The sequence below is a fragment of the Pseudomonas sp. FG13 genome, assembly GCF_057809755.1.
In genome coordinates this window covers 1-55727 of record NZ_JBMDKO010000021.1, presented here as the reverse complement: position 1 = coordinate 55727, position 55727 = coordinate 1, and the positions used below count along the sequence as shown (strand labels likewise).

The 55727-nt window shown below is 60.9% G+C and carries 56 protein-coding genes, 1 pseudogene and 1 riboswitch (1 of these 58 running past the window's edge); of the genes and pseudogenes, 36 read left to right on the top strand and 21 right to left on the bottom strand.

All coding sequences use genetic code 11. The features are described 5' to 3' along the window. The 6 genes from hemA to ACODTO_RS17615 form a co-directional block, all read left to right on the top strand. Window positions 1-932 carry the 3' portion of a glutamyl-tRNA reductase gene (gene hemA / locus ACODTO_RS17640; protein WP_175386176.1) on the top strand. Its footprint begins 358 nt before the window's first position, so only the last 932 of its 1290 coding nucleotides appear in the window; its start codon lies off the left edge, out of view; the stop codon is at window positions 930-932. After that, entirely contained in the window at window positions 929-2011 is a 1083-nt protein-coding gene (gene prfA / locus ACODTO_RS17635) for a peptide chain release factor 1 (protein WP_139644818.1), read from the top strand. The genes hemA and prfA overlap by 4 nt, the downstream gene beginning before the upstream one ends. A 14-nt stretch (window positions 2012-2025) precedes the next feature. Then, on the top strand, window positions 2026-2856 hold the full coding sequence (prmC, locus tag ACODTO_RS17630) for a peptide chain release factor N(5)-glutamine methyltransferase (RefSeq protein ID WP_489106806.1): 831 nt from the start codon (window positions 2026-2028) through the stop codon (window positions 2854-2856). Further along, window positions 2850-3605 carry a molybdopterin-synthase adenylyltransferase MoeB gene (locus tag ACODTO_RS17625; RefSeq protein ID WP_489106805.1) on the top strand — a complete coding sequence of 252 codons (756 nt, stop codon included), beginning with the start codon at window positions 2850-2852 and terminating at the stop codon, window positions 3603-3605. The genes prmC and ACODTO_RS17625 overlap by 7 nt, the downstream gene beginning before the upstream one ends. Further along, window positions 3598-4389 (top strand): glutamate racemase, encoded by a 792-nt coding sequence (gene murI / locus ACODTO_RS17620; protein WP_175386179.1) that lies wholly within the window; start codon window positions 3598-3600, stop codon window positions 4387-4389. Before ACODTO_RS17625 ends, murI begins: the two co-directional genes overlap by 8 nt. Before the next feature lie 115 nt (window positions 4390-4504). Continuing rightward, complete coding sequence (locus tag ACODTO_RS17615) at window positions 4505-5023, top strand: acyloxyacyl hydrolase (RefSeq protein ID WP_139644826.1); 519 nt, start codon at window positions 4505-4507, stop codon at window positions 5021-5023. A 182-nt stretch (window positions 5024-5205) separates the two neighbouring features. Here the strand turns inward: ACODTO_RS17615 and ACODTO_RS17610 are convergent, their stop codons facing one another. From ACODTO_RS17610 to ACODTO_RS17585, 6 genes are all read right to left on the bottom strand, one after another. After that, window positions 5206-5511 carry a YkgJ family cysteine cluster protein gene (locus ACODTO_RS17610; protein ID WP_024778144.1) on the bottom strand — a complete coding sequence of 102 codons (306 nt, stop codon included), beginning with the start codon at window positions 5509-5511 and terminating at the stop codon, window positions 5206-5208. 28 nt (window positions 5512-5539) lie between these two features. Continuing rightward, window positions 5540-6298, bottom strand: a complete 759-nt coding sequence (locus tag ACODTO_RS17605) for an SDR family NAD(P)-dependent oxidoreductase (protein ID WP_139644828.1) — start codon at window positions 6296-6298, stop codon at window positions 5540-5542. A gap of 121 nt (window positions 6299-6419) precedes the next feature. Continuing rightward, window positions 6420-7874, bottom strand: a complete 1455-nt coding sequence (gene phrB / locus ACODTO_RS17600; RefSeq protein ID WP_489106804.1) for a deoxyribodipyrimidine photo-lyase — start codon at window positions 7872-7874, stop codon at window positions 6420-6422. Window positions 7875-7887: 13 nt separating this feature from the next. Continuing rightward, the gene (locus tag ACODTO_RS17595; RefSeq protein WP_175386187.1) at window positions 7888-8826 is read right to left on the bottom strand and encodes a MerR family transcriptional regulator; all 939 of its coding nucleotides are present in this window, start codon (window positions 8824-8826) and stop codon (window positions 7888-7890) included. Beyond that, entirely contained in the window at window positions 8826-9785 is a 960-nt protein-coding gene (locus ACODTO_RS17590; protein ID WP_139644834.1) for a YbgA family protein, read from the bottom strand. The genes ACODTO_RS17595 and ACODTO_RS17590 overlap by 1 nt, the downstream gene beginning before the upstream one ends. A 176-nt stretch (window positions 9786-9961) precedes the next feature. Next, window positions 9962-10948, bottom strand: a complete 987-nt coding sequence (locus ACODTO_RS17585) for an NAD(P)/FAD-dependent oxidoreductase (RefSeq protein WP_139644835.1) — start codon at window positions 10946-10948, stop codon at window positions 9962-9964. Window positions 10949-11144: 196 nt separating this feature from the next. Here ACODTO_RS17585 and ACODTO_RS17580 point away from each other — a divergent pair, with 196 nt between their 5' ends. Beyond that, window positions 11145-12044, top strand: a complete 900-nt coding sequence (locus ACODTO_RS17580; protein ID WP_489106803.1) for a TIGR01777 family oxidoreductase — start codon at window positions 11145-11147, stop codon at window positions 12042-12044. Between the two features lie 13 nt (window positions 12045-12057). Beyond that, window positions 12058-13083: a ferrochelatase gene (gene hemH / locus ACODTO_RS17575; protein ID WP_139644839.1), complete on the top strand. Its 1026-nt coding sequence runs from the start codon at window positions 12058-12060 to the stop codon at window positions 13081-13083. Window positions 13084-13211: 128 nt separating this feature from the next. Here hemH and ACODTO_RS17570 read toward each other — a convergent pair whose 3' ends face one another. After that, window positions 13212-14486, bottom strand: a complete 1275-nt coding sequence (locus tag ACODTO_RS17570; protein ID WP_139644841.1) for a uracil-xanthine permease family protein — start codon at window positions 14484-14486, stop codon at window positions 13212-13214. Between the two features lie 2 nt (window positions 14487-14488). Next, complete coding sequence (upp, locus tag ACODTO_RS17565) at window positions 14489-15127, bottom strand: uracil phosphoribosyltransferase (protein WP_024778135.1); 639 nt, start codon at window positions 15125-15127, stop codon at window positions 14489-14491. 162 nt (window positions 15128-15289) lie between these two features. Here upp and ACODTO_RS17560 point away from each other — a divergent pair, with 162 nt between their 5' ends. Both ACODTO_RS17560 and ACODTO_RS17555 read left to right on the top strand, forming a co-directional pair. Then, window positions 15290-15847: a hypoxanthine-guanine phosphoribosyltransferase gene (locus ACODTO_RS17560; RefSeq protein ID WP_041020499.1), complete on the top strand. Its 558-nt coding sequence runs from the start codon at window positions 15290-15292 to the stop codon at window positions 15845-15847. Window positions 15848-15850: 3 nt separating this feature from the next. Further along, on the top strand, window positions 15851-16324 hold the full coding sequence (locus tag ACODTO_RS17555) for a WbuC family cupin fold metalloprotein (protein ID WP_175386191.1): 474 nt from the start codon (window positions 15851-15853) through the stop codon (window positions 16322-16324). Window positions 16325-16438: 114 nt separating this feature from the next. Here the strand turns inward: ACODTO_RS17555 and dauA are convergent, their stop codons facing one another. Then, a complete protein-coding gene (dauA, locus tag ACODTO_RS17550; protein WP_139644846.1) occupies window positions 16439-18178 on the bottom strand; it encodes a C4-dicarboxylic acid transporter DauA in 1740 nt (579 codons plus the stop codon). A 171-nt stretch (window positions 18179-18349) separates the two neighbouring features. Here dauA and ACODTO_RS17545 point away from each other — a divergent pair, with 171 nt between their 5' ends. From ACODTO_RS17545 to ACODTO_RS17535, 3 genes are all read left to right on the top strand, one after another. Next, a complete protein-coding gene (locus ACODTO_RS17545) occupies window positions 18350-18835 on the top strand; it encodes a hypothetical protein (RefSeq protein WP_041022098.1) in 486 nt (161 codons plus the stop codon). 61 nt (window positions 18836-18896) lie between these two features. After that, window positions 18897-19184, top strand: a complete 288-nt coding sequence (locus tag ACODTO_RS17540; protein ID WP_139644848.1) for a PA4642 family protein — start codon at window positions 18897-18899, stop codon at window positions 19182-19184. 190 nt (window positions 19185-19374) lie between these two features. After that, on the top strand, window positions 19375-19836 hold the full coding sequence (locus tag ACODTO_RS17535) for a hypothetical protein (RefSeq protein ID WP_139644850.1): 462 nt from the start codon (window positions 19375-19377) through the stop codon (window positions 19834-19836). 58 nt (window positions 19837-19894) lie between these two features. On the opposite strand, the gene mqo is transcribed toward ACODTO_RS17535, so the two are convergent. Further along, the gene (gene mqo / locus ACODTO_RS17530; protein WP_175386195.1) at window positions 19895-21400 is read right to left on the bottom strand and encodes a malate dehydrogenase (quinone); all 1506 of its coding nucleotides are present in this window, start codon (window positions 21398-21400) and stop codon (window positions 19895-19897) included. A 735-nt stretch (window positions 21401-22135) separates the two neighbouring features. Beyond that, window positions 22136-22369, bottom strand: coding sequence for a hypothetical protein (locus ACODTO_RS17525; protein ID WP_139644854.1), 234 nt, complete (start codon window positions 22367-22369; stop codon window positions 22136-22138). Window positions 22370-22570: 201 nt separating this feature from the next. Here ACODTO_RS17525 and ACODTO_RS17520 point away from each other — a divergent pair, with 201 nt between their 5' ends. Further along, the gene (locus ACODTO_RS17520; protein WP_047701387.1) at window positions 22571-23155 is read left to right on the top strand and encodes a YajG family lipoprotein; all 585 of its coding nucleotides are present in this window, start codon (window positions 22571-22573) and stop codon (window positions 23153-23155) included. Window positions 23156-23287: 132 nt separating this feature from the next. Here the strand turns inward: ACODTO_RS17520 and ACODTO_RS17515 are convergent, their stop codons facing one another. Then, window positions 23288-23494, bottom strand: a complete 207-nt coding sequence (locus ACODTO_RS17515) for a hypothetical protein (protein WP_041020607.1) — start codon at window positions 23492-23494, stop codon at window positions 23288-23290. Window positions 23495-23785: 291 nt separating this feature from the next. On the opposite strand from ACODTO_RS17515, the gene ACODTO_RS17510 reads away from it, so the two are divergent. Further along, the gene (locus ACODTO_RS17510) at window positions 23786-24070 is read left to right on the top strand and encodes a hypothetical protein (RefSeq protein WP_139644856.1); all 285 of its coding nucleotides are present in this window, start codon (window positions 23786-23788) and stop codon (window positions 24068-24070) included. A gap of 148 nt (window positions 24071-24218) precedes the next feature. Here ACODTO_RS17510 and ACODTO_RS17505 read toward each other — a convergent pair whose 3' ends face one another. After that, entirely contained in the window at window positions 24219-25385 is a 1167-nt protein-coding gene (locus ACODTO_RS17505; protein ID WP_139644858.1) for a 1-acyl-sn-glycerol-3-phosphate acyltransferase, read from the bottom strand. Between the two features lie 140 nt (window positions 25386-25525). On the opposite strand from ACODTO_RS17505, the gene ACODTO_RS17500 reads away from it, so the two are divergent. The 3 genes from ACODTO_RS17500 to ACODTO_RS17490 are packed head-to-tail and all read left to right on the top strand — an operon-like array spanning window position 25526 to window position 26639. After that, window positions 25526-25708, top strand: coding sequence for a CPXCG motif-containing cysteine-rich protein (locus ACODTO_RS17500; RefSeq protein ID WP_139645260.1), 183 nt, complete (start codon window positions 25526-25528; stop codon window positions 25706-25708). 11 nt (window positions 25709-25719) lie between these two features. Continuing rightward, window positions 25720-25980: a putative signal transducing protein gene (locus tag ACODTO_RS17495; protein WP_041020608.1), complete on the top strand. Its 261-nt coding sequence runs from the start codon at window positions 25720-25722 to the stop codon at window positions 25978-25980. 35 nt (window positions 25981-26015) lie between these two features. Beyond that, the gene (locus tag ACODTO_RS17490; RefSeq protein WP_139644860.1) at window positions 26016-26639 is read left to right on the top strand and encodes an SOS response-associated peptidase; all 624 of its coding nucleotides are present in this window, start codon (window positions 26016-26018) and stop codon (window positions 26637-26639) included. Between the two features lie 129 nt (window positions 26640-26768). Here the strand turns inward: ACODTO_RS17490 and ACODTO_RS17485 are convergent, their stop codons facing one another. Together ACODTO_RS17485 and ACODTO_RS17480 are read right to left on the bottom strand one after the other, a co-directional pair. Then, complete coding sequence (locus ACODTO_RS17485; RefSeq protein ID WP_370444479.1) at window positions 26769-27512, bottom strand: methyl-accepting chemotaxis protein; 744 nt, start codon at window positions 27510-27512, stop codon at window positions 26769-26771. A 114-nt stretch (window positions 27513-27626) separates the two neighbouring features. Further along, window positions 27627-27821: pseudogene (locus ACODTO_RS17480) on the bottom strand (HAMP domain-containing protein); the annotation flags it as partial. Window positions 27822-29124: 1303 nt separating this feature from the next. On the opposite strand from ACODTO_RS17480, the gene ACODTO_RS17475 reads away from it, so the two are divergent. Continuing rightward, a complete protein-coding gene (locus tag ACODTO_RS17475; protein WP_041020601.1) occupies window positions 29125-29940 on the top strand; it encodes a M48 family metallopeptidase in 816 nt (271 codons plus the stop codon). A 153-nt stretch (window positions 29941-30093) separates the two neighbouring features. On the opposite strand, the gene ACODTO_RS17470 is transcribed toward ACODTO_RS17475, so the two are convergent. The 3 genes from ACODTO_RS17470 to ACODTO_RS17460 all read right to left on the bottom strand — a co-directional run bounded on the left by ACODTO_RS17470 (window position 30094) and on the right by ACODTO_RS17460 (window position 32936). Then, window positions 30094-30678: a TMEM165/GDT1 family protein gene (locus ACODTO_RS17470; RefSeq protein WP_041020600.1), complete on the bottom strand. Its 585-nt coding sequence runs from the start codon at window positions 30676-30678 to the stop codon at window positions 30094-30096. A gap of 89 nt (window positions 30679-30767) precedes the next feature. After that, window positions 30768-30888, bottom strand: a riboswitch (yybP-ykoY riboswitch). A 50-nt stretch (window positions 30889-30938) separates the two neighbouring features. Further along, a complete protein-coding gene (locus ACODTO_RS17465; protein ID WP_489106802.1) occupies window positions 30939-31937 on the bottom strand; it encodes a methyltransferase in 999 nt (332 codons plus the stop codon). A gap of 33 nt (window positions 31938-31970) precedes the next feature. Continuing rightward, a complete protein-coding gene (locus tag ACODTO_RS17460) occupies window positions 31971-32936 on the bottom strand; it encodes a 2-hydroxyacid dehydrogenase (RefSeq protein ID WP_489106801.1) in 966 nt (321 codons plus the stop codon). A 137-nt stretch (window positions 32937-33073) separates the two neighbouring features. Between ACODTO_RS17460 and ACODTO_RS17455 the strand changes: the two genes are divergently transcribed. The 6 genes from ACODTO_RS17455 (at window position 33074) to ACODTO_RS17430 (ending at window position 42807) form a co-directional block, all read left to right on the top strand. Continuing rightward, window positions 33074-33703: a LysE family translocator gene (locus tag ACODTO_RS17455; RefSeq protein ID WP_175386197.1), complete on the top strand. Its 630-nt coding sequence runs from the start codon at window positions 33074-33076 to the stop codon at window positions 33701-33703. A gap of 252 nt (window positions 33704-33955) precedes the next feature. Further along, the gene (locus ACODTO_RS17450) at window positions 33956-35638 is read left to right on the top strand and encodes a fatty acid--CoA ligase (protein WP_175386199.1); all 1683 of its coding nucleotides are present in this window, start codon (window positions 33956-33958) and stop codon (window positions 35636-35638) included. A 333-nt stretch (window positions 35639-35971) separates the two neighbouring features. Then, window positions 35972-37831 (top strand): DUF1302 domain-containing protein, encoded by a 1860-nt coding sequence (locus ACODTO_RS17445; RefSeq protein ID WP_139644875.1) that lies wholly within the window; start codon window positions 35972-35974, stop codon window positions 37829-37831. A 24-nt stretch (window positions 37832-37855) separates the two neighbouring features. Then, on the top strand, window positions 37856-39220 hold the full coding sequence (locus ACODTO_RS17440) for a DUF1329 domain-containing protein (protein WP_139644877.1): 1365 nt from the start codon (window positions 37856-37858) through the stop codon (window positions 39218-39220). A 295-nt stretch (window positions 39221-39515) separates the two neighbouring features. Then, window positions 39516-42251 (top strand): winged helix-turn-helix domain-containing protein, encoded by a 2736-nt coding sequence (locus ACODTO_RS17435; protein WP_489106800.1) that lies wholly within the window; start codon window positions 39516-39518, stop codon window positions 42249-42251. A 55-nt stretch (window positions 42252-42306) separates the two neighbouring features. Continuing rightward, on the top strand, window positions 42307-42807 hold the full coding sequence (locus tag ACODTO_RS17430) for a methylated-DNA--[protein]-cysteine S-methyltransferase (RefSeq protein WP_489106799.1): 501 nt from the start codon (window positions 42307-42309) through the stop codon (window positions 42805-42807). 90 nt (window positions 42808-42897) lie between these two features. Here the strand turns inward: ACODTO_RS17430 and ACODTO_RS17425 are convergent, their stop codons facing one another. Next, window positions 42898-43332: a Z-ring associated ZapG family protein gene (locus ACODTO_RS17425; protein WP_024778106.1), complete on the bottom strand. Its 435-nt coding sequence runs from the start codon at window positions 43330-43332 to the stop codon at window positions 42898-42900. Window positions 43333-43474: 142 nt separating this feature from the next. Here ACODTO_RS17425 and ACODTO_RS17420 point away from each other — a divergent pair, with 142 nt between their 5' ends. The 3 genes from ACODTO_RS17420 (at window position 43475) to zapE (ending at window position 46687) form a co-directional block, all read left to right on the top strand. Beyond that, window positions 43475-44110, top strand: coding sequence for an alpha/beta hydrolase (locus ACODTO_RS17420; RefSeq protein ID WP_489106798.1), 636 nt, complete (start codon window positions 43475-43477; stop codon window positions 44108-44110). 24 nt (window positions 44111-44134) lie between these two features. After that, window positions 44135-45490 carry a tryptophan--tRNA ligase gene (locus ACODTO_RS17415; protein WP_489106797.1) on the top strand — a complete coding sequence of 452 codons (1356 nt, stop codon included), beginning with the start codon at window positions 44135-44137 and terminating at the stop codon, window positions 45488-45490. Window positions 45491-45592: 102 nt separating this feature from the next. Beyond that, a complete protein-coding gene (gene zapE, locus ACODTO_RS17410) occupies window positions 45593-46687 on the top strand; it encodes a cell division protein ZapE (RefSeq protein ID WP_139644885.1) in 1095 nt (364 codons plus the stop codon). A gap of 180 nt (window positions 46688-46867) precedes the next feature. On the opposite strand, the gene ACODTO_RS17405 is transcribed toward zapE, so the two are convergent. Further along, window positions 46868-47764 carry a GlxA family transcriptional regulator gene (locus ACODTO_RS17405; protein ID WP_173668656.1) on the bottom strand — a complete coding sequence of 299 codons (897 nt, stop codon included), beginning with the start codon at window positions 47762-47764 and terminating at the stop codon, window positions 46868-46870. 243 nt (window positions 47765-48007) lie between these two features. On the opposite strand from ACODTO_RS17405, the gene ACODTO_RS17400 reads away from it, so the two are divergent. Next, a complete protein-coding gene (locus tag ACODTO_RS17400) occupies window positions 48008-49144 on the top strand; it encodes an acyl-CoA dehydrogenase family protein (protein ID WP_175363464.1) in 1137 nt (378 codons plus the stop codon). Between the two features lie 177 nt (window positions 49145-49321). Here the strand turns inward: ACODTO_RS17400 and ACODTO_RS17395 are convergent, their stop codons facing one another. Further along, window positions 49322-50362, bottom strand: a complete 1041-nt coding sequence (locus ACODTO_RS17395) for an NADP(H)-dependent aldo-keto reductase (protein WP_175363463.1) — start codon at window positions 50360-50362, stop codon at window positions 49322-49324. Window positions 50363-50608: 246 nt separating this feature from the next. Between ACODTO_RS17395 and rplM the strand changes: the two genes are divergently transcribed. The 7 genes from rplM (at window position 50609) to ACODTO_RS17360 (ending at window position 55484) form a co-directional block, all read left to right on the top strand. Then, the gene (gene rplM / locus ACODTO_RS17390; protein WP_024781110.1) at window positions 50609-51037 is read left to right on the top strand and encodes a 50S ribosomal protein L13; all 429 of its coding nucleotides are present in this window, start codon (window positions 50609-50611) and stop codon (window positions 51035-51037) included. A gap of 14 nt (window positions 51038-51051) precedes the next feature. Beyond that, window positions 51052-51444 (top strand): 30S ribosomal protein S9, encoded by a 393-nt coding sequence (rpsI, locus tag ACODTO_RS17385; RefSeq protein WP_003228056.1) that lies wholly within the window; start codon window positions 51052-51054, stop codon window positions 51442-51444. Between the two features lie 257 nt (window positions 51445-51701). Continuing rightward, window positions 51702-52295, top strand: a complete 594-nt coding sequence (petA, locus tag ACODTO_RS17380; protein WP_175363462.1) for a ubiquinol-cytochrome c reductase iron-sulfur subunit — start codon at window positions 51702-51704, stop codon at window positions 52293-52295. Further along, a complete protein-coding gene (locus ACODTO_RS17375; RefSeq protein WP_139644895.1) occupies window positions 52295-53506 on the top strand; it encodes a cytochrome b in 1212 nt (403 codons plus the stop codon). Before petA ends, ACODTO_RS17375 begins: the two co-directional genes overlap by 1 nt. After that, on the top strand, window positions 53506-54288 hold the full coding sequence (locus ACODTO_RS17370; RefSeq protein ID WP_024781107.1) for a cytochrome c1: 783 nt from the start codon (window positions 53506-53508) through the stop codon (window positions 54286-54288). The genes ACODTO_RS17375 and ACODTO_RS17370 overlap by 1 nt, the downstream gene beginning before the upstream one ends. A 148-nt stretch (window positions 54289-54436) precedes the next feature. Next, window positions 54437-55054 carry a glutathione S-transferase N-terminal domain-containing protein gene (locus tag ACODTO_RS17365; protein ID WP_139644897.1) on the top strand — a complete coding sequence of 206 codons (618 nt, stop codon included), beginning with the start codon at window positions 54437-54439 and terminating at the stop codon, window positions 55052-55054. A 16-nt stretch (window positions 55055-55070) separates the two neighbouring features. Next, window positions 55071-55484 carry a ClpXP protease specificity-enhancing factor gene (locus ACODTO_RS17360; RefSeq protein WP_024781105.1) on the top strand — a complete coding sequence of 138 codons (414 nt, stop codon included), beginning with the start codon at window positions 55071-55073 and terminating at the stop codon, window positions 55482-55484. Window positions 55485-55727 lie beyond the last annotated feature (243 nt).

Below are 55727 nucleotides of genomic sequence, written 5' to 3'. Positions count from 1 at the left end.
AGTCGGCCTATGCCGTGGCTCGCGAGGCCGGTACGGTCGGCCCGCTGCTGGGGCGGTTGTTCCAGGCCACGTTCAACGCCGCCAAGCAGGTACGCACCGACACGGCCATTGGCGAGAACCCGGTGTCCGTGGCGTTTGCCGCCGTCAGCCTGGCAAAACAGATTTTCAGCGATCTGCAACGCAGCCAGGCGCTGCTGATCGGTGCCGGCGAGACCATCACCCTGGTCGCCCGCCATTTGCACGACCTGGGGGTCAAGCGCATTGTCGTCGCCAATCGGACCCTGGAGCGGGCCAGTATCCTGGCCGAACAGTTCGGTGCCCACGCGGTACTGCTGTCGGATATCCCGGCCGAGCTGGTGCACAGCGACATCGTCATCAGTTCCACCGCCAGCCAGTTGCCGATCCTCGGCAAGGGCGCGGTGGAAAGCGCCCTGAAGCTGCGCAAGCACAAGCCGATCTTCATGGTGGACATTGCCGTACCCCGGGACATCGAGCCGGAAGTCGGCGAATTGGACGACGTGTACCTTTATAGCGTCGACGACTTGCACGAAGTGGTCGCCGAAAACCTCAAGAGCCGGCAGGGCGCAGCCCAGGCGGCGGAGGAGATGATCTCCATTGGCGCCGAGGACTTCATGGTGCGCCTGCGCGAGCTGGCCGCGGTGGATGTGCTCAAGGCCTATCGTCAGCAGAGCGAACGCCTGCGCGATGAGGAGCTGCAAAAGGCCCAGCGCCTGCTGGCCAACGGCGGCAGCGCTGAGGAAGTGCTGGTGCAACTGGCCCGTGGCCTGACCAATAAATTGCTCCACGCCCCCAGCGTCCAGCTCAAGAAACTGACCGCAGAGGGCCGCCTCGATGCACTGGCCATGGCCCAGGAACTCTTTGCCCTCGGTGAGGGTTCACCGGATAGCTTTTCGGATAAGAAATCGCAATGAAAGCGTCACTGCTCAATAAACTGGACACCCTCCAGGACCGTTTCGAAGAACTGACCGCCTTGCTGGGCGATGGCGAAGTCATTTCCGACCAGAACAAATTCCGCACCTATTCCAAGGAGTACGCGGAAGTCGAGCCGATTGTCGCGACCTATAAACAGTTGCTCAAAATTCAGGACGACCTCGCCGGTGCCCAGGCACTGCTCAAGGACAGCGACCCGGACCTGCGGGAAATGGCGGCTCTGGAAGTGCGTGAGGCCAAGGAACAATTGGTCGAGCTGGAAAGCAATCTGCAGCGCATGTTGCTGCCCAAGGATCCGAACGACGGGCGTAACGTGTTCCTGGAAATCCGCGCCGGTACTGGCGGCGATGAAGCGGCGATCTTTTCCGGCGACCTGTTTCGCATGTATTCGCGCTACGCCGAGCGGCGTGGCTGGCGCGTGGAGATCCTGTCGGAGAACGAAGGGGAGCATGGCGGCTATAAGGAAGTCATCGCTCGGGTCGAAGGCGACAACGTCTATGGCAAGCTGAAGTTCGAGTCCGGGGCCCACCGTGTACAGCGTGTGCCGGCCACCGAATCCCAGGGGCGTATTCATACCTCGGCCTGCACGGTGGCGGTATTGCCCGAACCGGACGAACAGGAAGCCATCGAAATCAATCCGGCGGACCTGCGGATCGACACCTACCGTTCCTCCGGCGCGGGCGGCCAGCACGTCAACAAGACTGACTCGGCGATCCGCATCACCCACTTGCCTTCGGGTATCGTGGTCGAATGCCAGGAAGAGCGTTCCCAGCACAAGAACCGCGCCCGGGCCATGGCCTGGCTGTCGGCCAAGCTCAACGACCAGCAGACCAGTGCCGCCGCCAATGCCATCGCCAGCGAGCGCAAGTTGCTGGTGGGTTCGGGGGATCGTTCCGAGCGCATCCGCACCTACAACTTTGCCCAGGGCCGGGTCACCGATCACCGGGTCAACCTGACCTTGTATTCCCTGGATGAAATTCTGGCCGGTGGTGTCGATGCCGTGATCGAACCGCTGCTGGCCGAATACCAGGCCGACCAATTGGCCGCGATTGGCGAGTAAACAAAGGTGAACACATGACCATCATCGCCAGTCTGCTACGCGCCGCCGAGCTGCCGGATTCACCCACGCCAAAACTGGATACCGAGTTACTGCTGGCGGCTGCGCTGGGCAAGTCCCGCAGCTTCCTGCACACCTGGCCCGAGCGGATCGTGCCAAGCGAGGCCGCCCTGCTGTTTTCCGAATACCTGCGTCGTCGTCGTTCCGGCGAGCCGGTGGCCTATATCCTGGGGCAGCAGGGCTTCTGGAAGCTCGACCTGGAAGTCGCGCCCCATACCCTGATCCCGCGTCCCGACACCGAGTTGCTGGTGGAAACCGCGCTGGCTTTGTTGCCGCCCACTGCGGCCAGGGTCCTGGACTTGGGCACCGGCAGCGGCGCGATTGCCCTGGCGCTGGCCAGCGAGCGCCAGGCCTGGAAGGTCACGGCGGTCGATAGGGTGCTGGAGGCCGTGGCCCTCGCTGAACGCAATCGTCAGCGCCTTGGTCTGGTCAACGTCACGGTGTTGAGCAGTCACTGGTTCAGCGCCTTGGAGGGGGAGCGTTTCGAGTTGATCATCAGCAACCCGCCTTATATTGCCGCCGCCGATCCGCACCTGGCCGAAGGCGACGTGCGTTTCGAACCTGCCAGTGCATTGGTCGCGGGCCAGGATGGGCTCGATGACCTGCGCGAGATCATTGCCCAGGCGCCGGATCACCTGACACCGGGCGGCTGGCTGATGCTCGAGCACGGTTACGATCAGGCCGAGGCGGTGCGGGATCTGTTGCAGGCTCAGGGTTTCGCCGAGGTCCACAGTCGCAAGGACCTGGGCGGCCATGAACGCATCAGCCTGGGGTGCCTGCCGTGCTGAACGATCAGGAGCTGTTGCGCTACAGCCGGCAGATTTTGTTGCAACATGTCGACATCGACGGCCAACTGCGCCTCAAGCAAAGTCGTGCATTGATCGTCGGTCTCGGCGGCCTTGGTGCGCCGGTGGCGTTGTATCTGGCCGCCGCCGGCGTTGGCGAACTGCACCTGGCGGACTTCGATACGGTCGACCTGACCAACCTGCAACGCCAGATCATCCATGACACCGACAGCATCGGCCTGAGCAAGGTCGATTCGGCCCAGCGTCGTCTCACGGCGATCAATCCCGAGGTGCGACTGGTGCCTCATCCGACGGCCATGGACGAGGACAGCCTGGCCGCGGCTGTCGCGGGGGTGGATCTGGTGCTGGACTGTTCCGATAATTTCTCGACGCGTACCGCGGTCAACGCGGCATGTGTTGCGGCGCGCAAGCCGCTGGTCAGCGGGGCGGCGATCCGTCTCGAGGGCCAGCTGTCGGTGTTCGACCCACGCCGTCCCGAAAGCCCTTGCTACCACTGTCTCTATGGCCATGGCAGCGAGGCCGAGTTGACCTGCAGCGAAGCAGGGGTGCTTGGGCCGCTGGTGGGCCTGGTGGGCAGTTTGCAAGCCCTCGAAGCCTTGAAGTTGCTGGCCGGTTTTGGTGAGCCGTTGGTAGGGCGCCTGCTGTTGATCGATGCCCTGGGTACGCGGTTCCGTGAGTTGCGGGTCAAGCGTGACCCGGCCTGCAGTATCTGTGGTGACCCACATGAGTGAAGCGCCGGTCGGTGTCCTCGACTCGGGCGTCGGCGGGTTGTCGGTGCTGGGTGAAATCCGTCGGCTGCTGCCGAACGAGTCGCTGTTGTACGTGGCTGACTGCGGGCATATCCCCTACGGCGAAAAAACGCCGGAATACATCCGACAGCGCTGCGCGATTATTGCCGATTTTCTCCTCGGCCAGGGCGCCAAGGCGCTGGTGGTGGCATGCAACACCGCAACGGTCGCAGCGGTGGCTGATTTGCGTCGCGATTTCCCCCACTGGCCCATCGTTGGCATGGAGCCGGCAGTCAAGCCGGCCGCCGCCGCCACCCGCAGCGGTATTGTCGGCGTACTGGCCACCACCGGTACCTTGCAGAGCGCCAAATTCGCCGCCTTGCTCGACCGTTTCGCCACCGATGTGCAGGTCATCACTCAACCGTGCCCGGGACTGGTGGAACTGATCGAGGCAGGTGACTTACGCAGTCCGGCGTTGTATCAGTTGTTGCAACATTACGTTGACCCGTTGCTTGCAGCGGGCTGCGATACGCTGATCCTGGGCTGCACGCACTATCCGTTCCTCAGGCCATTGCTCAAGCAAATGATCCCGGACCACATCAGCCTGATCGACACCGGTGCAGCCGTGGCCCGGCAACTTCAGCGCCTGTTGGCCGAGCGTGGGTTGTTGGCGAAGGGACCGGCCAGCGAAACGCAGTTTTGGACGAGCGCTGATCCGACACATTTAAGAAATATCCTACCGACGCTATGGCATTCGTCTGGCCTTGTGCGAAGCTTCTCTCTGTAAGCAAAATGTGAAAATTCCGTAAATGCTGCTGAACTTCTGTTCCGGCGCGGATTTCTATACTTTTGTCTGTTTGTAACAAAAAACTAACTATGTCGTTCGGAAAAGGATGTTTCTAATGAAGCGCTTATTCTGCTTTGCCGCATTTGCGGCTGCATTGCTGGGGCACACCTATACCGCACAGGCAGCAGGTGTGGAGTTCGGGGTCGGCCAGACCAGCGACTCGACCATGACTTATCGTCTGGGGATGCAATTCGATTGGGACAAGAGTTGGTGGCAAAGCGACGTAGGCCGTCTGACCGGCTACTGGAGCGGTGCCTACACTTACTGGGAAGGGGATAAGACGTCCAGTAACCACAGCCTGTCGTTTTCGCCGGTCTTCGTGTATGAATTTTCCGGTGAAAGCGTGAAGCCTTACGTCGAGGCCGGCATAGGCGTTGCGCTGTTCGACAAGACCGAGCTGGAAGATAACAAGCTCGGTAGCTCGTTCCAGTTCGAAGACCGCATCGGCTTTGGCCTGCGCTTCACTGGCGGACATGAAGTGGGCATTCGCGCCACTCACTATTCCAACGCGGGCATCAAGTCGGATAACGATGGCGTGGAAAGCTACGCCCTGCACTACACGATGCCGTTGTAATACCTGAACCTGTGGGGAGCAGTTGCTTGCAACGGCGCTGGTGCAGTTGGCTTTGATGTCGACTGCGCTACCGCTATCGCGAGCAGGCTCGCTCCCACACTGTTTCGCGGGTAGCCGCGAGTCTGATATCCCCCGCTGATCCCTGTGGGAGCGAGCCTGCTCGCGATAGTGGCGGTGATGTTCTACCGATACGCCGTCGTAATCCCGCGGCGTTCTTCAATGCATTCCGGTGCCCCCATTTCGAACTCCCGACAGATCAGCGGGCGCTTTTCGTAGATGGTGCACTTCATGCTGTCGCGATCCAGCGCCGCGCACCAGCCGTCATCGAGGCGCAACATCACTTCCCCACCCCAATCGTCCGTGGCGATGAAGCGTTGCGGGACGCCGGTGTCGGTGATCAGCAGTACTTCCAATTGGCAGCAGCACGCCGCGCACGTTGAACACGTAACGGTCGGTGCGGTGAGGTCAGCAAGAGGGATGGTTTCCATGGCGCGCAGTGTAAGGCAAGCGGGCCGCTCAGGGTCGACCCTTGATCGGTGAGGTGGCGCTTATCTGACGAGGATCGATGTCCGCCTGTGCCGTCTGGCCCGATGGCGGTAACGGCCACAGCGCGGCCAGGGCCGTGATCGGGAGCAGCACTTCCTGAGGCCGTTCGACCAACTGGCTCAGGATGTAAGCGGCCGATTCGTCCGCCGCCCCTGGTGTGGCCGGAAAATTCGCCAGGCTCCCAAGCGCGCTATCGAAGTCCGGGCGAACGAGCGTTACGTCGATGTGTTCGGAGGCGCGAGCCGATTCGAATAGATAACGCATTGCTCCACTGCTGCCCTCGGTATGGGACGGTGGCAGGTAAGTTGCCGGGCTGATGATTCCCACCAGCAGGGGCGCGGTGCCGGCACGCAGCAATGGCGAGGCTGTTTCGATGCAAAGGCTGGCGACCAACAGGTTGCTGCGCACAATATGTTCGATGAGAGAAGCGTCGGGGAGCTGACCGTTGACGTACTCGGTGGTGCCGGCGTTCAGGATCAGCGTGTCCAGCGCCCCCCACTGCTGAGCGATCTGATCAGTGATGTCACGTACCGTCTGGCCGTCGGTCAAGTCGCCGTGCATCCTCAATACCTGGCCTGGATAACGTGTCGAGAGGGCTTCGCAGGATTGAGCAGAGCGTGAACTGATGGCCAGGTTCGCCCCGGTTTCGAGTATTGCCTGGGCCAACGAAGCGCCGACTCCGTTACCAGCGCCCGTCAGCCAATATCGCCGTGGTGGTCTCTGACCCATTCCATACTCCTTCTGATCGGGGCGGCACGCCGCGACGGGTAGCGGCCATTCACAGCAAAGTCCTTGCGTTTAGTCTGACTATATCTCGCATAGTTGGACGCGACCCTGGATTTCGCTAATTTCATGTTCGCTGATCGCCCGGCTTTTCGGACATGGCCTGTTGTCGCGCCGGCAGATTCCTGAAAGCCGCCAGCGCACGCTCCCGGGATTGTTTGAGATTGACGATCGGCGCCGGGTAGTTCGCGCGACCAAACAATCCGCCCAAAGGATTATGGACCTCTTGCGTATCCAGATCGTTCAGCTCAGGCAACCAGCGTTTGATAAACCGGCCCTCACGGTCGAATTTCTCCGATTGGCTCAAGGGGTTGAAGATGCGGAACCAGGGCGCCGAATCCGTGCCGGTGGAAGCGCTCCATTGCCAGCCGCCGTTGTTGGCGGCCAGGTCACCGTCGATCAAGTGCTGCATGAAAAAGCGCTCGCCTTCGCGCCAGTCGATCAGCAGGTTCTTGGTGAGGAACATCGCGACGACCATTCGTAAACGGTTATGCATCCATCCTGTTTCCAATAATTGGCGCATGGCTGCATCGATGATTGGCAAACCGGTGCGAGCCTGCTTCCAAGCTGTCAGTTCTTCAGGCGCATTGCGCCAGGCCAGGGCTTTGGTTTCCGGGCGGAACGCGCGATGACGGGACACACGAGGAAAGCCCACTAGAATGTGTTTATAAAACTCACGCCACAGTAATTCATTGATCCAGGTCACGGTTCCGACACTTCCGCTATCGAATTCGCCCTGGTTGGCTTGTAATGCGGCGTGCAGGCACTGGCGCGGCGAGACCACACCCGCCACCAGATAAGCCGAAAGCTGGCTGGTACCGGGCCTGGCCGGGAAGTCTCGTTCGCTTTGGTAGAAGTCCAGGTGTTGATCGACAAAGGTGTCGAGGCGTCGCCGGGCTTCGTTTTCACCGGCGGGCCAGAGGGTGCGCAGGGAGTCGCTGGGAAGGGCAAACCCTTCTACCTGCGTTGGCACCGGATCGCTGTGGATACCGGTCGGTGCCTGCCGGGACGGTGCGCGGATCAGCTTCGGCAGCGAAAGGTGCAAGCGGCTGTAGCAGACTTTGCGAAATTGGCTGAACACCTGGAAATAACTGCCGGTCCGGGTCAGTACGCTGCCGGGCTTGAACAGCAACTGGTCGAGGTAGCTGTGAAAAGCGATGCCCTGGGCTTTCAGGCTTCGGGCTGCTTCGGCATCGCGCCGGGCTTCATTCACTCCGTATTCTTCGTTGACATGCACCGCGTCGATGTTCAGTTCACGGCACAGCGTGAGCAGTACCGACGGAGCCTGATCCCAGTGCGGCGCATGGCGGATCAGCAAGGGGATGTTCAGTTCGCTCAAGGCTGCGCTCAACGAAGCCAGGTTACGCAGCCAGAAATCGATCTTGCATGGTGCATCATCATGGGCGCGCCATTGCCCGGGACTCGTCAGGTACACCGCCACGCAAGGCCCCTGGGACGCGGCTGCCGCCAACGCGGTATTGTCGTTCAGGCGCAGGTCGCTGCGCAGCCAGATCAGTTGCATGGGGTTTTCCATTTCAAAGAAGTGCTTTGCGACTCAGCTCGCGGTAGGCCGATAAAGGGTCTTCGGCCCAGGTGATGTCCTTCATCGAGCCGCTGGCGGAGAGTCTGGCGTGATGGATCGAGGCGGCGGTGCCGGCAATGAAGATCGGGCAGTCGATTCCGTTCAGCAGTCTGGGCAGTTGCGACAGGTTCAGGGCGTGACTGGAATACAGCAGTACGCCGCGGGCCTTGAGGCGCTCGACCGCCAAGGCCAGTTCGCCCGCCGGTATCGGCCCGTCGAAGACTTCCACTGGGCAATCGGCGCTGCTCGCCAGCCAGGCGGTGAGCCACAGGCCGGGTTCCAGGGGAACGTCCGAGTGATTGACCAGCAGCAGCGGCGCGCCGCGTAGCTGACGGTTGTTGTGGTAGATCCGACTGCCGAATTTGCTGCGCAGCCAGGAGTACAGGAACACCCTTTCCAATTGCGCGCCGAACAGGCCCTGCCAGCGCAACTGCATCTCCTCCAGCAACGGCAGCAGCAGCTGTTCACACACCGTCCAGGGCGGGTACAACCCCATTGCCTGGTTGACCAGGTCATCGACCTGGCGCTCGGCCAGTTGTGTCACTGCCAGCACGAGGGCGCGACGCTGTTGCTGCCAATCGCTGTCCAGCGGCTCGCTGGGCGGCTGCGGTGTGTCGAGCAAGGGCTTGATCTTGCTGACCGTCACGCCTCGGTCGATCCAGGCGAGAATACTCAGGATTCGCTGCACATGTTCGGCGTTGAACAACCGATGGCCCTTGGGGGTCCGCAACGGCACGATCAGGCCATAACGGCGTTCCCAGGCTCGCAACGTCACGGCGTTGACACCGGTTCGCCGCGCCACCTCGCGTATGGGAAGCCAGCCTTCCGCCAGGGCTTGGGCGAAATCGGCGCCAAGGTCTTCACCTGCGCTGGAGTCGGTATCGCCTTTCATCAGATGGCGTTCCGCAAACTGAGATTTTCCGGGTGCGGTTGCAGGTAGACCTGCTGCGCCAGGTAGGGATCGGGATGTTGGCGAAGGTGATGTTTGAGCAGGGTCAGTGGCACGACCAGCGGTACGATGCCGAGGCGGTACTGGGCGATGAGATGCTGAACTTCCTGTTTGTCCTCGGCGTCGATGGCGCGTTTGAGATAACCGCTCAGGTGCTGCAATACATTGGTATGGGTGCGGCGGGTGGCGCATTTTTTCAGGGCGGCCATCAGGGCGCTGAAGTATTGCGGGCCCAACTCGTTGGGGTCGGTCTTGCCCATGTTGCCCAACAGGTTGCCCAGGACTTTGTACTGCACGGGATTGTGAGCCATCAGCAGGTATTTGTAGCGCGAGTGGAACGCGATCAGGTCCCGCCGGGTCAGGCCCTTGCGGCGCAGCGGTTGCCAGGCGGCGTAGGCGAACACCCGGGTCAGGAAGTTCTCCCGCAGCACCGGATCGTTGAGGCGGCCGTCTTCTTCCACCGGCAAGTCCGGGTGGAGGTCGCAGAATGCCTGGGCGTAGACGCCTCGTCCGCCACCTGGCTGCGACGCGCCGTTATGGTCGTAGACCTTGACCCGCTCCAGTCCGCATGACGGCGATTTCTGCATGAAGATGTAGCCGCAGATGTCATCCAGTTCCGCAGCCATTTGCCGAGCGTAATTGACCAAGGGACGGGTCACGTTGAGGTCCTGTGTCACCGTGCCGACCACTTCGGGGTGTTCGGGATCGCCCACCAAGCGGATCGGCTCTCTCGGAATGCCCAGGCCGATGGCGACTTCCGGGCAGACCGGCACGAAATCAAAGTGTTCCGCGAGACGGCTGCACAGCTGTGACTGCTTATGCCCGCCGTTGAAGCGAACTTCGGCTCCCATCAGGCAAGCGCTGATGGCTATTTTCGGGCGGATCATGGCTGAGTCGGGCATGGGCACCTCTGGTGTATAAACTTGTACAATTTATGTTTGTTTGTACAATTTTATTCATCATAGATCCATGGCTGTACAAGTCAACCCGGTTCGCATGAGGGGAGAGGCCGCTGGCGTTATTCGCGGGCAGGCTGCCGTCTCGTTCGACAGCAGCGGAGGGTGCAGGATGACGCGATCTACTGGAGGCTGGCGTGCAAGCGCCGCGCGGCTTCCTGGCCGCTGAGCCAGGCACCTTCGACCCGGCCGGACAAGCACCAGTCGCCACACACGTACAAGCCCAGGTCGGCATCGGCCAGGGCGCCCCACTCATGGTTGCCGGCAGGGCGGGCGTAGAGCCAGCGATGGGCCACGCTGAAGCTCGGGGCGGGCATGGCGCTGTGCAGCAGTTCGGCGAAGGCACCGTGCAGGTGTTCGATCACCGCTTCCTTGGGCAGGTCGATGTGTTGCCGGCTCCAGTCGCTGGTGGCGTGCAATACCCAGGTGTCGAGCTTGCTGTCGCGTCCCGGTTTGCTGCGGTTACGGGCCAGCCAGTCGAGGGGGCTGTCCTGCACGAAGCAACCTTCCATGGGCGTATCCAACGCCTGTTCGAAGGCCAGGGCAACGGCCCAGGTCGGGTCCATCTTCACGCCGGCCGCCACCCCGGCCAGTTTCGGCACGGCCGCCAGCAACGCGGTGGCCTGGGGCGCGGGAGTGGCGATGACGACCTGGCCGAAGGGGCCATGGGTGAAGCCTTCCGCGTCCTGCAAGTGCCAGTGTTCCTGGCCGCGGTATACCTCGGTGATCCGGCAGGAGAACTGCACTTGCAACTTGCCGAGCAGGGCGCGGGTGATGGCGCTCATGCGCGGGGTGCCGACCCAGCGGGTCTGTTCGTCCGGGGAAGGGGTCAGTTGTCCGTCCTGGAAGTTGTAGAGTTGCGGGTTCCACTCCGCCGCCCAGCCGTTGGCCTGCCAACGCTGGACTTCGGTGACGAAGCGGCGATCACGGGCGGTGAAATATTGCGCGCCCATGTCCAGGGTGCCAGCGTCGCTGCGTTTGCTGGACATGCGCCCGCCGCTGCCGTGGCTTTTATCGAAGAGTTGAACGACATGCCCGGCCTCCGTCAGGGCCTGGGCGGCTGAGAGTCCGGCGATGCCGGTACCGATGATTGCGATGGGTACAGTCATGGGGGCCTCGTTTACCTTTCTGTACAGACTACGCCGTCGCGTAAATCTGTACAATTTGGGTTTTTGGTATAAGTTTTACCGTTCGCATTTGAACAGGTTGACCTATTGTTAAACACAGACCCTGTCCGATACGAAAAATCCCTGCTTATAAAAATAGACTAATGGGCCAGGTAAAACGCGCTGCGAGGATCATCTCATGCACATATTGCTGACCGGCGGTACTGGTTTGATCGGACGTCAGCTCTGCCGCCTCTGGTCGGAGCAGGGACATCGCTTGACGGTATGGAGCCGCCGAGCCGAAGAGGTGGCCAAAATCTGCGGTGCGCAAGTGCGGGGAATCGCCAAGCTCGATGAGATCGACGAACCGGTGGACGCGGTGGTCAATCTCGCGGGCGCGCCGATTGCCGATCGACCCTGGACCCACAAGCGCAAGATGTTGTTGTGGAGCAGCCGCATCACCCTGACCGAGGTCTTGCTGGCGTGGCTGGAGCGCTGCGAGCGCAAACCCGCCGTGTTGATTTCAGGTTCTGCGGTGGGTTGGTACGGCGACGGCGGCGAACGGGAATTGACCGAGGAGTCGGGGCCGGTCAGCGAGGATTTCGCCAGCCAACTGTGTATCGCCTGGGAAGAAACCGCGCAACGGGCCGAGGCCATGGGCATACGTGTGGTACTGGTTCGCACCGGCCTGGTCCTGTCCGCCGAGGGCGGCTTTTTGTCGCGGCTGCTATTGCCCTTCAAACTGGCGCTGGGTGGGCGTATCGGCAATGGGCGGCAATGGATGCCATGGGTCCACATCGATGATCAAATCGCCCTGATTGATTTTCTTCTGCACCGCGGTGACGCCAGCGGTCCTTATAATGCCTGCGCGCCGAACCCGGTGCGTAATCGCGATTTCGCCAAGGCCCTGGGGCACGTGTTGAATCGGCCCGCCGTGATGCCGATGCCGGAGCTGGTACTGAAAATCGCACTGGGGGAGTTGTCACTGCTGTTGCTGGGCGGCCAGCGCGCCACGCCGGCCCGGTTGCAGGCGGCGGGCTTCACTTTCCGGTTCACGGATTTGCCTGCGGCACTGGACGACTTGTCCAGCCGCCTTTGAAATAGGACGTTGCATGACCGATCACGCGTTGCTTCTGGTGAATCTGGGTTCGCCTGCCTCCACTTCGGTGGCCGATGTACGCCGCTACCTCAATCAATTCCTGATGGACCCTTACGTCATCGACTTGCCATGGGCGGTGCGACGTTTGCTGGTGTCGCTGATCCTGATCAAGCGCCCTGAGCAATCGGCCCACGCCTATGCCTCGATCTGGTGGGAGGAAGGATCGCCACTGGTGGTGCTCAGCCGCCGGCTGCAACAGGCTATGGTCACCCAGTGGACCCAGGGGCCGGTGGAACTGGCGATGCGTTACGGCGAGCCGTCCATCGAGTCGGCGCTGGTGCGCCTGGCGAGCCAGGGGCACAAGAAGGTCACTCTGGCGCCGTTGTATCCGCAGTTCGCTGATAGCACCGTCACCACTGTGATCGAAGAGGCCAAGCGGGTCGTGCGGGAAAAGAAGCTCGACGTGCAGTTCTCGATTCTTCAGCCGTTCTACGATCAGCCGGAATACCTCGACGCGCTGGTTGCCAGCGCCAAGCCCTATCTGATGCAGGATTACGATCACCTGCTGTTGAGTTTCCATGGCTTGCCGGAGCGGCACCTGACCAAGCTCGACCCGACCGGGTTTCATTGCTTCAAGGATGCCGACTGCTGCAAGAACGCGCCGCCGGAGGTCATTGCGACGTGCTACCGCGCCCAGTGCATTCGCACGGCCGAACTGTTCGCTCGGCAGATGGGGCTCAAGGACGGCCAATGGTCGGTGTCGTTCCAGTCCCGGCTCGGCCGCGCCAAGTGGATCGAGCCCTACACCGAAGCGCGCCTGGAAGAATTGGCCAAAAGCGGGGTCAAGAAGGTGTTGGTGATGTGTCCGGCGTTCGTGGCCGACTGCATCGAGACCCTGGAAGAAATCGGTGACCGCGGGCGCGAGCAGTTCCGCGAGGCCGGGGGAGAGGAGTTGGTGTTAGTGCCGTGTCTCAATGATCAGCCGCAGTGGGCCAAGGCGTTGAGCAGGTTGTGCGAACGGGCGCCGATCGCGTTGTAACATTCACGGGCCCTATCGCGAGCAGGCTCGCTCCCACATGGGGTGGGTTGTGTACACAGATTTTGTGACCAACCGAGATCCAGTGTGGGAGCGAGCCTGCTCGCGATGGGGCTATGTCAGGCAACATCTCAGAGCAGCGGCTCATCCGCCTTCTTCTGCTTCCAACCATCGTTACCTGGCAGCAGCAGGTTCAGCCCGATCGCCACCACCGCGCACAGCGCGATGCCTTTGAGGCCGAAGTCATCCGGGCCGGTGCCGGTTCCCACCAGCACGCCGCCGATGCCGAACACCAGTGTCACCGAAACGATCACCAGGTTGCGCGCTTCGCCCAGGTCGATCTTGTGACGGATCAGGGTGTTCATGCCCACCGCTGCAATCGAACCGAACAACAGGCACAGGATCCCGCCCATGACCGGTACCGGGATGCTTTGCAGCAATGCGCCGAACTTGCCGATGAAGGCCAGGGCGATGGCAAAGATCGCCGCCCAGGTCATGATTTTCGGGTTGTAGTTTTTGGTCAGCATCACCGCGCCGGTGACTTCGGCATAGGTGGTGTTGGGCGGGCCGCCAAACAGACCGGCTGCGGTGGTGGCGATGCCGTCACCGAGCAGGGTCCGATGCAGGCCCGGCTTTTTCAGGTAGTCGCGACCGGTCACGCTGCCCACGGCAATCACCCCGCCAATGTGCTCGATGGCCGGCGCCAGGGCCACCGGCACGATGAACAGGATCGCCTGCCAGTTGAACACGGGAGCGGTGAAGGCCGGCAGCGCGAACCATGGCGCGGCGGCGATTTTGCCGGTATCCACCACGCCGAAGAAAAACGCCATGGCGAAGCCTACCAGCACGCCGGAGATGATCGGCACCAGACGGAAGATACCTTTGCCGAACACCGCGACAATCAGCGTGGTGAGCAGGGCCGGCATCGAGATCATCATCGCGGTCTGGTAGTGGATCAGCTCAGTGCCGTCGCCGGCCTTGCCCATCGCCATGTTCGCGGCAATCGGCGCCATTGCCAGGCCGATGGAAATGATCACCGGGCCGATGACCACTGGCGGCAGCAGCCGGTCGATGAAACCGGTGCCCTTGATCTTCACGGCCAGGCCCAGGAAGGTATAGACGAAACCGGCCGCCATCACGCCGCCCATGGTCGCCGCGAGGCCGAACTGGCCCTTGGCGAGAATGATCGGGGTGATGAAGGCAAAGCTCGACGCCAGGAACACCGGCACCTGCCGTCCGGTGACGATCTGGAACAGAATCGTTCCCAGACCTGCGGTAAACAGCGCGACGTTCGGGTCCAGCCCGGTGATCAGCGGCATCAACACCAGAGCGCCGAAGGCGACGAACAGCATCTGTGCGCCGGACAGTACCTGGCGCCAGAGCGGATCGTTGAACTCGTCCTGCATGCTCAGGCGTCCTTCTGCTTGGTGCCGAAGATCTTGTCGCCGGCATCGCCCAGGCCCGGGATGATGTAGCCATGCTCGTTGAGTTTCTGGTCGATGGAGGCGGTATAGATGGTGACGTCCGGGTGAGCATCCTGGACCACCTTGATGCCTTCGGGGGCGGCAACCAGGACCATGGCGCGGATGTCGCGGCAACCGGCCTTTTTCAGCAGGTCGATGGTGGCGACCATGGAACCGCCGGTGGCGAGCATCGGGTCGATGATCATGGCCAGGCGCTCGTCGATTTCCGGTACCAGCTTTTCCAGGTAGGTGTGGGCCTGCAGCGTTTCTTCGTTGCGAGCCACGCCCACGGCGCTGACCTTGGCACCCGGGATCAGGCTCAGCACGCCCTCGAGCATACCGATGCCGGCGCGCAGGATCGGCACCACGGTGATCTTCTTGCCGGCGATTTTCTCCACCTGGACCGCACCGGCCCAGCCATCGATCTCGTAGGATTCCAGTGGCAGGTCCTTGGTGGCTTCGTAGGTGAGCAGCGCACCGACTTCCTGGGCGAGCTCGCGAAAATTCTTCGTGCTGATATCGGCGCGGCGCATCAGGCCGAGTTTGTGTCTGATCAGCGGATGGCGGATCTCGAGGATAGGCATGGGGAGGGCTCCGGCGGCGGGCAAAAAAACCGGGCTAGATTAATCTATCCCGATGGCTTGTCCTATAGACAATACAGAACGTTAGTCCACAAACCCTTGATCTGGCCGGGCGGGATGCGTACCTTTGCCCGCTTTTCCGAACCTGCACCCCTGGAGAGCAACATGTCCGCTGATCTCGAGCATATCCGTCAAATCATGGCGGAGGCTGATTGCCTGTATACCGAAGCCGAAGTCGAAGCAGCCATTGCCCGGGTCGGTGCGCAGATCAACGACCAACTGGCCGATTCCAATCCGGTGGTGTTCTGTGTCATGAACGGCGGGCTGATCTTCTCCGGCAAGCTGCTGACCTACCTGAACTTCCCGTTGGAGGCGTCGTACCTGCATGCCACCCGTTATCGCAACGAAACCAGCGGCGGCGACCTGTTCTGGAAAGCCAAGCCGGAAGTCTCGTTCATCGACCGTGACGTGCTGATCATCGACGACATCCTCGACGAAGGGCACACCCTGGGCGCGATCATCGACTTCTGCCGGCATGCCGGCGCCCGCGCCGTGCACACCGCTGTGTTGATCGACAAGGACCACGACCGCAAGGCTCGTCCCGACCTGAAGGCCGATTTTGTCGGCTTGCCATGCATCGACCGCTACATCTTCGGTTATGGCATGGATTACAAGGGTTACTGGCGCAACGCCAACGGTATTTTCGCCGTCAAGGGCATGTGATCGATGACTCGCCCGGGTTTCCTGGACCAAACGCTGTTCGATGAGCTGGCCGAGAAAGCCGCGGCCAGCCCTCGCGGCCGGCAGCACCATAACTTCCATCAGATGGACGAGCCCTGTCATCGGATGGCGGTGGGTTTGCAACCTTCCACCTACATCCCGCCCCATCGCCACCTCGGTGCCGACAAGGCAGAAACCCTGCTGGTGCTCAAGGGCCGCCTGGGTGTGTTGATCTTTGACGAAGCCGGTGCGGTGACGGATAAGCGCATCCTCCAGGCCGGAGGCGATTGCCTCGGCGTCGACCTGCCGGCCGGCGTGTATCACGGCCTGGTGGTGCTGGAAGCCGACAGCTTGATGTTCGAGTGCAAGGCCGGCCCTTACCGGCCAGTGGGTGAGGGCGAGATGGCCCACTGGGCGCCCCGGGAAGGCGAGTCGGGTGTGGCTGAGTACCACACCTGGATGCGCGCGCAGTTCGACTGACGCACCGCCCCCCTGTGGCAAGGGGGTTTATCCCCGCGGGAGCGCAGGGCTTTTGTGGGAGCAAAGCTTGCTCGCGAACAGGCGCCTCGGTTTCGAAGGCAGACCGCGTCAGCTTCATCGCGGGCAAGCCTTGCTCCCACAAGCCGCCAGCCAATGCTCACTCTTGATCCGTGCCTGCTCCAGAGTCTGCACATACGCCAGTTGGCGCTGTTCGCGATGGATGCCGGCTCGGCGCAGCTTCAGGCGCACTCTCGGGGTGGTCGCTACCAGGATCAGGCCGATATCGTGCTTGCGGTAGTCCTTCAGGATGTTTTCAAACGCAGCCAGTGCCGTCATGTCCAGCATCGGCACGGCGCTCATCTCCACCACCACGACGCGGACTCCCGGATCGAACCGACGCAGCACATCCAGGGCTTTTTCTGCCGCACCGAAGAACAACGGGCCGCGAATCCCGTAGCAACGCACGTGCTCAGGCATATCCAGTAACGCCTGGTGAAAGTGCCGTGGCAGTTCGGCGCTGTCGGTCAGCTCGCTCATGCGCTTGATGAACAGCCCGGCCGCCAGCAGCAGGCCGACGGAGACCGCCAGGACCATGTCGAACAGCACCGTCAGGCCCAGGCAGGTCAGCAGCACCAGCACATCGCTGCGCGGGGCGATACGCAAGGTGTGCAGCACGTGCCCGGCTTCGCTCATGTTCCAGGCGACCATCACCAGCAGCGCCGCCAGCGCGGCCATGGGCAGGTAGCTGAACAGCGGCGCCAACAGCATGATCGCCGCCAGTACCACGAGGCTGTGGATGATCGATGCCAAGGGCGAAGATGCGCCGCTGCGCACGTTGGTGGCGCTGCGGGCAATCGCGGCGGTGGCGGTGATGCCGCCGAACAGCGGCGCCACCAGGTTGCCCAGGCCCTGGCCCATCAGCTCTGCGTTGGGATCGTGCTTGCTGCCGGTCATGCCGTCCGCCACCACGGCGCATAACAGCGACTCGATGGCACCGAGCATGGCGATGGCGAAGGCGGGTGACAGCAACTGTCGGATCAGGTCGTAGGACAGCACCAACGGCCGCCCCTGGCCGTCAGGAAGATTCCAGGGCCAGTCGAAGCTTGGCAGGAACGGTGGAATTCCCGGATGGCTGATGCCATCGACCACGTAACTGAAGCGTTCCCCCAACGTCGCCACTGGCCACCCGCCGCGTTCCAGTGCCCAGCCCAGCAATGCCCCGACCAGCAGGGCGACCAAGTGGCCTGGCACCCGCGGAACCCAGCGCGGCCAGATGACCAGAACCGCCAGGCACACGACGCCGATGAGGCTGTCACCGAGGTGGGCGCCCGGCAGTGCCACGATCAGCTCGCCCAGTTGTTCGACGTAATGTCGGGCCTGGCCGACAGTCGTCAGGCCCAATAGATCTTTCAGTTGCAGGGTGGCGATGACCACGCCGATGCCAGCGGTGAAACCGAGGATGACGGGATAAGGGATGTACTGGATCAGACGCCCGGCGCGCATCAGTCCCAGGGCAATCAGAATCAACCCGGCCAGCATCGTGCACAACAGCAGGCCGCCTGGCCCGTATTGCTGGGTGATAGGCAGCAGGATCACCACGAATGCCGCTGTCGGCCCGCTCACGTTGAAACGCGAGCCGCCGGTCAGGGCGATCAGCGGTGCGGCCACCAGCACCGTGTACAAGCCGTGTTGCGGCGGCACGCCCACTGCGATTGCCAAGGCCATCGCCAGGGGGATGGCGATGATCCCGACCGTCAGCCCGGCCACCAGGTCGCCCCGCAGGCGTTCAAGGGTATAACCGGCCCGCCAGCTTTGGCGCCAGGCGGCGAATAGAGGTGGCGCGGAGAAGGACATGGGTACTCCTCAAAAGGAATGGGCAAACAATACCGAGTTCCCTGTGGTGAGGGACAGAATGATGGCCCTTTGAGTATGCCTCCTACGGCGTCCCCCGGTATTGACCTGGATCGTTTATTTTTACTGGTCATGCTCATGCTAGAGTGCGGGGCCAAGATCCCGGAGCCTGTCATGATTGTATCGATCCGCCGCCGTGCCGCCTTGCTTCTGATTTCCAGCCTGCCGCTGGTGGCCGTTGCCGCGCCGATGCACAGCCAGTTCCTGCCGCCCGACGACCTGACCGTGCGCCAGGAGCAGCCCGAACAGCAGCAACTGCTGCAAGTCACCGAGTACTCGGTGGTACTGGGCAATCAGCGTCAGTCCAACCAGCAACCGATACCGGTGACTTCGCCGTTGCTGGTGCGCCTCAAGGGCAAGCCCCTGAACAAAGGCGCCACCATCAATCAGGTGATCCTCAACTTCGATGGCGAAAGCAAGAGCCTGAAGAAACCGGTCTTTGACGAGGCGAGCAAGACCCTGACCCTGTCTTATCCACAGGCGCATTATCGGGCGGTCATCGATCTGCTGCGCAATGACACGGTGTATGTGCAGTTCCTCAGCTATGCCAACGGCCACGTCTGGGCCGATCTGCACACCGGAGCGGTACACCCGCGTTGAGCGCCGGGGCCTGCCGGGGGTAAACTGCCTGCCCCGTGAACTGTGCGAGTTGGAGCCGGCAATGCGTAAAGACAAGAAACAAGTGATTGGTGACGAGATTGGCGATGAACAGATCAAGCTGTTCCTCAATTTCGAACCGGCCGATGCCACCTCGCCGTCGTTGCACAAACTGATCAAGGGTTACCGTGGCCTGCGGGTCGATGATTTCGAGCGTTTCCTGACCTTCTTCGTCGAAGCCGGCTATGACCTCAATGGCAAGGATGAGCACGGTAACGACTTCATTGCGTTGATCCAGGATCAGCGCAATTCCGAGGAATACATCGAGTTGTTCAACAAGGCGCGCGGCTGAGCGTGTCAGGGCGGATTTAACGCCTTTCGGGGCGTTTGATCGTCTTCTTTTAGTTTCTCAATACTCTTTTAAGAGATGTCCGAAAGGTTATGTCACCATTCGGACTGTTCTGTTTCAGTTTGATTTCCATTACTTTTGCGTTGGGACCGGATGGTTTCAATTCAATCGTTTTAATGGAGCTGTATTCATCATGGAAGATAAAAGCAAATGTATCGCTGGGGCGTTGTTGGCCTTGCTCGGTTGCCTGGCAAGTTCGGTTTCCAATGCGTTCGATGAGATCGTCAATGTGGAGATTTTCAACGCTACATCGGCAATGATTGTTCCCGGCAGCGACTTCACCTGGACCCAGGACCCGGCCAATGCAGGCCATGGCTTTTCGGTAAGTCCCGGCGCGAGTCAGGAACTGACCTATTACCTGCCACAGTCGCGCGCCGAGCGGGAGTCTTTTACCTACACCCAAGGCAGTCGCAAGTGCCATTTCAGTTTCGGGCATATAGCCAAAGCTCCGGTGAGTGATGAGCAAACAATGCCTTATCGCCGTTGGGTTGATGCACAACCCCAAGATTCCTGTGTCGCAGAGTTGTTTGAGATTGAGGATGACGACGATTACGTTCGTCATGGCGGAACACGCATCAAGTTCAGTATGAAATAAACGCGGAAAATAAAAAGCCTCCATCAGTTGGAGGCTTTTTATTTATAACGACAGAGGGTCAGGCGTAACTTTGAGCCTTGCTGTCTTCAACCAGTTCCAGCGCGATGTTGTTCTGCGCATTGATCTTGCGATACAGCGCCGCGTCGGTTTCCAGCACTTTTTCCCGGGCCGGGAAGATTTCCGCGAGCTTGGTCGCCCACTCTCCCTTGGCCTTGTCCGGGAAGCAGCGCTCGATCAGGTCCAGCATGATCGACACGGTCACCGAAGCGCCTGGCGATGCGCCGAGCAGGGCGGCGAGGGTACCGTCCTTGGCTGCCACCAGCTCGGTACCGAACTGCAGGACGCCACCTTTCTTCGGATCTTTCTTGATGATCTGCACCCGTTGGCCGGCCACTTCCAGGCGCCAGTCCTCGGCTTTCGCCTCGGGGTAGAAGCGGCGCAGGGATTCCAGGCGCTGCTCCATGGACTGCATCACTTCGCTGATCAGGTACTTGGTCAGGTCCATGTTGTCCCGGGCTACCGCCAGCATCGGGCCGATGTTGCCGGCGCGTACCGACAGTGGCAGGTCCATGATGGAGCCGTGCTTGAGAAACTTGGTGGTGAAACCGGCGTAAGGTCCGAACAGCAGGGATTTCTTGCCATCGACCACGCGGGTATCCAGGTGCGGCACCGACATCGGCGGCGAGCCCACCGCGGCCTGGCTGTAGACCTTGGCCTGGTGGTGCTTGACCACTTCCGGGTTGTCGCAACGCAGCCACTGGCCACTGACCGGGAAGCCGCCGAAGCCCTTGCTTTCCTCGATGCCCGAGGCTTGCAGCAGTGGCAACGCCGCGCCGCCGGCACCCAGGAAGACGAACTTGGCATCGACGTCGCGGCTGGCACCGGAGTTGACGTCCTTGATGCTTACTGTCCAGCCGCTGCCGTTGCGCTTGAGGCCGGTGACGCGCTTGCAGTACTTGACCTGGGTGTCGGGCGCGCTGGTCAAGTGTTTGAGCAGTTGGTTGGTCAGGGCGCCGAAGTTGACGTCGGTGCCGTTCATGACCCGGGTGGCGGCGATGACTTCATCGGCCGGACGCCCCGGCATCATCAGCGGCATCCACTCGGCCATCTTGCCTTTGTCTTCGGTGTATTCCATGTCGGCGAAGGCGTGATGCTGGCTCAGCAGCTCGAAGCGCTTCTTCAGGAACTCCACGCCTTTCTCGCCCTGCACGAAGCTCAGGTGCGGCACCGGGGCGATAAAGGACTTGGAGGAGCCGAACGTGCCTTTCTTGGTCAGGTACGTCCAGAACTGCTTCGACACCTCGAACTGGGTGTTGATGTGCACGGCTTTCTTGATGTCGACACTGCCATCGGCCGCCTGCGGCGTGTAGTTCAGCTCACACAGCCCGGCGTGGCCGGTCCCAGCGTTGTTCCAGGGGTTGGAACTCTCCGCGGCACCGGAATCCATCAGCTCGACGACTTCCAGCGAAATCGCGGGGTCGAGCTCCTTGAGCAGCACGGCCAGGGTGGCACTCATGATGCCGGCCCCTACCAGAACTACATCGACTGCTTCGTTATGCGCCATTTAACGCGTCTCCAAAATCTGCAGCACCAAATTGTCGGCATAGCGGCCAGGAGTGGCGGGGCAGGTCGGTTGCGCCCCAGGTACCCATGGCCAGGATCGCCATGTCCGAATCTTCGCAATTTTTTGCAACTGCTACGGATGCATGCAGCCTGGCCTCAAGAGTCACATGAACTCATTTCAGCGCCGGGCAGGCAATTCGACTTATGGCCGAGACATCCGTTCGTGCAACCAAATCCGTAGCGGACAGGCTTCAGGCGCCGGTTCTTGAGCGATATCCGGTCCTGTGTCGTTGGGCTGTTTCAGACGCCAATGGTGCTTGTTCAGACGCAAAACTCTTCATTTGCTCGCCACACTCTTGTGAAGTTGTGAAAACCCGTTTTTTCACGCTCTTTTGAAGACGTGAACCTCAAAAAAGGGCTGTCCCAGCCAGGCACCGTGTCCGGATTGTTTGCCCCATGCAGTACATGACAGGCAAAACGGGCAGACAGCTCAGTGACCGAGCGTAATGACAGCTCTGCAGATTCGCGAAAAGTGGTGATTGGCCCGGAAACAGCAGGCGCGCCAGCTTCACTCGATCTGTGTGGGCGGCTCTCTGTGGGCGATGCGGGGTGCCAATGCAAGCGCATCAGCGGTGTTGCGAGGCCCGATCAGGAGACGTCCTTATAATCGGGGGGAGATTGTAACGAAGAAACGCAGGAAAATGGTCGTGTTTAATGACTTTTATTAGCCATTCGGTCAGATGGCCAACAACTGGCGGCCGCGCGCGCGACTACGAAGCGGCTGTACGCGGGCGCTGGCGGGTAAAGGCTGATTCAGCCAGTTGAGACGGATTTCTTCGATTTCCACCCAGCCTTCGCCCATGGGTTGCAGGCTGCATTGCTTGAACGCCTGGCAGCGGCCGTTGCGATCCAGCAGGGCGAAGCTGCGATGCTGTGGGCGCGGAGTGAACAAGGAGACGAGAAGGCGCATGGTCGGATTTCCGTGTCGGGGGACTTGTGAGCAGCCTGACAGCGAGCCATGACACGCCGGTGTAAGGACCGTGACAATGGAGTGACAGGAACCGGCATTGGCGGTAAATGTCAGAAATTTCAGTATTCATTCGGCTGGTTCGCCGCGATGGCGCACCGCTATACTGCGGGTCTGTCAGTGCCCGATTCTGGAGATAAGAGCATGTTGCAACGCCTGTTGTTCGGTTTGATCGCTGTGACCAGTCTGACCCTTGTCGGCTGCGCCCACAGCCCGCAACAACTTAACCCGGAACCCAAGCTCAACGCCCAGCTGGCGCCTGTGGGTCATGGCCAGCCGGTGGTGGTACGGGTGGTGGACGGCCGTCCATCGCCGACGCTCGGCACCCGCGGCGGGCTGTACCCGGAAACCAGCGTCATCACGGTTCAGGGCGCACAGATCCTGCCCAAGCTGCAGGCCCAGGCTGAAGCCGCCGTACGTTTGCTGGGCTTCACCCCTACCGCGAACGCGATGAATGCTCCACAGCTGACCGTTACCCTGGCCGAACTCAAGTATCAATCGCCCAAGGAAGGCATGTACGTGACCGAAGCCACCATCGGCGCGACCTTCCGTTCCGACGTGCAGAACGCCAACCGCCGTTACAGCGGTCGTTATGGGGCTTCGTTGGACCAGCGTTTCGGCATGGCGCCCAATCAGGACACCAATACCAAGCTGGTCAGCGATGTGTTGAGCGACGCCCTGACCCGGCTGTTCAAAGACCCGACCATTGGCCAGGTGCTGGCTGAGTAAGATCCGGGCCTGACCCCCGCCTGTGGGAGCGAGCCTGCTCGCGATAGCGGCGTCACATTTGAAATCACTGTGACTGATAAACCGCTATCGCGAGCAGGGCTCGCTCCCACAGGTTTTTTTTGCGCGATTTTTCTAGGCGGCCTGTGAATACAGTTCCAGCACACTGATGCCCGTCAGCAGATCGGTCTCCGGCAGGTCGGCATGTTGATGACCACCGAGGGCGCAATACACCAGCCAATGTGGGTCCTGTACGTTGAAGGACAGGCTGCCGACGAGGTTTTGCTGTTCGTCGCTTGGGGTGATGAGGTAGAGGCGATCCTGGTTTTCGGCGTGGAGCATGACGGGGTCCGGGCAGGTTTGGAGGGCGACAGGGTGGCTTATCCAGATGACGAAACCGTGACGGTGAACATAAGTCCGTAGCTCAGCCTCGCAGCAACGAAGCTCTGTGGGAGCAAGGCTTGGACGCGATGAAGCTGACGCGGTTACCGAGGATCGAAGCGCCTTCATCGCGGGCAAGCCTTGCTCCCACAGGTCGGAAAAAACAGGGCAGGGCAGTGGGCTTTCGGTAGAATCCGCGCCCTGCTCGCAAGTCCCGGGCGTGTTCCGTTCCGTTTTCCCTTGAGGTTTGTGATGTCGCTGCATCTGCTTTCGTTGTTCGCCGCCCACCCGGCCAAACTGATCAACTTGTTCGCCTTGCTGTTTGCCTGCCCGGGCGGCTGGGTGCTGCACGCAACGCGCCGCCGTGAGCAACGGGCGCGAGCGAGCCTGCAAGCAGGCAATCGCAATGGTGAAGAACGGTTCGAAGCGTTGCTGGACCTGGCGACGCAGCGCATGAACCGGTTTTTCTACCGATTCGGCTTTGGCTGCCTGGCGTTGGCGTTGCTGGTGTCGTGGATCAGCACGCAGATCAGCTGAGATTTACCGGAAGCAAGGATGCTTTTGTGGCGGGTGCCTGTGGGAGCAAAGCTTGCTCGCGAAACAGGCACCTCGATTTCCGAAAGTATCGTGTCGTTTTCATCGCGGGCAAGCCTTGCTCCCACAGGTCTCCCTCAGGTATGCCGCGTTACAACGCCAACCCCGCCTTCACCCGATACTGATTACGCACCGGCGTTGCATATTGCAGGATCAGGAACGGTCGGTGTTCCGCCGGGCACGCATCCAGCCGGCGTTGCCATTCTTCCTGCGCCTTGGCCAGTTCATCGGCGCCGAATACCTCGGCCGCCTGCGGAACCTGCAATTGCGGATCGGCGTCGGCCCACTGGGCGTAAGCCAGGTAATGCACCGGGAACAGGCGGTAGCCGCCGAGAATCTGCCGATCCATCTCCTGGGCCAATTGCTTGGTGTCTTCGAACAGTTCGGTGATCGGTGCGGCAAAGTTCACGTGCACCCGGCCCTTGTATCCAGTGATGCCTTTGGCGATGCTCACATCATCTTCGCCCGGTGCCTTGGTGTAGGTGCCGGTGGTGGCTCGGATGTACAGCTCGCGGGCCTTGGCCTGGTCGCACGGGTCGTATTCGTAACTGATCGACACGGGAGTGAGGTTCAGCGACTGGATGACCTCGCCAAATGGCTCGTCCTTGCGGCTCATATGGAACATCTTGAGGATGGCCGATTCGGTACGGTCGTCGCCGTCCTTGGCCCGCCCTTCGGCCTGGGCGATCCAGATCGAGGCGCAGTCGTTGCGGATCGAGTGGTTGATATACGCTGACAGCAACTGGTAGGCCGCCATCTTCTCTCGCCGTCCGGTGATGGAGCGGTGCACGATGAAACTCTTGTTCAGGCGCATCAGGTCACTGACAAAAGGTTTTTGCAGCAGGTTGTCGCCAATGGCGATGCGCGGGGTCGGCAGGCCGGCGTGGTACACCGCATAGTTGACGAAGGCCGGGTCCATCACGATGTCGCGATGGTTGGCAATGAACAGGTACGCGCTGCCGGACTTGAATTGCTCCACCCCTGTATAGGTCACGCCGTCGGTGGCACGCTCGATGGTGTGGTCGACGTAGAACTCGACTTTATCCTGCAAAGTGGCGACCGATGTCACGCTGGCGAACTCACGGCGCAATCTTTGCGCTATAAGAGGTTTGAGCATCCAGCCGAATGCGCCGGCCAGGCGCGGGAAGCGGAAGTGGGTGAGGATATCTAGAAACGCCTTGTCGCCGAGCAGCCGGGCCAGCACCGCTGGGACTTCGCTGTCGTCGTAAGGTCGGATGGCATCGAATTCGCCCATCATGCTCTCTTGTTGGAAACGGCTAGGGTAAGTTAAAGGTTCGATCGAAAAAACGACGGGGCATGGCCTGGAAGATAAGCCAGACGAAAATAGCCCTGCAAATAGACCGGCGATTATACGCACAAGTCACCTGGGAGACCGCGATGCTGGAAACCGCTCTTTATGATTGTCCGTATTGTGGTGAAGAGGTTGAGACGACCGTGGATCTGTCGGGTGGCGACCAGGAGTATGTTGAGGACTGTCAGGTGTGTTGCCGACCGATCAAATTCAGGTTGCAAGTGCATGACGAACACTGGTTTCTCGAGGCCTTCACTGAAAACGATTGATGGGGGCGCCCATGCAACGAATCTACGAGCTGGAAAGCCTGATGGAGGGCGAACTGCTGCAAGGCATGCTCGCCAGCGAAGGCATCACGGCGCATCTGGTGGGGCGCGACCTGGTGGGCGGCGCTGGCGAGTTGCCGATGCAAGGCCTCCTGGGCCTGGCGGTAGAAGACGACCAGGCGCAGTACGCCCGGGAGCTCATCGTTGCGTACAATGCCGCGATGCCAGTGCCCGGTGATGAGCCGGAGAGTTATCCCGGCACGCTGGTCTGTTAGGCTGGCGGCCGTTCGATCAAGAGTCGTGTTGCCCCATGTGTGGACGTTATGCCCTGTTTCGCTGGAACCCCGCTTTCGCGGCCTTGCCCGGCTTTCCTGCCGACCAGAAGGCTCAATGGAATATTTCGCCCAACGATTCGGTGCTGATGCTGCGGGCCGGTGCCGAGGGGCAGCGCGAGTTGGCCCGTGCGCGCTGGGGCCTGACGCCCGCGTGGCTGACCGATCTGTCCCGTACTCCGGCCCACGCCCGCGCCGAAACCGTGGCCGAGCAGCCGATGTTCCGTGAAGCCCTGCGCCTGCGTCGCTGCCTGCTGCCGGCCAACGGCTTCTACGAATGGCGCGGTGGCACACGCAAGCGGCCCTACTGGCTGACGCCGGGAGAGGGGTCGTCGTTGTTTTTTGCCGCGATATGGGAAGCGTATCCCGTGCAGGAACAGGTGTGGCTGAGCACGGCGGTCATCACCCAGCCGGCGGCGGGGCAACGCAGGCCGTTGATCCTGGACGAAGAGGGCCAGCGCCTGTGGCTCGATCCCGAAACGCCGCTGCATGCCTTGCAAGGGCTGCTGGCAAGCGAACCGGCACAATTGCGTGAGCGGGTGTTGGCCAACATGGTCAACGACCCGAAGCTCAACGGACCGGAATGCCTGACCCCGGCTTGAGGCCTGTGGTGCCTTTACTGCCGCTATCGCGAGCAGGCTCGCTCCCACAGGGTCATTGCGGTGGACACATCTTTGTGAACATCCGCAACCTCCTGTGGGAGCGAGCCTGCTCGCGATAGCGGTTCTGGATCAGACCCTGAACTGATTGATCAATCGCCGCTGCTGCTCCGCCAGTTTGGTCAAGCCGGCACTGGCGGCGCTGGATTCATCCGCCCCGCCCGCCACTTCATTCGCCACTTGCCCGATGTTGATGACGTTGCGGTTGATGTCATCGGCCACGGCGCTTTGCTCCTCGGCGGCGCTGGCGATCTGGGTGTTCATGTCGTTGATCACCGACACTGCCTGGGTGATGGTTTCCAGGGCCTGGGCCGCTTTTGCCGCATGCTGCACGCTTTGATCGGTGCGGTGCTGGCTGTCTTCCATCACCCGTACCACGTCCCGGGTACCCTGCTGCAATTGCTGGATCATCGACTGGATTTCTTCCGTGGCCTGCTGCGTTTTCTGCGCCAGGTTGCGCACTTCATCAGCCACCACAGCGAATCCGCGACCCTGCTCACCGGCCCGGGCGGCTTCGATGGCGGCGTTCAGCGCCAGCAGGTTGGTCTGTTCGGCAATACCACGGATGGCGGTGAGAATCGCGTTGATGTTCTCGCTGTCCTTGGCCAGGGTCTGCACCACGCCCACCGCCTTGCCGATTTCCACGGCCAGGGCGCCGATGGACGTGGACGTATCCCGTACGATCTGCATGCCCTGGCTGGCGGCCTGGTCGGCGTGACTGGCGGCCTGGGCGGCCTGGGTCGCGTTGCGGGCGACGTCCTGGGCCGTAGCGGTCATCTCGTGCACGGCGGTGGCGACCTGGTCGATCTCCGACATTTGCTTGTGCACGCCCTGGTTGGTGCGGATTGCGATGTCGGCGGTGTGCTCCGATGAATCGCTGACGCTCTGCACCGAGGTCACCACTTGGGTGATCATCCCCTGCAGCTTGCTCAGGAACGTGTTGAAGCCCCTGGCAATCGCGCCCAATTCGTCGGCGCGGTCACTCACCAGGCGCCGGGTCAGGTCGCCTTCACCCTGGGCAATGTCATCGAGCATTGCCACCATTTGCTTGAGTGGCCGGGCAATGCCATGGCCCACCAGCCAGATCACCAGCAGACCGATGCCGGCAATTACCAGACCCACCATCGCCATGCCGAAAATGTCAGACTGGCGCCGATCGTTCAGGTCTTTCTGCAACGCTTGCAGATCGGCCATCACCGCGTTCAGCGGCAATTGCAGCATCAGCGTCCAGCGGGCATTGGTCTCGCCAATGCCGAATGGCATATACACTTCGATGTGCCCGTGTTCCTCGTCGATGTCGTAACGCACTTCGCCGATACTGAGCTTGCCCAGGTTGTCCAGTTCACTGGCGTTGAGCAGGTCGCTGGCCTTTTCCCCGAGTTTGCTCGGGTCCTTCGTGAATGCCACGAGGCGGTTATTGCTGGAGAGCAGCGCCAACTCCCCGGCGCCGTTGTACAGCTTGGCATCGGCGGCCACGAGCATGTCCTGGATGAAGTTCACCGACAGATCTGCCCCGACGATGCCCTGGAACTTGCCGTCGATGAGGATCGGCTCGATGAACGAGGCGAGCATGGTCATGGTGTCGCCGACGCGGTAGGGCGCCGGGTCGATCACGCAGGCCTTCCTGCTGTCCTGGGAGCACAGGTAGTACTCACTGGCGCGGATACCGGTGGACAGGAGTTTCTGATCGGCCACATCGGCCAGTTTTTCCAGGCCCAGGGTGCCGTCCTGGTTACGGAACCACCACGGCAGGAAACGCCCGTTGGTTTCCATGCCCACCACGGGGCTGTTCACGTAGTTGGCATCATCGTGGTCGATGGCGTTCGGCTCCCAGGCGATGTAGGCGCCAAGGACTTTTGGATTGCGCACCACGGTTTCGCGCAGCAGGCTGATCATCTGCTCGCGCGCAATCTTCAACTGTGGGTTGCCGTCCGTGCCCTTCATGCCCATCAGCGCGTTCGTGGTGGCAAGTCCCTTGGCGAGCTGCAGTGGGGCTTCCAGTTCCCGTTGGATCAGGCTGGCCTGGGTACGGGCCAGGGCGCTGAGGCGTTGTTCGATGAGTTGTTCGAACTGCGCCTTGGTCCGTTGTTGCACCATGTCTTGGGTGCGGGCCCCGGCGAACAACGCGTACAGGACCAGGGCCCCGACCACGCTGAGCACGATGGCACCGGCCAGGGCGGCCACGGAAAACTGGATCGACTTGAATTTCATAAAGGCTCCGGACGCGAGGATGACGTCTGAAGCTTGTATCGGCGTCCATAGGGGCCGGCATGAGGCGTTGTTCGTCGGGTGACTGTTTTTGAATCGTGAGTGTCGCTAATGGAGCGGGGGTGGGATCTGTGCGAAATAGCGGTAATCCGTCGTTGTGTATCTGGCGCCGATACAAATCACCGCATAGGATACGCCCACGTTTCCAGGGAGCTTTAATATGCACAAGACGTTGATGGTGAGTGTCCTCGGCACGAGCCTGTTGCTTGCCGGTTGCCAATCGGTGAATACCACCAGCGGCGGCGCCGTGGGTGTGGAGCGCAAGCAGTACATGTTCAGCATGCTGTCGACCGATGAGGTCAACCAGATGTACGCCCAGTCCTATCAGAAGACCGTCGGCGAGGCGAGCACCCAGGGTGCGCTCGACAAGACCAGCAGCGAAGCCAGGCGCGTCCAGGCCATTGCCGACCGACTGATCGCCCAGGCCCCGGTTTTCCGTCCGGACTCGGCGCAGTGGAAGTGGGAAGTGAACCTGATCAAGAGCGATGAGCTCAACGCCAACTGCGGCCCAGGCGGCAAGATCATTTTCTACACCGGGTTGATCGACTCGCTGAAGCTGACCGACGATGAAATCGCCGCGGTCATGGGCCATGAAATCGCCCACGCCCTGCGTGAGCACGGGCGTGAAGCAATGTCCAAGGCCTACGGCATCGAGATGGCCAAGCAGGGCGCCGGTGCCTTGTTCGGCCTGGGCCAGGACAGCCTGGCGCTGGCCGACACCGTGGCCAACTACGGCATGACCTTGCCCAACAGCCGTGCCAACGAAAACGAAGCCGACCTGATCGGCCTCGAACTGGCCGCTCGCGCCGGCTACAACCCGAACGCCGCCATCACCTTGTGGAACAAGATGAGCAAGGCCTCGGAAGGCGCACCACCGGAGTTCATGAGCACTCACCCTGCGTCCAGCAGCCGGATCGCTTCGTTGCAGGCGGCGATTCCAAAGGTGATGCCGCTTTACCAGCAGGCCAAGAAGTAACCTTTCTTATGCGGTGAGGCCACTGGCCTCATCGCGAGCAGGCTCGCTCCCACATTGGGCGCGGTGCTCACAAAAAATGTGGGCACTGCAAATCCCCTGTGGGAGCGAGCCTGCTCGCGATGAACGATGGCACGGTATTACTTGCCTACCTGATCAAACCCATCCACTGCTCTGCATTGCCTTGTACACCGCCACAATCGCCAGGATGAAGAATGCCGAGGCGGCCAGGCGGCGGATCAGGGTGAGCGGCAGCTTATCGGCGGCGAAATTGCCGGCCAGTACCACCGGCACGTTGGCAATCAGCATGCCCACAGTGGTACCGATGATCACCAGCCACAATTCCGGGTATTGCGCGGCGAGCATCACGGTGGCTATCTGGGTCTTGTCGCCGATTTCCGCCAGGAAGAACGCGATCAGCGTGGTCAGGAAGGGGCCGAACTTGCGCGCGGTGCTCGCTTCTTCGTCGTCCAGTTTGTCGGGAACCAGCGTCCATAGCGCGGTGGCGGCGAAGCTCGCTGCCAGGATCCAGTGCAACACCGCATTCGAGAAAATACTGCCCACCCAGGCCCCCACGGCTCCGGCTGCTGCATGGTTGGCCAGGGTCGCGGCGACAATTCCGGCGATGATCGGCCAGGGTTTGCGAAAACGAGCCGCCAGGACGAGCGCAAGCAATTGGGTCTTGTCGCCGATTTCGGCCAGCGCAACGATGGTGGTGGGTACGAGGAAAGAGTCCAGCATCAGGTGATTCCTAGAGGGGCGGGTCGACACGGCTATGACACGTACAGCCTCCCCGCCCCGGGTAAGGTGTGCGTGTCATAGGTCTTGTCAAACCCTGCGACCGGTTCCGGACGCTTGGGCCGCATACGCCATGGTCTGCTGACCAAGTATGTTGACGTATGCCGGGCGAGCAGGGTGCTCGCGGGAGACTACTCCCCTAGGACGCTGCGGATTCTGCCTAGGCAAATCCGATTGGGCAAGTGCTGTGTCTTAAAAAGCTTTCAACCGCGCTTGGCCCGGTAGATGCGAAAGCCCTGGCCCTCGGCCTTGATGGTGCACACGCCCAGATGTTCTTCGATCAGCGGCTGGTATTTGAGGAAACTGTTCGCAACCAGACGCAATTCCCCACCGTTTTTCAGATGTTTGGCCGCTTTTCGCAGCAGGTTTTCCGTCGCGTAGTAATCGGTGTGGACGCCGACATGGAACGGCGGATTGCTCAGAATCGCGTTCAGGCCCATCGGCGCGGCATCGATACCGTCACCGGTCAGCACCTCGGCTTCCAGGCCGTTGGCAGCCAAGGTCAGGCGACTGCTGGCGGCGGCGAAAGCGTCCACATCCAGCAAGGTGACGGTGTTGTGCGGATAGCGACGCTTGACGGCCGCCCCGAGCACACCGGCACCGCATCCGAAGTCCAGCAGGTGGCCGCTGGGCAATTTATCCAGGTGTTCGAGCAGCAGAGCACTGCCGCGATCCAGGCGACCGTGGCTGAACACCCCCGGCAGGCTGATGACCTTCAGCGGACCTTCCTCCAGGGGCAACTCGTAGGTCTGGGCCAGGCTTTCCAGGGGCTTGGCCTCTGGAACGTTGGCGACGGTGACCTGCCACAGTTGGCAATGCCGCGCGCTGTCGAGCTTGCGCGGTTTGCCGAACGGGTTGAGCTGCTTGGAAGCACCTTCGATGCCGCTGCGCTTTTCCCCCACCAGAAACACTTCGCGGCCGCCCAGGCGCGAGGCCACGGCATTGAGGATGTAGTCCGTCAGGTCCTTGGCCTTGGGCAGGAATACCACCGCACTGTCGAACTCACGGGAAGGGGCGTCTACGCCAAAGTGGCTACGCTCGGGGAAGCGGGCGTCCAGTGCGGCCTGATCGCCCGCGTGCCAGCACCAGCCATGGGCGTCGGGCAAGCGGCCGAGCAGGTCGTCGGCGGGCAGGCCGGCCAGCAGGACCGACCCCTGGAATAGTTCGGGCTGACGAAGCAGTACTTCACTGCGCGGATCCATGGTCTGCTCCTTGAAAAAAAGTGCGGCAGTTTATCAACTGACGACCCGTCGCGCTGTACCCCTGAAAAAGCCTTGGGCGTTTTCCGTCAGTTGGCCAACGATCCGTTGCCGCGCCTCGCGAGTGCCCCAGGCGTTGTGAGGCGTGATGATCAGGCGGGGAATGTCGCTGGCCAGCAGCGGATTGCCCTGGGTTGGCGGCTCCACGCTCAGCACATCGGTGGCCGCGCCGCCCAGGTGACCGTTGCGCAGGGCGTCAGCCAGGGCCTGTTCATCGATCAGGCCGCCACGGGCGGTGTTGATCACGAAAGCGCCGGGCTTGAGCGTCGCCAGTTCCCGCGCGCCGATGAAGTGGCGGGTATGTTCATTGAGTGGGCAGTGCAGGGTCAGGGCATCGACTTGCGACAACAGCTGATCCAGCGGCAAGCGGTCAGGACGGGCAGGACGTCCGGGGATCTGGCCCAACAGCACGCGCATGCCGAAGGCTTCCGCCAGCCGCCCGACGGCACTGCCCAGTTCGCCGTGGCCGAGCAGGCCCAGGGTCTTGCCTTGCAGTTCGACGATGGGATAGTCCAGCAGGCAGAATTGTGAGGCCTGTTGCCAGCGCCCGTCGCCCACCGCCTTCTGATAATCGGCCAGTCGCGTCGCCAGGTTCAGCAACAGCATGATCGTGTGCTGGGCGACCGATGGCGTACCGTAGCCCTGGCAGTTACACACTGTAATGCCGTGATGGCGAGCTGCCGTGAGGTCGACATTGTTGGTACCGGTGGCGCTGATCAGGATCAGCTTCAATTCGGGGCTGGCGGCCATGGCGGCGGCATCGATCACGACCTTGTTGGTGATCGCCACGGTGGCGCCCTTGAGTCGTTCGATCACCAGGTTCGGCGTGGTGCGGGCAAACAGTTGCAGTTCGTCGAAGCAATTGCGCAACGGGGCCAGATCCAGGTCGCCGAGATCAAGGGAAGGGTGGTCGAGGAAAACCGCGCGGCCGGTATTTGTCATCAGCTGTACCTTTTTAGTCTGGAACCGAAGGCGTAAGGTGACGAGCCTATCAGATGAATTGCGGCCCTGTGGCGAGGGGATAAATCCCTCGCCACAGAAGTCGATGTCCGTTTCGAAATTGAGTCAAGGAGCCCGCCATGTATCTCACCGAATTCCTCACCGTCGCGCTGATCCACCTGCTGGCGGTTGCCAGTCCCGGGCCGGATTTTGCCGTGGTGGTGCGCGAAAGCGTGACCCATGGCCGCCGGGCCGGGACCTGGACGGCGCTGGGCGTCGGCACGGCGATTTTCCTGCACGTAGGCTATTCGCTGTTGGGCATCGGCCTGATCGTGTCGCAGTCCATTGTGCTGTTCAACGCGCTGAAATGGGCCGCCGCCGCGTACCTGCTGTACATCGGCTTCAAGGCGCTGCGGGCACAACCGGCCAAGCCGAGCGAGGAAAATCTGCGCAAGGAAGTTGGCGAACGGACCGCCCGCGGCGCATTCACCTCGGGCTTCGTCACCAATGGCCTGAACCCCAAGGCGACGCTGTTCTTCCTGTCGCTGTTCACCGTCGTGATCAACCCTCATACACCACTGGCGATCCAGGCCGGTTACGGTGTGTACCTGGCGGTCGCAACGGCCGCCTGGTTCTGCCTGGTGGCCATGCTGTTCAGCCAGCAGCGGGTGCGCGCCGGATTCGCCCGCATGGGCCACTGGTTCGATCGGACCATGGGTGCGGTACTGGTTGCCATCGGTGTGAAGCTGGCGTTTACCGAAGCGCATTGACGGGTTCGCCCGCTCTTTTTTTTTGCCGCCATTGCAGGAGGTTGCGATCTTCTTGGCCTTCTGCCGCCTAGACACTGGCGGTGACAGTCCCGGTGGGATTGCAGATTCAAAGTATCCGGAATGGGTGGGTGGATGGCTCTGGGCCAGTATTTGCCGGGCGATCAAATCATTCCTTTGGCTGATTTGAACGGTGTATAAGCCCTCTAGAGTGCTTACCTCCAGTCACGACCATGCAGTCAGAAAAGGATTCTTATGTTGCAGACTCGCGTTATTCCTCCCGCCGAAGGCGCTTATCAATATCCACTGCTGATCAAGCGGCTGCTGATGTCCGGTGTGCGTTACGAGAAAACCCGCGAGATCGTCTACCGTGACCAGTTGCGCTACAGCTATCCGACGCTGATCGAACGGGTGGCACGGTTGGCCAACGTGCTGACCGAGGCCGGGGTCAAGGCGGGCGATACCGTGGCGGTGATGGACTGGGACAGCCATCGCTATCTGGAATGCATGTTCGCGATCCCGATGATCGGCGCCGTGATCCACACCATCAACGTGCGGCTGTCACCGGAGCAGATTGTCTACACCATGAATCACGCCGAGGACCGCTTCGTGCTGGTCAACAGCGAGTTCGTCGGGTTGTACCAGGCCATTGCCGGGCACCTGACCACGGTGGAGAAGACCCTGCTGCTGACCGACCTGCCGGAGAAAACCGTCGACCTGCCCAACCTGGTGGGCGAATACGAGCAGTTGCTGGCGGCTGCCAGCCCGGTCTACGACTTCCAGGACTTCGACGAAAACTCCGTCGCCACGACCTTCTACACCACCGGTACCACGGGCAATCCCAAGGGCGTCTACTTCACCCACCGGCAATTGGTGCTGCATTCCCTGGGCGAGGCGACCATCATGGGCGCCATCGACAGCGTGCGGTTGCTGGGCACCAACGATGTGTACATGCCGATTACGCCAATGTTCCACGTTCATGCCTGGGGCCTACCGTACGTGGCGACTATGCTCGGCCTCAAGCAGGTCTATCCCGGCCGCTACGACCCCGAGCTCCTGGTTCAGTTGTGGCGCAAGGAGAAGGTCAGCTTTTCCCATTGCGTGCCGACCATCCTGCAGATGGTGCTCAACGCCAAGAGTGCTCAGGGCACCGATTTCGGCGGTTGGAAAATCGTCATCGGCGGAAGTGCCCTGAATCGCAGCCTGTACGAAGCCGCCAAGGCCAGGGGGATCCAGCTCACCGCCGCCTATGGCATGTCGGAAACCGGCCCGCTGGTGTCCTGCGCCCACCTCAACGACGAGTTGATGGCCGGCAGCGAAGACGAACGCATCAGCTACCGGATCAAGGCTGGCGTGCCGGGCCCCTTGGTGGAGGCGGCGATCGTCGATGCCGAAGGCCGGTTCCTGCCGGCCGATGGCGAGACCCAGGGCGAGCTGGTGCTGCGTGCACCCTGGCTTACCGAAGGCTACTTCAACGAACCGCAGAAGGGCGCCGAGCTCTGGGCCGGCGGCTGGCTGCACACCGGTGACGTGGCTACGCTGGACAGCATGGGCTTCATCGACATCCGCGACCGTATCAAGGACGTGATCAAGACGGGGGGCGAATGGATCTCGTCCCTGGACCTGGAAGACCTCATCAGCCGTCACGCGGGGGTACGCGAAGTGGCAGTGGTGGGTATTCCCGATCCACAGTGGGGGGAGCGCCCGTTTGCCTTGCTGGTGATTCACGATGGGCATCAGATCGGGGCTCGCGAGCTCAAGGAACACCTCAAGCCATTTGTCGAACAGGGACACCTGAGCAAGTGGGCGATCCCGAGCCAGATCGCCCTTGTTACGGAAATTCCCAAGACCAGCGTTGGCAAGCTCGACAAGAAACGCATCCGCGTCGACATCGCCGAATGGCAGAGCAACAACAGCGCCTTCCTGTCCACGCTTTGAGGTCTCCTTGCCGTGTCCGAAAGGGCACGGCAGCCCCACCGAGCAAGCGCTTGCCTTGTCAAACCGCCAATTTCAGCCATCCTTGCCGTGCCGACAGGTGTCGGCCTGGCAAAGGACTGTTCCAGAGTGGTCGGGGGCTGCAAATCACACTTTAGAGGGATCAAGCCGTACTACCTGCTGGCTATAGTCCGCTCAAGGATTTTCAAGAATGGGCCTCCTGCACGAACGGGCGATGCGACTTTGAATGAGTGCCGCAACCCTGTCGCTGGTCGTCGAAGACGTTCCTTGAAAATACCCCCTGCCATAACAATAAAGAACATGGAGTAGTGTCGAATGACCTCTGCAAACACGTTCTGGCGCCGGGCAAAATTGCCTCTGGCGGTCAGTCTCGCCTCTTCGCTCGCCGGGCCTGCATTCGGCGTCAGTTTCAACATCGGTGAAATCGAGGGCCAGTTCGATTCTTCCCTGTCGGTGGGGGCGAGCTGGTCCACGGCCCATGCCAACAAGGACCTGATCGGCGTCAACAACGGTGGCAGGGGGTTGTCCCAGACCTCTGATGACGGTCACTTGAACTTCAAGCGCGGGGAAACCTTCTCGAAGATCTTCAAGGGTATTCATGACCTGGAGCTGAAGTACGGCGATACCGGTGTGTTTGTGCGAGGCAAGTACTGGTACGACTTCGAACTCAAGGACGAGAATCGTCTGTACAAGGACATCAGCGACAACAATCGCAAGGAAGGCGCCAAGTCCTCCGGCGGGCAGATTCTCGATGCCTTCGTCTACCACAACTACGCCATTGCCGATCAGCCAGGCTCCGTTCGCTTGGGCAAGCAGGTCGTCAGTTGGGGTGAAAGTACCTTCATCCAGGGCGGCATCAACTCCATCAACCCGGTCGACGTGTCCGCGTTCCGTCGTCCCGGTGCCGAGATCAAGGAAGGCCTGATTCCGGTCAACATGTTCTATGTGTCCCAGAGCCTGACCGACAACCTGTCGGCTGAGGCGTTCTATCAACTGGAGTGGGACCAGACGGTTGTCGATAACTGCGGGACATTCTTCTCCCAGCCGGATGTGATTGCCGATGGTTGTACGGATAACCTCCGGGTGCTGAACAAGCGTTCCACGATTCCTGGTGCTGCCTTGCCCGCCCTGGCCGCGCGAGGGGTCGACGTCAACGAGGAAGGCGTGCTGGTGCGTCGTGGCCCGGATCGCGATGCCCGTGACAGCGGCCAGTGGGGGGCGTCCATGAAGTACATGTTCGAGCCTCTGGACACCGAATTCGGTGCCTACTTCATGAACTACCACAGCCGGGCGCCGATTTTCAGCGCCACGGGCGCGCCGGCACAGTTCTACACGGCTCCGTTGGGTCCGTTGGCGGCACTGCGTCCCCTGATTGTGGCCGGCAACTCCAACTACTTCGTTGAGTACCCGGAAGACATCCGTCTCTATGGCCTGAGTTTCTCCACCACCCTGCCTACCGGCACGGCGTGGAGCGGTGAGTTGAGTTATCGCCCGAACGCACCGGTACAGCTGAGTACTACCGACATTCTTTTTGCTGGCGTCCGTCCGATCGGTGGGCCCTTGGCCAACGCGTCGGTACTTACGGGCGTTCCGGGCCAGGATCTGCATGGCTATAGCCGCAAGGAAATCACCCAGTTTCAAACGACCTTCACCCACTTCCTCGACCAGGTTATGGGGGCCAGTCGCCTGACCTTGGTGGGTGAAGTAGGCGTAACGCATGTGGGAGGCCTGGAAAGCAGGTCCGAGGCCCGCTACGGTCGCGACCCGGTGTTTGGTCCGGGTGAACTGCCCAACGGATCCTGCCAAGCGCTCAATGCCTCCACTGCAGCAGGCGGCGGACAGACTCTTGGCGGTGTGAACAGCAACTGCAACAACGACGGCTTCACCACCGCCACTTCCTGGGGCTACCGCGCCCGCGCCATCTGGGAATACCCGGACGTCTTCGCCGGCGTGAACCTCAAGCCCAACGTGGCCTGGTCCCATGACGTCAAAGGCTACTCGCCAGGCCCTGGCGGCAACTTCGAGGAAGGCCGCAAGGCCGTCAGCCTCGGGCTGGATGCCGAGTACCAGAACACCTACAACGCGAGCCTGGCCTACACCAACTTCTTTGGTGGCGACTTCAGCACCGTGGACGATCGCGACTTCCTGGCGCTCAGCGTCGGCGTGACCTTCTAAGCACCGTATTCAGGACGACACACGATGAAAATAACAAAGAGTCTGTTGCAGGTCGGCGCACTGGGATTGTCCCTGCTGGCGGCCAGCGTCATGGCCGCGGTGCCTGCGGGCGAGGCCGACAAACTGGGCAAGAGCCTGACGCCGATGGGCGCCGAGATGGCCGGTAATGCCGACGGTTCGATTTCCGCCTGGAAGCCCATGGCCAAGAATGCCGGTAGCGTGGACAGCAAAGGGTTCCTCGCCGACCCGTATGCCAGCGAGAAACCGCTGTTCACCATCACCGCGCAGAACGTCGAGCAGTACAAGGACAAGCTCGCGCCGGGCCAGTACGCGATGTTCAAGCGCTACCCGGAAACCTTCAAGATGCCGGTCTATCCGACCCATCGTGGCGCCACCGTGCCGGATGAAGTGTTCGCGTCCATCAAGAAGAACGCGGTCAACACCAAGCTGGTATCCGGCGGCAACGGCCTGGAAAACTTCGAGACCGCCATACCGTTCCCGATTCCCCAGAGCGGCGTCGAAGTGATCTGGAACCACATCACCCGCTACCGTGGCGGCAGCGTGACGCGCCTGGTGACCCAGGCCACGCCGCAAGCCAACGGCTCCTATAGCCTGGTGTATTTCCGTGATCAGTTCGTGTTCCGCGACAAGATGAAGGATTTCGATCCGGCCAACCCTGGCAACATCCTGTTCTACTTCAAACAGCAAGTGACCGCGCCGGCACGCCTGGCCGGTGGCGTGTTGCTGGTGCACGAAACCCTCGACCAGGTGAAGGAACCGCGCTCGGCCTGGGTCTACAACGCCGGCCAGCGTCGGGTACGTCGTGCGCCACAGGTCTCCTATGATGGTCCGGGTACCGCCGCCGATGGCCTGCGTACCTCCGACAACCTGGACATGTACAACGGTGCGCCGGATCGCTACGACTGGAAGTTGGAAGGCAAGAAAGAGCTGTATATCGCCGCCAACAGCTACAAGATCGACTCGCCACAACTCAAGTACGCCGACATCCTCAAGGCCGGCCACATCAACCAGGACCTGGCGCGTTACGAGCTGCGTCGTGTCTGGCATGTCACCGCGACCCTGAAGGAAGGCCAGCGCCACATCTACGCCAAGCGCGATTTCTTCATCGACGAAGATACCTGGCAGGCGGCGGTGATCGATCACTACGACGGTCGTGGCCAACTGTGGCGAGTTGCCGAGGCCCATGCCGAGAACTACTACGACAAGCAAGTGCCGTGGTACGCCCTGGAAACCCTCTACGACCTGCAGTCCGGCCGCTACCTGGCTCTGGGCATGAAGAACGAAGAGAAATCGGCCTACGATTTCGGCTTCACCGCCACCACCGCAGACTTCACACCGAACGCGCTGCGCCAGGACGGTATCCGCTAAACCGCTTTACCCCGAGGCCGCATCCTCGGATAAACGCCCCGACTGGTTCGGGGCGTTTGTTTTTTGGCCTGAATGTGGGAGCAAGGCTTGCCCGCGATGGAGTTAACGCGGTTTGCCCTGGAACCGAGGCGCCTTCATCGCGGGCAAGCCTTGCTCCCATGGGATGTGTCGTCAGGAGATGTCGATTTGTAGTCTTTTTGTAGCCATTTGTAGCACTCCCTTCAATACCTCTTCGTTTACGGCTAGTCTGCGGACATCTGCAACGCCGCCACCTGCATCTAAACAAGAGCCGGCCATGACTGATCTGTCTTCACTTCCGGATTCTGCCCGCGCAGCCTTTGCGGTACAGGACGGGCGCTTCTATCGACCGCCTCTGCCCGACGGGCACGTCGTGCGGCCGCGGTTGTGCGAGCGTTTAAGTGCGGGGCTCGGCGGCCGATTGCTGTTGGTCAGTGCGCCGGCGGGGTTCGGCAAAAGCTCCCTCGCGGTGGAGTTCTGCCAGAGCCTGCCGGTCCATTGGCAAAGCCTCTGGTTGGGGCTCAACACCAGGGACAATGATCCGGGACGTTTTCTGGAGCGGCTGCTCGAAGGGCTCCAGGCACTCTTTCCACAGCTGGGCGGCCGCGCAGCGGGGCTACTGAAGATGCGCCAGCGCCACCAGCCCTTCGCGTTCGAAGAATGGCTCGATGGCCTGCTGGATGAACTGACCAGTCACTTGACGCTTCGCAACCCCTTGCTGTTGGTGCTCGACGATTATCACCTGGCCCAGGGCCCCGTACTGGATCGTTGCCTGCAGTTTTTCCTCAATCACTTGCCTGATGGTTTGCTGGTACTGGTCACCAGCCGCCAGCGACCGAACTGGCATCTGGCGCGCCTGCGCCTGTCGCGGCAATTGCTCGAACTGAACGAGCAGGACCTGCGCCTGACCCATGGCGAAGCCCTGACACTGCTCGAGCATCACAGCATCTCGTTGCGCGGTGAAGCGTTGGAAAACCTTATCCAGCGCAGCGAAGGCTGGGTGGCCGGGCTGCGTTTCTGGTTGCTGGCCGCCTCCGAAGCCGGTTCCGAGGGCGGGCTGCCACAGACGCTGCACGGTGGGGAAGGGCTGATCCGCGATTATCTGCTCGAAGAAGTCATCGACTGCCTGCCCGCCGAGGTGCAGGCGTTTCTCTACGACACCGCGCCACAGGATCGCTTTTGCAGCGAACTGTGCGATGCCGTGCGCGAAGCCCATGACAGCGCCGAGATCCTGCAATATCTGGCGGCCCATCAGGTGTTCCTGGTGCCCCTGGACGAACACGGTCATTGGTATCGCTACCACCATCTGTTTTCCGATCTGTTGCGCAGCCGCCCCAGCGCACCCGCCATGGTGCCGGCCGCGACCCTGCATTTGCGCGCCTGTCGCTGGTTCAACGCCCAGGGGCTGATCGACGAAGCCGTGGAGCAGGCGCTGCGGGCCGGGCACCTGGATGTGGCGGCGAACCTGGTGCAGACCCTCTCGGAGGAACAACTGCTGGCCGAGCAGAACGTCGGCATGTTGCTGCGCTGGAAGATGGACCTGCCCGACAGCCTGCTCATCAGTACCCCGAGGCTGATTGTGCTCTACAGCTGGGCGCTGGGGCTGGCCTGTCAACTGGACGCCGCCGAAGAACTGGCCGCCCACCTGAGCCGCTTCCTGCCGGCACCGTCGGCCACCGCGCAAAAATCCATGCTTGCCCAATGGTTGGCCCTGAGCGGGATCGTCGCTCGTGGCCGTGGGGACCGTGAAGCCACGGTGCGTTATTGCACCGAAGCCCTGGAAAGCCTGCCGCAAAAACGCTACGGCCAACGCCTGATGTGCCTGTCCACGTTGTCGAACCTGGCGATTGCCGACGGTGACCTGTGGCGCGCGCGTGGTTTGAACCGCGACTCCCTGGAACTGGCACAGCGGGTCGGCAACCCCTTGTTCGAAGCCTTGGCTCATTACGATCGCGCCCGGGTCCTGCAGGCGCGGGGAGAGATCCTGCGGGCGCTGGATGAAGTGCGCCAGGGCCTGCAACGCTTGCACAAACTTTCGCCCCAACGGCTTTATGCGGTACGGGCGCGGTTGATCCTGTACGAGGGTTTCCTGCTGACCTTGCGCATGCAGCCCCAGGCCGGACTGGCGCGGTTGCAGGCCGGTCTTACCGAAGCACGGGCCTGCCGCGACATCAGCGTGCTGCTCGGGCATTGCGTGATCGCCCGTATCGAAGGCAACAGTGGCGAGTTCGCCAGGGCCTTTGCCGAACTGGCTGAAGCCGAGCGCCTGATGCATATCTGGGATGTTCCGCCGATCTACTACCTGGCGATGATCACACTGGTCAAATGCGAGCTCTGGCTGGCCCAGGGCCGCACCGAGCTGGCCGAAGCCTGGCTGGCGCGGCTGGGGCGGACCTATACCGGGGAGCAGGCCGCGGCGCCGCCAGAGTTCCACCCGCAATTGCCGCTGCATATCGAGCTGCAACAGGCACTGCTGGAGTCCGTTCGCGGTCAACCGATGCTGGCTGAAGGGCGGCTCAACGCCTTGCTTGAACACGGCCAGCAAACCGGCCGGCAGATGCTCAGCGTGATGGCCCTCAACCAGAAAGTCGCCTTGTTGCTGAGTGTCGGCCGCGAACCGGCGGCCCGCAATGCCCTGGCTCAGGCTTTTGAAGCCGCCGGTGGCGGAGTGCTGCAACCGTTCGAATGGCTGCTGGGCGACGAACATCGAGAATGGCTGCGCGAGCAGCTGCTGCACGCACCCCCCAGTCCCTTGTGCCAGAGTCTGCTCGAACGCCTGCCGACGTCGACGCAACCGGCCGACTCCCCGGCACCTGTCGAAAGCCTCAGCAGCCGCGAACGGGCGGTGCTGCAACTGATTGCCCAGGGCTGTTCCAACCAGGAAATCAGCGAGCAGCTGTTCATTTCGTTGCATACGGTCAAGACCCATGCCAGTCATATCAACAGCAAGCTTGGCGTGGAACGTCGCACCCAGGCTGTGGCGAGGGCCAAGGAGCTGGGGTTGTTGGGCTGAGTCCAGCTGCGCAAAGCAACCTGCCACAGAAGCCAGCCAGTAAAGGAATGACTCGATGTTACCCCGGTACAAAACCATCCCATCCCCGGTCGGCCAATTGATCCTCGTCGCCCGAGGCGCAAGACTGGCCGCGATCCTGTGGGAAAACGAGCGACTCAACCGTGTGCGCCTGGGCCCCTTGGAAGAAGACATTCATCACCCGATGCTCGAGGAAACCGAGCGTCAACTGATGGAATACTTCGCCGGGCAACGGCGCCGTTTCGAGCTGGAGCTGGACTTTGTCGGCACGGACTTCCAGAAACGGGTCTGGCAGGCACTGCTGACCATTCCCTTCGGTGAGACCCGCAGTTACCGCGATATCGCCATCCAGATCGGTCAGCCGACTGCTGTTCGGGCGGTGGGCGCAGCCAACGGTCGTAACCCCATCTCGATCATCGCTCCCTGCCATCGAGTCATCGGCACCTCTGGCAGCCTCACCGGTTTCGCCGGTGGGCTGGCTGCCAAGCAATGGCTGCTCAGCCTCGAAGGTCAGCAGAGCCTTCAATTGGCGTTCTGACCTCAACGGACAGCCCCACCGGAAAACCTGCGCCCATGAAAAAAAACGCCCGATCACAGGATCGGGCGGGCTTCTGGTGTGGCTTGCAGCTTACTTCTTCAAACCGTAATGCTCATCGAGCATGCCGGGCGAATTCGGTGCCTTGGGGGCGTAGTCCCTAGGTGGTTCCTGATCCCTTGGCGGAGTCAGGCGTTCCCGTGGTGCCTGCGCCGAGTCGGCGTGCAGGGCGGCCAGCAGGCGCTGGCGAGTCTGTTCGTCCAGGGCCAGGCGGTTGGCACCCTCGGACAAATGATCCTGAACATCCTGATAGCTCTGGGTGAGTTTCTTCACCAGAGAAGCGGTGGCGTTGAAGTGGGTCACCACCTCATTCTGATAACTGTCGAAACGTTCCTGAATGTCGTCCAGCTGACGTTGCGTGCTGTTGGGCACTGCGTTGGGCAGCAGTCGGGCAAGCAGGAATCCAATGGCGACACCGGCAACCAGGGCAAGAGTCGGCAACAACCAAACTAAGAGCGAGTGTTCCACGAGTCCTTCCTCTATAAACGGCTTTGCTTTACGTTAACGGCTCGGACCTGCGCTGTATACCGCGAAGAACATCGCAATCATGCCAGGCACAGACTTTTAGCTAGACGAGTCGACCCTATCCGGGGTCACGGAGTTCTTTCCCTTGCTTATACGCGAAACCCCTGTAGTCATCGACGGCCCGGTGGGCCAACTGGAAGCGTTGTACCTGGACAGCGAGGCGCCCCGTGGCCTGGCGTTGATCTGCCACCCGAACCCGGTGCAGGGCGGGACCATGCTCAATAAAGTGGTTTCGACCCTGCAGCGCACTGCCCGGGATGCCGGCCTGGTCACATTGCGTTTCAATTATCGCGGTGTCGGCGCCAGTGCCGGTAGCCATGATATGGGGACCGGTGAAGTGGACGACGCCCAGGCCGCCGCCGCATGGCTGCGGGAAAAACACTCGCAACTGCCCTTGAGCCTCTTCGGTTTTTCCTTCGGCGGCTTCGTCGCTGCCAGCCTGGGTGGACGGCTCGAAGCCCAGGGGCAATCGCTCAAGCACCTGTTCATGGTGGCTCCGGCGGTGATGCGCCTGGACGAGCAGTCGCCTTTGGCGAAGAGCGGCGCGTTGACGGTGATCCAGCCAGAAAATGATGAAGTCGTCGATCCCCAACTGGTCTACGATTGGTCCGACGCGCTCCAACGCCCCCATGAGCTACTGAAAGTGGCAGAATGCGGGCACTTTTTTCATGGCAAGCTGACCGATCTCAAGGATCTGCTCCTGCCGCGCCTTTCGAATTGACAGCAGTCTGACAAGCGATAATTCATGACGACTCGTACCCGTATCCTGACCGGCATCACCACCACCGGCACCCCGCACCTGGGCAACTATGCTGGCGCCATCCGCCCGGCGATTCTCGCCAGCCGCGACAGCAATGCCGATTCGTTCTACTTCCTGGCCGACTACCACGCCCTGATCAAATGCGATGACCCGCTGCGCATTCAGCGCTCGCGCCTGGAAATCGCTGCGACCTGGCTGGCCGGCGGCCTGGATGTGGATCGCGTGACCTTTTATCGCCAGTCCGATATCCCCGAGATCCCGGAACTGACCTGGCTGCTGACCTGTGTCGCCGCCAAGGGCCTGCTCAATCGCGCCCATGCCTATAAGGCCTCGGTGGACAAGAATGTCGAGACCGGCGAAGACCCGGACGCCGGCATCACCATGGGTCTGTACAGCTACCCGGTGCTGATGGCCGCTGACATCCTGATGTTCAACGCCCACAAGGTGCCGGTCGGTCGCGATCAGATCCAGCACGTGGAGATGGCTCGGGACATTGGCCAGCGCTTCAACCACCTGTTTGGCCAGGGCAAGGAGTTTTTCACCATGCCCGAGGCGCTGATCGAAGAAAGCGTCGCCACGCTGCCAGGGCTCGATGGTCGCAAGATGTCCAAGAGCTACGACAACACCATCCCGCTGTTCAGCAGCGCCAAGGAGATGAAGGACGCGATCTCGCGAATCGTCACCGACTCCCGCGCCCCGGGTGAAGCGAAGGATCCGGACAACTCGCACCTGTTCACGCTGTTCCAGGCCTTTGCCACCCCGGCCCAGTCAACCGAGTTCCGCAACGAGCTGTTGCAGGGCCTGGGTTGGGGCGAAGCGAAGAATCGTCTGTTCCAATTGCTCGACAGCGAACTGGGTGAGTCCCGCGAGCGTTATCACCAGTTGATCGAACGTCCGGCGGACCTTGAAGACATCCTGCAACTGGGCGCGAAAAAAGCCCGGGCCGTGGCGACGCCGTTCCTTAACGAACTGCGTGAAGCCGTTGGCCTGCGTTCGTTCGTCAGCCAGGTCCAAGTGGCGGCCAACACGAAGAAAAAAGCCACCAAGGCGGCGCGTTTCGTCAGCTTTCGCGAAGACGACGGCAGTTTCCGCTTCCGCCTGCTGGCTGCCGACGGCGAACAACTGTTGCTGTCTCGCCATTTTGCCGATGGCAAGACCGCGGGCCAGGTGACCAAGCAACTGCAAGCCGGCCAGCCACTGGACGTACGCAGCGAGGCGGCGGGCTTCAGCGTCTGGCTCGAAGGCGAATGCGTGGCGGACAGCCCGGCTTTTGCCGACGAAGCTGCGCGGGATGCGGCCATCGATGCGCTGCGCGTCGCGCTGACCCCCGCGCAGGATTGATCCAAAGCATCATCCGACCATCGGTCCTGAATAAGGGCCGATTGCCATTCTTACGGGCCGTCGCTACAGTGACGGCCCGTTTTTGTTGCCTTGCTAACGAATATGACGCCCCTAGAACGATATCAAGCTGATCTGAAACGCCCGGAGTTCTTCCACGACGCAGCCCAGGAAACGGCGGTGCGGCATTTGCAGCGCCTGTACGACGATCTGATCGCCGCGTCGAACAACAAGCCGGGCTTGTTGGGAAAACTGTTCGGCAAGAAGGAACTGGCACCGGTCAAGGGCCTGTACTTCTGGGGTGGCGTGGGCCGTGGCAAGACCTACCTGGTGGACACCTTCTTCGAGGCGCTGCCGTTCAAGGAAAAGACCCGCACGCACTTCCACCGCTTCATGAAGCGTGTGCACGAAGAGATGAAGACCCTGGGTGGCGAGAAGAACCCATTGACCATCATCGCCAAACGTTTCTCCAATGAAACGCGGGTGATCTGCTTCGATGAGTTCTTCGTGTCCGACATCACCGATGCCATGATCCTCGGCACCTTGATGGAAGAGTTGTTCAGGAACGGCGTGACCCTGGTCGCCACGTCGAACATCGTGCCGGACGGCTTGTACAAGGACGGTCTGCAACGGGCGCGCTTTCTCCCGGCCATCGCGTTGATCAAGGAACATACCGAAATCGTCAACGTCGACAGCGGCGTCGACTATCGTTTGCGCCATCTCGAACAGGCGGAGCTGTTCCATTACCCACTGGACGCCGCTGCCGAAGAAAGCCTGCGCAAGAGCTTCCGCGCCCTGACGCCAGAATGCACCCAGGCGGTCGAGAACGATGTGCTGATGATCGAGAATCGCGAGATCCGCGCAGTCCGCACCTGTGACGATGTGGCCTGGTTCGATTTCCGTGAGCTGTGCGATGGCCCTCGCAGCCAGAACGACTACATCGAGCTGGGCAAGATCTTCCACGCCGTACTGCTCAGCGGCGTCGAGCAGATGAGTGTCACCACCGACGACATCGCCCGTCGCTTCATCAATATGGTGGACGAGTTCTACGACCGTAACGTGAAGCTGATCATCTCGGCCGAAGTCGAACTCAAGGACCTCTACACCGGTGGTCGCCTGACGTTCGAATTCCAGCGGACCCTGAGTCGCCTGCTGGAAATGCAGTCCCACGAGTTCCTGTCGCGGGCGCATAAGCCTTAGGCTGATTCGGAAAGCACAAAGGGCCTGCGATTGCAGGCCTTTTTTATGGCTGATCCACCGCATAACCTTGTGGGAGCGAGCCTGCTCGCGATGGCGGTGGGTCAGCTTGCTACGATTCTGAATGTGCTGCCGTCATCGCGAGCAGGCTCGCTCCCACATGGGGTAGTGGGGGCCGAAGCCTTACGCCGCCTGCTGAAATTGCTGCCGGTACTGGTTCGGCGACAGGTCCGTGTGCTGCCGGAACAGCCGCGCGAAGAAGCTCGCGTCGTCGTAGCCCACTTCGTAGCTGATGGTCTTGATGCTCTTGCGGCTCCCGGAGAGCAGGCCCTTTGCAGTTTCGATGCGCAGCCGTTGCAGGTAATGCAACGGTTTGTCGCCAGTGGCGGTCTGGAAGCGGCGCATGAAATTGCGAATGCTCATGCCATGTTCCCGGGCGACGTCTTCGAAACGGAACTTGTCGGCGAAGTGTTCTTCGAGCCAGTGCTGGATCTGCAGGATGATCACGTCCTGATGGAGTTTCTGCCCGCCGAAACCGATCCTGCCCGGCGAATAATTGCGCTGCACTTCATACAGGATGTCCCGCGCCACGGCCTGGGCCACGTTGGCGCCGCAGAAGCGCTCGATGAGGTAGATGTAGAGATCGCACACCGAGGTCGTGCCACCGGCGCAGAACAGGTTGTCGGCGTCGGTCAGGTGTTTGTCCTGGTTCAGATGCACCTGGGGAAAACGCTCCCTGAAGGCGTTGAAGAAGCGCCAGTAGGTGGTGGCTTCCTTGCCATCGAGCAGCCCGGCCTCGGCAAGCCAGAACACGCCAGTGGCCTCGCCGCATAGTACGGCGCCGCGAGCGTGCTGTTCCCGCAGCCAGGGCAGGACCTGGGGATAGCGTTGGCAAAGGGTGGGGAAGTCATCCCAGAACGCCGGCAGGATAATCACATCGGTGTTTTCCAGGCCGCCATCCACCGGCATGATCACTTCGCTGAAGCTGTTCACCGGTTTGCCGTCAGGGCTGACCAGTCGGATTTCAAACGCCGGTGTCAGGCCTTGGCCCAGTTGCTTGCCGTAGCGCAGGCTGGCCAGGTGGAAGAAATCCTTGGCCTGCATGAGGGTGAAAGCGAAAACCCGGTCGACTGCCAGGATGCTGACGCGCCGCAAGGGCGTGGAGGGGTGCATAGACATAATTTCATCTTGTTTTTATAGGGGAAAGTGGTCACCAGACGGCTGGATCGTCTTATTTTTTGTCGGATGTGTCCAGTGTCCTATGGTACATCCCGGGCTTAGGCTCATCGGATGACCCCCTCCAACCATAACCAAAGGTGCGCCATGATCCCCAGAACCCTGTTCAGTCCCGAGCACGAATTGTTTCGCGACAGCGTGCGAACGTTCCTGGAAAAGGAGGCCGTGCCCTACCACAGCCAGTGGGAAAAACAGGGTCATGTCGATCGCCAGCTCTGGAACAAGGCCGGGGAGGCGGGGATGCTGTGTTCGCACCTGCCGCAAGCCTATGGCGGGCTCGACGCGGACTTTCTCTACAGTACGGTGGTGATAGAGGAGATCGGCCGCCTGGGGCTGACAGGCATCGGCTTCTCACTGCATTCCGATATCGTTGCGCCGTACATCCTGCATTACGGCAGCGAAGCGTTGAAGCAGAAATACCTGCCGAAGCTGGTTTCCGGCGAAATGGTCACGGCCATCGCCATGACCGAACCCGGCGCCGGTTCCGACCTGCAAGGGGTGAAAACCACGGCGGTACTGGACGGTGATGAATACGTCATCAACGGTTCGAAGACCTTTATCACCAATGGCTTTCTCGCCGACCTGGTGATCGTGGTCGCCAAGACCGATCCGAAAGCCGGTGCCAAGGGCACCAGTCTGTTTCTGGTGGAAGCGGGCACGCCGGGTTTCGAGAAGGGCAAGCGCCTGGAGAAAGTCGGAATGAAGGCCCAGGACACGTCGGAGTTGTTCTTCCAGGATGTCCGCGTGCCGAAGGAAAACCTGCTCGGGCAGGCTGGAATGGGGTTTGCCTATCTGATGCAGGAGTTGCCCCAGGAACGCCTGACCGTCGCGATTGGTGGCCTGGCCTCGGCCGAAGCGGCGCTGCAATGGACGCTGGACTACACCCGCGATCGCAAGGCCTTCGGCAAATCCATCGCGGAGTTCCAGAATACCCGCTTCAAACTGGCGGAAATGGCCACCGAGATCCAGATCGGCCGAGTCTTCGTCGACCGCTGCCTGGAGCTGCACCTGCAAGGCACGCTCGACGTGCCGACGGCGGCGATGGCCAAGTACTGGGGCACGGACCTGCAATGCAAGGTGCTCGACGAATGCGTGCAGTTGCATGGCGGCTACGGTTTCATGTGGGAGTACCCGATTGCCCGGGCGTGGGCGGATGCGCGGGTGCAGCGGATCTATGCGGGGACCAATGAAATCATGAAGGAGATCATTGCGCGGTCGCTTTGATTGCGTTGTGCTCTTGGGGTGATCGTTCCCACGCTCTGCGTGGAAACGCCGCCAGGGACGCTCTGCGTTCCGCTCTGGTGACGCGGAGCGTCACCGGATGCATTCCCACGCAGAGCGTGGGAACGATCAGCAACCCTTGTGGGAGCGAGCCTGCTCGCGATTGGGTCTACGGGTCAATCAAGGAGCAGGATTCGGCTGATCCCTGTGGATCGCCTCGATCCCCGCCAGCACTTCGTCCGACAGCTTCAGATCGAAGCTGGCGATGTTGCTGTCCAGTTGTTCAAGGGTGGTGGCGCCGATGATGTTGCTGGTCACGAACGGTTGTTGCGTGACGAACGCCAGGGCCATCTGTGCCGGGTCCAGGCCATGTTCACGGGCCAGCGCCACATAACGGCTGCATGCCGCTTCCGACTGTGGATTGAAGTAGCGCATGAAGCGGCTGTAGAGCGTCAGGCGGCCCTTGGCCGGCCGTGCGCCGTCTTCATATTTACCCGACAGGAAGCCGAACGCCAGCGGCGAGTAGGCCAGCAGCCCGCACTGTTCGCGAAGGGCGACTTCCGCCAGGCCGATCTCGAAGCTGCGGTTGAGCAGGTTGTACGGATTCTGGATCGACACCGCTCGCGGCCAGCCACGGGCTTCGGCCAGGGCGAGGAATTTCATGGTGCCCCACGGCGTCTCGTTGGACAGGCCGATGTGGCGGATCTTGCCGGCACGGACCTGTTCGTCGAGGGCCTCGAGGGTTTCCTCCAGTGGGGTGAATTCTTCATCGGCTTTGTGCTTGTAGCCCAGTTGCCCGAAGAAGTTGGTGCTGCGTTCCGGCCAGTGCAACTGGTAGAGATCGATCCAGTCGGTTTGCAGGCGCTTGAGGCTGGCGTCCAGCGCTTCGACGATGTGGCGGCGGTTGTGCTTGAGGTTTTTGTCGCGGATGTAATCGATGGTGTTGCCGGGGCCGGCGATCTTGCTCGCCAGGATCCAGTCGGTACGGTCGCCACGGCTCTTGAAATAGTTGCCGATGTAGCGCTCGGTGGTGGCATAGGTCTCGGCCTTGGGCGGGACCGGGTACATCTCGGCGGTGTCGATGAAATTGATGCCGGCACCCTTGGCGCGTTCGATCTGGGCGAAAGCCTCGGCCTCGCTGTTCTGCTCACCCCAGGTCATGGTTCCGAGGCACAGGGCGCTCACGTTCAGATCGGTACGGCCTAGCTGGCGATAGTCCATCGGGGGGCTCCTTGGGCAAAACAATCATAAAAGCAGGTTGAAATATTTTTCGCAATCTGCATAATTGCGCACCTCTTTCTGCAGTGGAAGTGATGCGCCGCCGCCGAAGAATCTTGCCGTTGAACGGACGCGCCGACCCGAGCCCCCGAAAGCGTCTGTATCCGGCTGCCTTTGACTTGTCAAAGTACGCACTATTCAGTAAGATCCGCCGTCTAATTTACAGGGCGGCCCCTGAGGCTATAAAGAATGAAAACTTTTACTGCTAAACCGGAAACAGTACAGCGCGACTGGTTCGTCGTCGACGCTGCTGGTCAGACCCTGGGTCGTCTGGCCACCGAAATCGCGAGCCGTCTGCGTGGCAAGCACAAGCCTGAGTACACCCCTCACGTTGACACCGGTGACTACATCGTCGTGATCAACGCTGAGCAAGTACGTGTTACTGGCGCTAAAACCACTGACAAAATGTACTACTCCCACTCCGGTTTTCCGGGCGGCATCAAGTCGATCAACTTTGAAAAGCTGATCGCCAAAGCCCCTGAGCGCGTGATCGAGACCGCGGTTAAAGGCATGCTGCCTAAGAACCCACTGGGTCGCGACATGTATCGTAAGCTGAAGGTTTATGCGGGCGCTGCTCACCCTCATACTGCTCAGCAGCCCCAAGAACTGAAGTTTTAACGGAATAGTTCATTATGTCGGCGACTCAAAATTACGGCACTGGCCGTCGCAAGACTGCAACCGCACGCGTTTTCCTGCGTCCGGGCACTGGTAACATCTCCATCAACAACCGCTCCCTGGATAACTTCTTCGGCCGCGAAACTGCCCGCATGGTAGTTCGTCAGCCGCTGGAACTGACCGAGACCGTCGAAAAATTCGACATCTACGTCACCGTTATCGGTGGTGGTGTAAGTGGTCAAGCTGGCGCAATCCGCCACGGTATCACTCGCGCTCTGATGGACTACGACGAAACCCTGCGTAGCGCCCTGCGCAAAGCTGGCTTCGTGACTCGCGACGCTCGCGAAGTTGAACGTAAGAAAGTCGGTCTGCGTAAAGCGCGTAAGCGTCCGCAGTACTCGAAGCGTTAATTTCGCTTCCGCTTTCAAAAGGCGCCCAGTTTCCTCACGGAGCTGGGCGTTTTTTTATGGGCGAAATAATTGCTCTGTGACAACTTGCCACATTCGTAGAGCCCCTATACTACAAGGCTTGGCGGTAGGGCCGCTTGGTAATTACCTTGTCAGAATTGGGGGTTTTCATTACCATTCGGCAAAATTTTTATAAGTTCAGATTTTTACTTAGTAGACGCCTGATCTAACAGGCCACAAAGCTGATGGGAGAGGACTGAATGAGCAATGACGGCGTGAATGCAGGCCGGCGTCGCTTCCTGGTAGCAGCCACATCCGTGGTGGGTGCTGCAGGAGCGGTGGGGGCTGCGGTCCCGTTCGTGGGGTCATGGTTTCCCAGTGCCAAGGCGAAAGCTGCAGGTGCACCGGTGAAAGTGAATGTCAGCAAGATCGAGCCAGGCCAGCAGATGATTGCTGAATGGCGCGGCCAGCCGGTGTTCATCGTCCGCCGTACAGAGGAAATCCTGGGGAATCTGAAAAAGATCGAGGGCCAGCTGTCCGATCCCTCTTCCAAGAACTCGGTCCAACCGGAATACGTCAATCCTGAAACGCGTTCGATCAAGCCGGAAATCCTGCTGCTGATCGGGATCTGTACGCACCTGGGTTGCTCGCCAACATTCCGTCCCGAAGTGGCCCCTGCCGATCTGGGCAAGGACTGGGTAGGCGGCTATTTCTGCCCTTGCCACGGCTCCCACTACGATCTGGCGGGGCGCGTCTACAAATCGCAGCCTGCACCTCTGAACCTGCCAGTTCCCCCGCATTCCTATGAGTCGGATGAGATCATTGTCATCGGCGTCGACACGGAGAAAGCGTGATGAGCAAACTTATGGATTGGGTTGATGCGCGCTTTCCCGCGACCAAGATGTGGGAAGACCATCTCAGCAAGTACTACGCTCCGAAAAACTTCAACTTCTTCTATTTCTTTGGCTCCCTGGCATTGCTCGTTCTGGTCAACCAGATCGTCACCGGTGTCTGGCTGACCATGAGCTACACCCCGTCGGCGGAAGAAGCGTTCGCTTCCGTCGAGTACATCATGCGTGACGTCGAGTACGGCTCGATTCTGCGTCTGCTGCACTCCACCGGCGCTTCGGCGTTCTTCATCGTGGTCTATCTGCACATGTTCCGTGGCCTGCTCTACGGTTCGTACCAGAAGCCCCGCGAACTGGTGTGGGTCTTCGGCATGTTGATCTACCTGGCGCTGATGGCTGAAGCCTTCATGGGTTACCTGCTGCCATGGGGCCAGATGTCCTACTGGGGTGCCCAGGTGATCATCTCGCTGTTCGGTGCGATCCCGGTCATCGGCAACGACCTGACCCAGTGGATCCGTGGTGACTACCTGATCTCGGGCATTACCCTGAACCGCTTCTTCGCCCTGCATGTGGTAGCCCTGCCGATCGTGATCCTCGGCCTGGTGGTGTTGCACATCCTGGCGTTGCACGAGGTCGGCTCGAACAACCCGGATGGCGTGGACATCAAGAAGCACAAGGACGAAAACGGTGTACCGCTGGATGGCATCGCCTTCCACCCGTACTACACCGTGAAGGATATCGTCGGCGTAGTGGTGTTCCTGTTCATCTTCTGCTCCATCGTGTTCTTCTTTCCGGAGATGGGCGGCTACTTCCTCGAGAAGCCGAACTTCGAACAGGCGAACGCCTTCAAGACGCCTGAGCACATTGCCCCGGTCTGGTACTTCACGCCGTTCTACGCAATTCTGCGGGCGATCCCGGACAAGTTGATGGGCGTTATCGCCATGGGCGCGGCCATCGCCGTGCTGTTTGTCCTGCCATGGCTGGACCGCAGCCCGGTCAAGTCGATGCGCTACAAAGGCTGGCTAAGCAAGATCTGGCTCGTGGTGTTCTGCATCTCGTTCGTGATCCTGGGTGTGCTGGGTGTACTGGCACCGACACCGGAGCGTACGTTGCTGTCGCAGGTCTGTACGTTCCTGTACTTCGCCTACTTCATTCTGATGCCGTTCTATACCAGGCTCGAGAAGACCAAACCGGTTCCGGAAAGGGTGACTGGCTGATGAAAAAGCTATTTGCTGTACTGATTCTTGCTGCCATGCCTGTCTTGTCCTTCGCGGCCGAACACGGTGGTCCAGAGCTGGAAAAAGTCGATATCGACGTTTCCGATAAAGCCGCCATGCAGGACGGCGCACGTACGTTCGCCAACTACTGCATGGGTTGCCACAGTGCCAAGTTCCAGCGTTACGAGCGCGTGGCCGATGACCTGGGCATTCCCCATGAGCTGATGCTCGAGAAATTGGTGTTCACCGGCGCCAAGCTGGGCGATCACATGACCGTCGGCATGCAGCCGGCAGATGCCAAGACCTGGTTCGGCGCTGCGCCACCCGACCTGACCCTGGTCGCTCGTGTACGCGGTACCGACTGGCTCTATGGTTACCTGCGTTCGTTCTATGAAGATCCTGCGCGTCCATGGGGCGTGAACAACAAGGTCTTCCCGAACGTCGGCATGCCGAACGTTCTGGTCGGCCTGCAGGGTCGTCAGGTGGTAGGCTGCAAACAGGTGCAGATCGTCGAGAACGGCAAGAAGCAATTCGACCCGTTGACCGGCACCGCCTTGACTCATGAAGCCTGCGATCAGTTGACCATCGTGCCGAACAGCGGCGCCTTGACGCCTGAGCAGTTCGACGAGAAGGTCAAGAATCTGGTGACGTTCCTGGCCTACTCGGCCAACCCGGTGAAGCTGCAGCATCAGCGCATCGGTACGTATGTATTGCTGTACCTGGCGTTCTTCTTCGTATTCGCTTATCTGCTCAAGCGTGAATACTGGAAAGACGTACATTGATAAAGCGGTAAGTTGTTGCTGTTAATCGTGCGCGCCCAAGGGCGTCTCTGAAGGTGTAACGAGCCTGGTCAGCCAGGTGTTACGGGAGACGCCCTCTGGGCGCGCTCGTTTTTCTTTCCTAAAATTTCAACAAGCGAGGAGGATCGCCATGGGCGTGACCAATCGGTTGGCCTGTTACTCCGACCCCGCCGACCACTATTCCCACCGGGTACGTATCGTACTGGCAGAAAAGGGTGTCAGCGCCGAGATCATTTACGTCGAGGCTGGCCGTCAGCCGCCGAAGCTGATCGAGGTAAACCCCTACGGCAGCCTGCCCACGCTGGTCGATCGTGACCTGGCATTGTGGGAGTCGACGGTGGTGATGGAATACCTGGATGAGCGTTATCCGCACCCGCCCTTGCTGCCGGTATACCCTGTGGCGCGTGCCAACAGCCGTTTGCTGATCCATCGTATCCAGCGTGACTGGTGCGGGCAGGTGGATCTGATCCTGGATCCGCGGACCAAGGAGCCGGCGCGGGTGGTGGCGCGCAAGGAGTTGCGTGAAAGCCTGACAGGCGTATCGCCGCTGTTCATCGACAAACCGTTTTTCCTCAGTGAGGAACAAAGTCTGGTGGATTGCTGCCTATTGCCCATACTCTGGCGTTTGCCGATTCTGGGTATCGAACTGCCGCGGCCCGCCAAGCCGCTGCTTGATTATATGGAGCGCCAATTTGCGCGTGAGACTTTCCAGGCGAGTCTGTCTGGTGTCGAACGCGACATGCGCTAAGGCTTAGGGAGCCGCTATGAACTCCAGTCGACCTTATCTGGTCCGCGCGCTCTACGAGTGGATTGTGGACAATGATTGCACCCCGCACATGCTGGTCAATGCCGAATATCCATCGGTACAGGTGCCGCAGGGGTTTGCCAATGACGGGCAGATTGTCCTGAACGTATCGCCGGCAGCCGTGCGCCATCTGCACATGGACAACGATGCCGTGAGCTTCGAAGGCCGCTTCGGCGGTGTGCCGCATACGCTGTATGTACCTATCGCTTCGATCCTGGGGATTTATGCCCGGGAGAATGGCCAGGGCATGGTGTTTGAGCTGGAAACGCCGATGGATGGCGAGGAAGAGTACGAGGTGGATGATGACCTGCCGCCACCGGATGATGAGCCGCCGCGGCCTAGTGGTCGGCCTAGTCTTAAGGTGGTGAAGTAACAGGGGCGGCTATTGCGTGGGATTTGTGTGTATATCCTTTTCTGCGGTAACGGCTGCTTAGGGTTCCGCCCTTACGGCGGGTCACTTTTGGAAGAGCCCGGGGTGCCGGCCAACCAAAAGTAACCAAAAGCGCTTTGCCCCACCACTGGGCACCTCGCCAAGGCTCGGTGTTCCCTCACTCCGGCATCGCTCCGTGGGCCCGCCGCGAAGGGCCATCCATGGCCCAGCGCGGCTAACCCGGCA

Coding starts and splice junctions, on each gene's coding strand:
- prfA (WP_139644818.1), top strand. CDS start 929: ATGAAAGCGTCACTGCTCAATAAACTGGACACCCTCCAGGACCGTTTC.
- prmC (WP_489106806.1), top strand. CDS start 2,026: ATGACCATCATCGCCAGTCTGCTACGCGCCGCCGAGCTGCCGGATTCA.
- murI (WP_175386179.1), top strand. CDS start 3,598: ATGAGTGAAGCGCCGGTCGGTGTCCTCGACTCGGGCGTCGGCGGGTTG.
- ACODTO_RS17615 (WP_139644826.1), top strand. CDS start 4,505: ATGAAGCGCTTATTCTGCTTTGCCGCATTTGCGGCTGCATTGCTGGGG.
- ACODTO_RS17610 (WP_024778144.1), bottom strand. CDS start 5,511: ATGGAAACCATCCCTCTTGCTGACCTCACCGCACCGACCGTTACGTGT.
- ACODTO_RS17605 (WP_139644828.1), bottom strand. CDS start 6,298: ATGGGTCAGAGACCACCACGGCGATATTGGCTGACGGGCGCTGGTAAC.
- phrB (WP_489106804.1), bottom strand. CDS start 7,874: ATGCAACTGATCTGGCTGCGCAGCGACCTGCGCCTGAACGACAATACC.
- ACODTO_RS17595 (WP_175386187.1), bottom strand. CDS start 8,826: ATGAAAGGCGATACCGACTCCAGCGCAGGTGAAGACCTTGGCGCCGAT.
- ACODTO_RS17590 (WP_139644834.1), bottom strand. CDS start 9,785: ATGCCCGACTCAGCCATGATCCGCCCGAAAATAGCCATCAGCGCTTGC.
- ACODTO_RS17585 (WP_139644835.1), bottom strand. CDS start 10,948: ATGACTGTACCCATCGCAATCATCGGTACCGGCATCGCCGGACTCTCA.
- ACODTO_RS17580 (WP_489106803.1), top strand. CDS start 11,145: ATGCACATATTGCTGACCGGCGGTACTGGTTTGATCGGACGTCAGCTC.
- hemH (WP_139644839.1), top strand. CDS start 12,058: ATGACCGATCACGCGTTGCTTCTGGTGAATCTGGGTTCGCCTGCCTCC.
- ACODTO_RS17570 (WP_139644841.1), bottom strand. CDS start 14,486: ATGCAGGACGAGTTCAACGATCCGCTCTGGCGCCAGGTACTGTCCGGC.
- upp (WP_024778135.1), bottom strand. CDS start 15,127: ATGCCTATCCTCGAGATCCGCCATCCGCTGATCAGACACAAACTCGGC.
- ACODTO_RS17560 (WP_041020499.1), top strand. CDS start 15,290: ATGTCCGCTGATCTCGAGCATATCCGTCAAATCATGGCGGAGGCTGAT.
- ACODTO_RS17555 (WP_175386191.1), top strand. CDS start 15,851: ATGACTCGCCCGGGTTTCCTGGACCAAACGCTGTTCGATGAGCTGGCC.
- dauA (WP_139644846.1), bottom strand. CDS start 18,178: ATGTCCTTCTCCGCGCCACCTCTATTCGCCGCCTGGCGCCAAAGCTGG.
- ACODTO_RS17545 (WP_041022098.1), top strand. CDS start 18,350: ATGATTGTATCGATCCGCCGCCGTGCCGCCTTGCTTCTGATTTCCAGC.
- ACODTO_RS17540 (WP_139644848.1), top strand. CDS start 18,897: ATGCGTAAAGACAAGAAACAAGTGATTGGTGACGAGATTGGCGATGAA.
- ACODTO_RS17535 (WP_139644850.1), top strand. CDS start 19,375: ATGGAAGATAAAAGCAAATGTATCGCTGGGGCGTTGTTGGCCTTGCTC.
- mqo (WP_175386195.1), bottom strand. CDS start 21,400: ATGGCGCATAACGAAGCAGTCGATGTAGTTCTGGTAGGGGCCGGCATC.
- ACODTO_RS17525 (WP_139644854.1), bottom strand. CDS start 22,369: ATGCGCCTTCTCGTCTCCTTGTTCACTCCGCGCCCACAGCATCGCAGC.
- ACODTO_RS17520 (WP_047701387.1), top strand. CDS start 22,571: ATGTTGCAACGCCTGTTGTTCGGTTTGATCGCTGTGACCAGTCTGACC.
- ACODTO_RS17515 (WP_041020607.1), bottom strand. CDS start 23,494: ATGCTCCACGCCGAAAACCAGGATCGCCTCTACCTCATCACCCCAAGC.
- ACODTO_RS17510 (WP_139644856.1), top strand. CDS start 23,786: ATGTCGCTGCATCTGCTTTCGTTGTTCGCCGCCCACCCGGCCAAACTG.
- ACODTO_RS17505 (WP_139644858.1), bottom strand. CDS start 25,385: ATGATGGGCGAATTCGATGCCATCCGACCTTACGACGACAGCGAAGTC.
- ACODTO_RS17500 (WP_139645260.1), top strand. CDS start 25,526: ATGCTGGAAACCGCTCTTTATGATTGTCCGTATTGTGGTGAAGAGGTT.
- ACODTO_RS17495 (WP_041020608.1), top strand. CDS start 25,720: ATGCAACGAATCTACGAGCTGGAAAGCCTGATGGAGGGCGAACTGCTG.
- ACODTO_RS17490 (WP_139644860.1), top strand. CDS start 26,016: ATGTGTGGACGTTATGCCCTGTTTCGCTGGAACCCCGCTTTCGCGGCC.
- ACODTO_RS17485 (WP_370444479.1), bottom strand. CDS start 27,512: ATGTCGGAGATCGACCAGGTCGCCACCGCCGTGCACGAGATGACCGCT.
- ACODTO_RS17475 (WP_041020601.1), top strand. CDS start 29,125: ATGCACAAGACGTTGATGGTGAGTGTCCTCGGCACGAGCCTGTTGCTT.
- ACODTO_RS17470 (WP_041020600.1), bottom strand. CDS start 30,678: ATGCTGGACTCTTTCCTCGTACCCACCACCATCGTTGCGCTGGCCGAA.
- ACODTO_RS17465 (WP_489106802.1), bottom strand. CDS start 31,937: ATGGATCCGCGCAGTGAAGTACTGCTTCGTCAGCCCGAACTATTCCAG.
- ACODTO_RS17460 (WP_489106801.1), bottom strand. CDS start 32,936: ATGACAAATACCGGCCGCGCGGTTTTCCTCGACCACCCTTCCCTTGAT.
- ACODTO_RS17455 (WP_175386197.1), top strand. CDS start 33,074: ATGTATCTCACCGAATTCCTCACCGTCGCGCTGATCCACCTGCTGGCG.
- ACODTO_RS17450 (WP_175386199.1), top strand. CDS start 33,956: ATGTTGCAGACTCGCGTTATTCCTCCCGCCGAAGGCGCTTATCAATAT.
- ACODTO_RS17445 (WP_139644875.1), top strand. CDS start 35,972: ATGACCTCTGCAAACACGTTCTGGCGCCGGGCAAAATTGCCTCTGGCG.
- ACODTO_RS17440 (WP_139644877.1), top strand. CDS start 37,856: ATGAAAATAACAAAGAGTCTGTTGCAGGTCGGCGCACTGGGATTGTCC.
- ACODTO_RS17435 (WP_489106800.1), top strand. CDS start 39,516: ATGACTGATCTGTCTTCACTTCCGGATTCTGCCCGCGCAGCCTTTGCG.
- ACODTO_RS17430 (WP_489106799.1), top strand. CDS start 42,307: ATGTTACCCCGGTACAAAACCATCCCATCCCCGGTCGGCCAATTGATC.
- ACODTO_RS17415 (WP_489106797.1), top strand. CDS start 44,135: ATGACGACTCGTACCCGTATCCTGACCGGCATCACCACCACCGGCACC.
- zapE (WP_139644885.1), top strand. CDS start 45,593: ATGACGCCCCTAGAACGATATCAAGCTGATCTGAAACGCCCGGAGTTC.
- ACODTO_RS17400 (WP_175363464.1), top strand. CDS start 48,008: ATGATCCCCAGAACCCTGTTCAGTCCCGAGCACGAATTGTTTCGCGAC.
- ACODTO_RS17395 (WP_175363463.1), bottom strand. CDS start 50,362: ATGGACTATCGCCAGCTAGGCCGTACCGATCTGAACGTGAGCGCCCTG.
- rplM (WP_024781110.1), top strand. CDS start 50,609: ATGAAAACTTTTACTGCTAAACCGGAAACAGTACAGCGCGACTGGTTC.
- rpsI (WP_003228056.1), top strand. CDS start 51,052: ATGTCGGCGACTCAAAATTACGGCACTGGCCGTCGCAAGACTGCAACC.
- petA (WP_175363462.1), top strand. CDS start 51,702: ATGAGCAATGACGGCGTGAATGCAGGCCGGCGTCGCTTCCTGGTAGCA.
- ACODTO_RS17375 (WP_139644895.1), top strand. CDS start 52,295: ATGAGCAAACTTATGGATTGGGTTGATGCGCGCTTTCCCGCGACCAAG.
- ACODTO_RS17370 (WP_024781107.1), top strand. CDS start 53,506: ATGAAAAAGCTATTTGCTGTACTGATTCTTGCTGCCATGCCTGTCTTG.
- ACODTO_RS17365 (WP_139644897.1), top strand. CDS start 54,437: ATGGGCGTGACCAATCGGTTGGCCTGTTACTCCGACCCCGCCGACCAC.
- ACODTO_RS17360 (WP_024781105.1), top strand. CDS start 55,071: ATGAACTCCAGTCGACCTTATCTGGTCCGCGCGCTCTACGAGTGGATT.